The organism is Streptomyces speibonae, from assembly GCF_984686075.1.
Map to the genome: position 1 here is coordinate 5328702 of NZ_OZ480260.1, position 56007 is coordinate 5384708.

50 protein-coding genes, 1 tRNA gene and 1 pseudogene (2 of these 52 running past the window's edge) are annotated in these 56007 nt (G+C 71.9%); 20 read left to right on the plus strand and 32 right to left on the minus strand.

Annotated elements, in window-relative coordinates; translation table 11 throughout:
- Window positions 1-99: the end of a histidine phosphatase family protein gene (locus AC5L3C_RS24060; protein ID WP_493650784.1), read on the plus strand. 498 nt of this gene lie to the left of the window's left edge; 99 of the gene's 597 nt are visible here — the last part of the coding sequence; its start codon lies beyond the left edge, outside the window; the stop codon is at window positions 97-99.
- Window positions 100-350: 251 nt separating this feature from the next.
- Here the strand turns inward: AC5L3C_RS24060 and AC5L3C_RS24065 are convergent, their stop codons facing one another.
- The gene (locus AC5L3C_RS24065; protein ID WP_493650785.1) at window positions 351-1790 is read right to left on the minus strand and encodes an NsdA family TPR-like regulatory protein; all 1440 of its coding nucleotides are present in this window, start codon (window positions 1788-1790) and stop codon (window positions 351-353) included.
- Window positions 1791-2076: 286 nt separating this feature from the next.
- On the opposite strand from AC5L3C_RS24065, the gene AC5L3C_RS24070 reads away from it, so the two are divergent.
- Window positions 2077-2466, plus strand: coding sequence for a hypothetical protein (locus AC5L3C_RS24070; RefSeq protein WP_493650786.1), 390 nt, complete (start codon window positions 2077-2079; stop codon window positions 2464-2466).
- Window positions 2467-2826: 360 nt separating this feature from the next.
- A complete protein-coding gene (locus tag AC5L3C_RS24075) occupies window positions 2827-3699 on the plus strand; it encodes a spermidine synthase (protein ID WP_493650787.1) in 873 nt (290 codons plus the stop codon).
- A gap of 37 nt (window positions 3700-3736) precedes the next feature.
- Here the strand turns inward: AC5L3C_RS24075 and AC5L3C_RS24080 are convergent, their stop codons facing one another.
- Window positions 3737-4282 carry a hypothetical protein gene (locus tag AC5L3C_RS24080; RefSeq protein WP_493650788.1) on the minus strand — a complete coding sequence of 182 codons (546 nt, stop codon included), beginning with the start codon at window positions 4280-4282 and terminating at the stop codon, window positions 3737-3739.
- A 110-nt stretch (window positions 4283-4392) separates the two neighbouring features.
- Between AC5L3C_RS24080 and AC5L3C_RS24085 the strand changes: the two genes are divergently transcribed.
- Both AC5L3C_RS24085 and AC5L3C_RS24090 read left to right on the plus strand, forming a co-directional pair.
- Window positions 4393-5112: a response regulator transcription factor gene (locus AC5L3C_RS24085; protein ID WP_185930897.1), complete on the plus strand. Its 720-nt coding sequence runs from the start codon at window positions 4393-4395 to the stop codon at window positions 5110-5112.
- Window positions 5109-6521: a sensor histidine kinase gene (locus tag AC5L3C_RS24090; RefSeq protein WP_493650789.1), complete on the plus strand. Its 1413-nt coding sequence runs from the start codon at window positions 5109-5111 to the stop codon at window positions 6519-6521. Before AC5L3C_RS24085 ends, AC5L3C_RS24090 begins: the two co-directional genes overlap by 4 nt.
- A gap of 366 nt (window positions 6522-6887) precedes the next feature.
- On the opposite strand, the gene AC5L3C_RS24095 is transcribed toward AC5L3C_RS24090, so the two are convergent.
- The 4 genes from AC5L3C_RS24095 to AC5L3C_RS24110 all read right to left on the minus strand — a co-directional run bounded on the left by AC5L3C_RS24095 (window position 6888) and on the right by AC5L3C_RS24110 (window position 11756).
- Entirely contained in the window at window positions 6888-8327 is a 1440-nt protein-coding gene (locus tag AC5L3C_RS24095; RefSeq protein ID WP_493650790.1) for a GH1 family beta-glucosidase, read from the minus strand.
- Between the two features lie 139 nt (window positions 8328-8466).
- Window positions 8467-9369 (minus strand): carbohydrate ABC transporter permease, encoded by a 903-nt coding sequence (locus tag AC5L3C_RS24100; RefSeq protein ID WP_125506318.1) that lies wholly within the window; start codon window positions 9367-9369, stop codon window positions 8467-8469.
- A gap of 12 nt (window positions 9370-9381) precedes the next feature.
- Window positions 9382-10392 (minus strand): carbohydrate ABC transporter permease, encoded by a 1011-nt coding sequence (locus tag AC5L3C_RS24105; protein ID WP_493650791.1) that lies wholly within the window; start codon window positions 10390-10392, stop codon window positions 9382-9384.
- 5 nt (window positions 10393-10397) lie between these two features.
- Window positions 10398-11756 carry an ABC transporter substrate-binding protein gene (locus tag AC5L3C_RS24110; protein ID WP_493650792.1) on the minus strand — a complete coding sequence of 453 codons (1359 nt, stop codon included), beginning with the start codon at window positions 11754-11756 and terminating at the stop codon, window positions 10398-10400.
- A gap of 343 nt (window positions 11757-12099) precedes the next feature.
- Between AC5L3C_RS24110 and AC5L3C_RS24115 the strand changes: the two genes are divergently transcribed.
- Window positions 12100-13155 (plus strand): LacI family DNA-binding transcriptional regulator, encoded by a 1056-nt coding sequence (locus tag AC5L3C_RS24115; RefSeq protein WP_493650793.1) that lies wholly within the window; start codon window positions 12100-12102, stop codon window positions 13153-13155.
- A gap of 427 nt (window positions 13156-13582) precedes the next feature.
- Window positions 13583-14098 carry a TetR-like C-terminal domain-containing protein gene (locus AC5L3C_RS24120; RefSeq protein ID WP_493650794.1) on the plus strand — a complete coding sequence of 172 codons (516 nt, stop codon included), beginning with the start codon at window positions 13583-13585 and terminating at the stop codon, window positions 14096-14098.
- Window positions 14099-14163: 65 nt separating this feature from the next.
- Here AC5L3C_RS24120 and AC5L3C_RS24125 read toward each other — a convergent pair.
- From AC5L3C_RS24125 to AC5L3C_RS24140, 4 genes are all read right to left on the minus strand, one after another.
- A tRNA-His gene (locus AC5L3C_RS24125) sits at window positions 14164-14236 on the minus strand.
- A 119-nt stretch (window positions 14237-14355) separates the two neighbouring features.
- Window positions 14356-14958 (minus strand): oligoribonuclease, encoded by a 603-nt coding sequence (orn, locus tag AC5L3C_RS24130; RefSeq protein WP_125506332.1) that lies wholly within the window; start codon window positions 14956-14958, stop codon window positions 14356-14358.
- A 185-nt stretch (window positions 14959-15143) separates the two neighbouring features.
- The gene (locus tag AC5L3C_RS24135) at window positions 15144-16376 is read right to left on the minus strand and encodes a helix-turn-helix domain-containing protein (protein WP_493650795.1); all 1233 of its coding nucleotides are present in this window, start codon (window positions 16374-16376) and stop codon (window positions 15144-15146) included.
- A gap of 377 nt (window positions 16377-16753) precedes the next feature.
- On the minus strand, window positions 16754-17017 hold the full coding sequence (locus AC5L3C_RS24140) for a hypothetical protein (protein ID WP_493650796.1): 264 nt from the start codon (window positions 17015-17017) through the stop codon (window positions 16754-16756).
- A gap of 315 nt (window positions 17018-17332) precedes the next feature.
- Between AC5L3C_RS24140 and AC5L3C_RS24145 the strand changes: the two genes are divergently transcribed.
- Window positions 17333-17860, plus strand: coding sequence for a universal stress protein (locus AC5L3C_RS24145; protein WP_125506334.1), 528 nt, complete (start codon window positions 17333-17335; stop codon window positions 17858-17860).
- A gap of 197 nt (window positions 17861-18057) precedes the next feature.
- On the opposite strand, the gene glmS is transcribed toward AC5L3C_RS24145, so the two are convergent.
- The 8 genes from glmS to AC5L3C_RS24185 form a co-directional block, all read right to left on the minus strand.
- The gene (gene glmS / locus AC5L3C_RS24150; RefSeq protein WP_493650797.1) at window positions 18058-19875 is read right to left on the minus strand and encodes a glutamine--fructose-6-phosphate transaminase (isomerizing); all 1818 of its coding nucleotides are present in this window, start codon (window positions 19873-19875) and stop codon (window positions 18058-18060) included.
- Window positions 19876-19887: 12 nt separating this feature from the next.
- Entirely contained in the window at window positions 19888-20145 is a 258-nt protein-coding gene (locus tag AC5L3C_RS24155; protein WP_030217181.1) for a hypothetical protein, read from the minus strand.
- Window positions 20146-20220: 75 nt separating this feature from the next.
- On the minus strand, window positions 20221-21108 hold the full coding sequence (locus AC5L3C_RS24160; RefSeq protein ID WP_493650798.1) for a DUF4429 domain-containing protein: 888 nt from the start codon (window positions 21106-21108) through the stop codon (window positions 20221-20223).
- A gap of 105 nt (window positions 21109-21213) precedes the next feature.
- Window positions 21214-21597: a RidA family protein gene (locus tag AC5L3C_RS24165; protein ID WP_493650799.1), complete on the minus strand. Its 384-nt coding sequence runs from the start codon at window positions 21595-21597 to the stop codon at window positions 21214-21216.
- 31 nt (window positions 21598-21628) lie between these two features.
- A complete protein-coding gene (locus tag AC5L3C_RS24170; protein WP_493650800.1) occupies window positions 21629-23119 on the minus strand; it encodes a carboxylesterase/lipase family protein in 1491 nt (496 codons plus the stop codon).
- Window positions 23120-23141: 22 nt separating this feature from the next.
- The gene (locus AC5L3C_RS24175) at window positions 23142-24056 is read right to left on the minus strand and encodes an MBL fold metallo-hydrolase (protein WP_493653998.1); all 915 of its coding nucleotides are present in this window, start codon (window positions 24054-24056) and stop codon (window positions 23142-23144) included.
- 375 nt (window positions 24057-24431) lie between these two features.
- Window positions 24432-26654: an FUSC family protein gene (locus AC5L3C_RS24180; protein ID WP_493650801.1), complete on the minus strand. Its 2223-nt coding sequence runs from the start codon at window positions 26652-26654 to the stop codon at window positions 24432-24434.
- A 162-nt stretch (window positions 26655-26816) separates the two neighbouring features.
- Window positions 26817-27080, minus strand: coding sequence for a hypothetical protein (locus AC5L3C_RS24185; protein ID WP_493650802.1), 264 nt, complete (start codon window positions 27078-27080; stop codon window positions 26817-26819).
- A 193-nt stretch (window positions 27081-27273) separates the two neighbouring features.
- Between AC5L3C_RS24185 and AC5L3C_RS24190 the strand changes: the two genes are divergently transcribed.
- Window positions 27274-30045 (plus strand): helix-turn-helix transcriptional regulator, encoded by a 2772-nt coding sequence (locus AC5L3C_RS24190; protein WP_493650803.1) that lies wholly within the window; start codon window positions 27274-27276, stop codon window positions 30043-30045.
- 171 nt (window positions 30046-30216) lie between these two features.
- Window positions 30217-31836 carry a beta-N-acetylhexosaminidase gene (locus AC5L3C_RS24195; RefSeq protein WP_493650804.1) on the plus strand — a complete coding sequence of 540 codons (1620 nt, stop codon included), beginning with the start codon at window positions 30217-30219 and terminating at the stop codon, window positions 31834-31836.
- 66 nt (window positions 31837-31902) lie between these two features.
- On the opposite strand, the pseudogene AC5L3C_RS24200 reads toward AC5L3C_RS24195, so the two are convergent.
- Window positions 31903-32252, minus strand: a pseudogene (locus AC5L3C_RS24200) (winged helix-turn-helix transcriptional regulator).
- Window positions 32253-32326: 74 nt separating this feature from the next.
- On the opposite strand from AC5L3C_RS24200, the gene AC5L3C_RS24205 reads away from it, so the two are divergent.
- Window positions 32327-33013: an NADPH-dependent F420 reductase gene (locus tag AC5L3C_RS24205; RefSeq protein ID WP_493650805.1), complete on the plus strand. Its 687-nt coding sequence runs from the start codon at window positions 32327-32329 to the stop codon at window positions 33011-33013.
- A gap of 22 nt (window positions 33014-33035) precedes the next feature.
- Here the strand turns inward: AC5L3C_RS24205 and AC5L3C_RS24210 are convergent, their stop codons facing one another.
- Entirely contained in the window at window positions 33036-33593 is a 558-nt protein-coding gene (locus AC5L3C_RS24210) for a GNAT family N-acetyltransferase (RefSeq protein WP_493650806.1), read from the minus strand.
- A gap of 22 nt (window positions 33594-33615) precedes the next feature.
- Window positions 33616-34902, minus strand: a complete 1287-nt coding sequence (locus AC5L3C_RS24215; protein ID WP_493650807.1) for an NsdA family TPR-like regulatory protein — start codon at window positions 34900-34902, stop codon at window positions 33616-33618.
- A gap of 168 nt (window positions 34903-35070) precedes the next feature.
- On the opposite strand from AC5L3C_RS24215, the gene AC5L3C_RS24220 reads away from it, so the two are divergent.
- From AC5L3C_RS24220 to AC5L3C_RS24235, 4 genes are all read left to right on the plus strand, one after another.
- Window positions 35071-35478: an ATP-binding protein gene (locus AC5L3C_RS24220; RefSeq protein WP_493650808.1), complete on the plus strand. Its 408-nt coding sequence runs from the start codon at window positions 35071-35073 to the stop codon at window positions 35476-35478.
- Between the two features lie 377 nt (window positions 35479-35855).
- Entirely contained in the window at window positions 35856-36086 is a 231-nt protein-coding gene (tgmA, locus tag AC5L3C_RS24225) for a putative ATP-grasp-modified RiPP (RefSeq protein WP_493650809.1), read from the plus strand.
- Complete coding sequence (tgmB, locus tag AC5L3C_RS24230; RefSeq protein ID WP_493650810.1) at window positions 36083-37060, plus strand: ATP-grasp ribosomal peptide maturase; 978 nt, start codon at window positions 36083-36085, stop codon at window positions 37058-37060. Before tgmA ends, tgmB begins: the two co-directional genes overlap by 4 nt.
- Complete coding sequence (locus tag AC5L3C_RS24235) at window positions 37057-38163, plus strand: methyltransferase domain-containing protein (protein ID WP_493650811.1); 1107 nt, start codon at window positions 37057-37059, stop codon at window positions 38161-38163. Before tgmB ends, AC5L3C_RS24235 begins: the two co-directional genes overlap by 4 nt.
- A gap of 92 nt (window positions 38164-38255) precedes the next feature.
- On the opposite strand, the gene AC5L3C_RS24240 is transcribed toward AC5L3C_RS24235, so the two are convergent.
- The 5 genes from AC5L3C_RS24240 to AC5L3C_RS24260 form a co-directional block, all read right to left on the minus strand.
- Window positions 38256-40028: an IucA/IucC family protein gene (locus AC5L3C_RS24240; RefSeq protein ID WP_493650812.1), complete on the minus strand. Its 1773-nt coding sequence runs from the start codon at window positions 40026-40028 to the stop codon at window positions 38256-38258.
- Window positions 40025-40600, minus strand: a complete 576-nt coding sequence (locus AC5L3C_RS24245) for a GNAT family N-acetyltransferase (protein ID WP_493653999.1) — start codon at window positions 40598-40600, stop codon at window positions 40025-40027. Before AC5L3C_RS24245 ends, AC5L3C_RS24240 begins: the two co-directional genes overlap by 4 nt.
- A gap of 5 nt (window positions 40601-40605) precedes the next feature.
- Window positions 40606-41898, minus strand: a complete 1293-nt coding sequence (locus tag AC5L3C_RS24250; protein WP_493650813.1) for a lysine N(6)-hydroxylase/L-ornithine N(5)-oxygenase family protein — start codon at window positions 41896-41898, stop codon at window positions 40606-40608.
- Entirely contained in the window at window positions 41882-43324 is a 1443-nt protein-coding gene (desA, locus tag AC5L3C_RS24255; protein WP_493650814.1) for a lysine decarboxylase DesA, read from the minus strand. The genes AC5L3C_RS24250 and desA overlap by 17 nt, the downstream gene beginning before the upstream one ends.
- Before the next feature lie 221 nt (window positions 43325-43545).
- Window positions 43546-44589 carry an ABC transporter substrate-binding protein gene (locus AC5L3C_RS24260; protein ID WP_493650815.1) on the minus strand — a complete coding sequence of 348 codons (1044 nt, stop codon included), beginning with the start codon at window positions 44587-44589 and terminating at the stop codon, window positions 43546-43548.
- A gap of 188 nt (window positions 44590-44777) precedes the next feature.
- Between AC5L3C_RS24260 and AC5L3C_RS24265 the strand changes: the two genes are divergently transcribed.
- Complete coding sequence (locus tag AC5L3C_RS24265; RefSeq protein WP_493650816.1) at window positions 44778-45347, plus strand: SMI1/KNR4 family protein; 570 nt, start codon at window positions 44778-44780, stop codon at window positions 45345-45347.
- 203 nt (window positions 45348-45550) lie between these two features.
- On the opposite strand, the gene AC5L3C_RS24270 is transcribed toward AC5L3C_RS24265, so the two are convergent.
- The 4 genes from AC5L3C_RS24270 to AC5L3C_RS24285 are packed head-to-tail and all read right to left on the minus strand — an operon-like array spanning window position 45551 to window position 51311.
- A complete protein-coding gene (locus AC5L3C_RS24270; protein WP_125506343.1) occupies window positions 45551-46711 on the minus strand; it encodes an acyl-CoA dehydrogenase family protein in 1161 nt (386 codons plus the stop codon).
- Between the two features lie 6 nt (window positions 46712-46717).
- Complete coding sequence (locus AC5L3C_RS24275; protein WP_493650817.1) at window positions 46718-47665, minus strand: hydroxymethylglutaryl-CoA lyase; 948 nt, start codon at window positions 47663-47665, stop codon at window positions 46718-46720.
- Window positions 47662-49668, minus strand: coding sequence for an acetyl/propionyl/methylcrotonyl-CoA carboxylase subunit alpha (locus AC5L3C_RS24280; RefSeq protein ID WP_493654001.1), 2007 nt, complete (start codon window positions 49666-49668; stop codon window positions 47662-47664). The genes AC5L3C_RS24275 and AC5L3C_RS24280 overlap by 4 nt, the downstream gene beginning before the upstream one ends.
- A 26-nt stretch (window positions 49669-49694) precedes the next feature.
- Complete coding sequence (locus tag AC5L3C_RS24285) at window positions 49695-51311, minus strand: carboxyl transferase domain-containing protein (RefSeq protein WP_125506345.1); 1617 nt, start codon at window positions 51309-51311, stop codon at window positions 49695-49697.
- 87 nt (window positions 51312-51398) lie between these two features.
- Between AC5L3C_RS24285 and AC5L3C_RS24290 the strand changes: the two genes are divergently transcribed.
- From AC5L3C_RS24290 to AC5L3C_RS24305, 4 genes are all read left to right on the plus strand, one after another.
- On the plus strand, window positions 51399-52010 hold the full coding sequence (locus AC5L3C_RS24290; protein WP_493650818.1) for an SACE_7040 family transcriptional regulator: 612 nt from the start codon (window positions 51399-51401) through the stop codon (window positions 52008-52010).
- A 103-nt stretch (window positions 52011-52113) separates the two neighbouring features.
- A complete protein-coding gene (locus AC5L3C_RS24295; protein ID WP_493650819.1) occupies window positions 52114-53271 on the plus strand; it encodes an acyl-CoA dehydrogenase family protein in 1158 nt (385 codons plus the stop codon).
- Window positions 53272-53327: 56 nt separating this feature from the next.
- Window positions 53328-54200, plus strand: a complete 873-nt coding sequence (locus tag AC5L3C_RS24300; protein ID WP_493650820.1) for an acyl-CoA thioesterase — start codon at window positions 53328-53330, stop codon at window positions 54198-54200.
- A 249-nt stretch (window positions 54201-54449) separates the two neighbouring features.
- A complete protein-coding gene (locus tag AC5L3C_RS24305) occupies window positions 54450-54971 on the plus strand; it encodes a DUF4232 domain-containing protein (RefSeq protein ID WP_493650821.1) in 522 nt (173 codons plus the stop codon).
- A gap of 64 nt (window positions 54972-55035) precedes the next feature.
- Here the strand turns inward: AC5L3C_RS24305 and AC5L3C_RS24310 are convergent, their stop codons facing one another.
- Together AC5L3C_RS24310 and AC5L3C_RS24315 are read right to left on the minus strand one after the other, a co-directional pair.
- Window positions 55036-55827, minus strand: coding sequence for a phosphatase (locus AC5L3C_RS24310; protein ID WP_493650822.1), 792 nt, complete (start codon window positions 55825-55827; stop codon window positions 55036-55038).
- A gap of 128 nt (window positions 55828-55955) precedes the next feature.
- Window positions 55956-56007, minus strand: the 3' end of a protein-coding gene (locus AC5L3C_RS24315) for an NAD(P)-dependent alcohol dehydrogenase (RefSeq protein WP_493650823.1). 914 nt of this gene lie beyond the right edge of the window; 52 of the gene's 966 nt are visible here — the last part of the coding sequence; the start codon falls outside the window, past its right edge; its stop codon occupies window positions 55956-55958.

Genomic DNA, 56007 nt, shown 5'->3' on the forward strand with positions numbered 1-56007 from the left:
CGTATCCGGTTGAATCCGACGTCGCTGTCGGTGCTGGGGTGGGCGTACGGGGAGCCGGCGATCGAGTCGTGGAATGAGCAGGGGCACCTGGCTGTGTGAGGCGGCGTGCCTTGCCTGGGCGGGGCCTGTGTGCGGGGTGCCCTGTGGGGGCTGGGCGGGGGGTGGTGCGCAGCCCGGCGTTTACGGGGTGCCTCCCCCACTCTCGGCTCCTCCCCCACTCTCGGCTTCGCTCGAGCGGGAGGTACCCCCACCGCCCACCCGTGCCGCCCTGGGGGTACCTCCCAGGCCCCTGAGGCACTGGGGGAGGCACGACTGCCCGCAGCTGCGGCGGCGCGGCTGCCCGCAGCCGGTCAGGACGACGCCGCGTGGCGGTCCAGGAAGGCTGAGACTTCTGAGGCGCGGCGGTGGGGGAGGAGGACGCGGGACGTGCCCGCCAGCATCGTGCGGACCCGGGAGGACTGGACGTCGTTCAGGAGGTCCAGCACCCGCAAGCCGGCCGCGGCCGCCTCGTCCGGGCGGCCGCCGCGGGCCAGGTCGTCCGCCAGCTCCGCCGTGTACAGCGCGATGTTCCGCGTGAAGTGCGGGTCCTGCAGTTCCGCCGCGCGCCGCGCGTGCCGTGCCGCGCGCGGCCAGTCACCCAGCGTCGACCAGCACTGGGCTTCCAGGCCCTCCAGCTCGGCCTCCCCGTAGAAGCTCATCCACTCCGGGTCCGCCTCCGAGGGGCCGCGCTCGAAGTACGCCGCCGCGCGGGCCAGCGCCTGCTCGCACCCCGAGCGGTCGGCGAGCCCCGCCCAGCCGCCCGCCTCGCGCAGCGCCAGCAGCGACAGCAGCCGGGGCGAGCCCAGTGGCCGGGCGACCCGCTGGGCCGCCTGCGCGGCCCGTACCGCCTCCCTGGGCCGGCCCGCGTCCCGCGCGAGGAACGCCGTGTTGCAGAAGGCGTGCGCCTCCAGCCCCGCGTCCCCGGTCACCCGTGAGGTCGCCAGCGCCTCCGCGTAGTGCGAGCGGGCGTCGTCGAAGCGGCCCGAGTCGTGCGCCAGCCAGCCCACCGAGATGGCCAGCTCCCCGGCGCCCGAGTACAGCCGGTCCGCGGTCCGCTGCCGGGTCGTCCCCGCGTCCAGCAGCGCGTACGCCGCACGCAGCGGCGCCGCCGCGCGGCGGTAGAGCCCGTCCGCCCCGTGCCGGTCGTCCAGCAGCCGGATCCGGCGGACGGCCTCCTCCAGGGCGCCCGCGTCGCTCGCCCCCGCGCGGCGCACGGCGCGCTGCGCCGCCGAGGCGTCGGAGGCGAACCCGTACGGGCTCAGTGAGGCGGCGGCCACCGTGGCGCCTCCGCCGGTCATGAATGCGCGACGCAGCACGTCGCTCTCCTCGTGGTCGTGCGGGTCGTACGTGTCGTACCTGTCCAGCGATTCATACGGCTCGTACGCCCCGCTGTTCTCACTCGTGGCGTTCGCCGGGCCGTCGGTCCGGGCCTGTGGCGCGTCCCCCGCGGCCCGTGCCCGGCGCCCGCGGACCGACGAGCGGGGCGCGAAGCCCAGGTCGGTCAGCGTGCGGCCGGGGTACATGTGCAGGAACACCCGTTCGTAGGCGTAGTTGGGGCAGCGGATCTCGCCCGCTTCCACCCGGTGCACGTACCGCGCGTCACAGCTGACCCGCTCGCCGATCTCGCGGGCGGCCCTCCGTACCGCCGCGGCGAACTCGGCCGGCGAGCGCGCTCCGCGCAGTTGCCGGAAGACGAGGTTCGGCCGCGGTGGCCGAGGGGGCGTGGACGAGGGCACCGTTGACGACGCCATGGCCGGGTCCTCTCTGCGAACCGTCGAACCATGCCGGAACCGGGCGAGTTGTCCGAGTGCCACCCTGTTTCCGGCGGGCATGAACGTACCTGCTGTGACGGAGTCACCACGCGTAGTTTGGCTACAAAACGGATATGTCATCCGTGATCTGCCATGAAGTGCCATCCTTTGTGGCGGACTTCAGCCGTAGCCGTTGACAGCCCGGTTCGTTGAACTCTGTGGACCGGGAGCCCGCCCGACTCCCGACCCGTTCGTTTCAACAGGGACTCGTGTGGTGGAGGCCGGGATGACGACGACCAGCCGGAGCGACGATCCATTAGAACTGCCGTGTACGGACTGTGACGTGGTCACGGTGCCCGCGCGGCAGGGCCTGGAGGCGGTCGACATCCTGCGGCGCGGAGCCGGCGACGCGGTGGGCCCGGTGCTGCACGACGGCGGCGGCGCCACGCTCGGCTTCGTGGTGCCGCCGGGGACGGCCGCCGCCTGGGACGTGCCGGGCAGCACGTGCAGGGAGACCGACGGCCGGGGACTGCGGCTGACCCCCGAGCCGCCGGTCGAGGGATCGGACTGGCTGCTGCCGCCCGGAGAGGCGGACCTGGCGACGGACCCCGCCGTGCTGCGCGAGGCGCTCGGCGAGGCCCAGCGGATGATCGAGGCGGCGGACGGCCGCACGTGAGCCCCGCGCGGCCGGGTGTACGTGGGCCCCGCGCGGCCGGGTGTACGTGGGCCCCGCGCGGACGGCTGTACGTGGGCCCCGCGCGGCAGGCTGCACGTGGGCCCCGCGCGGACGGCTGTACGTGGGCCCCGCGCGGCAGGCTGCACGTGGGCCTCGCCCGGACGGCTGTACGTGGGCCCCGCGCGGCAGGCTGCACGTGGGCCTCGCCCGGACGGCTGTACGTGGGCCCCGCGCGGACGGCTGTACGTGGGCCCCGCGCGGCAGGCTGCACGTGGGCCCCGCGCGGCCGGGTGTACGTGAGCCCCGCGCGGCCGGCCCACCGGAGAGCGGCCGGCCGCGCGTGCCTGGGACAATGACGGCATGGGCAGAACCAGGAGCGGCGGGCGTGGACGGGGCGGCGGCGCGGAGACCGTCACCGAGGACGTCGACGGCGGACTCGCCCAGCTCATCCCCGACCGGGACCGCTCGCGGGCCTGGACGCTGCTGATCGACGGTGCCCCGCAGTCGCACGTCGACCTGGACGACCCGTCGTACCTCTCCTTCGAGTACCAACGCCGCTTCGGTCATGTCGTCGACCTCGCCGCCCCGCCCGGCAGGCCGCTGCGGGCCGTGCACCTCGGCGGGGGCGCCTTCACCCTGGCCCGGTACGTCGCGGCCACCCGCCCCCGCTCCACCCAGCAGGTCGTCGAGCGCGACGCGGCCCTGGTGCACCTGGTCCGGCGGGAGCTGCCGCTGGACGCCGGGGCCCGGATCCGGGTGCGTTCCGCGGACGCCCGGGAGGGGCTCGCCAAGGTGCCGGACGGCTGGGCCGGACTCGTCGTCGCCGATGTGTTCAGCGGGGCCCGCACCCCGGCCCACCTGACCTCGACGGAGTTCCTCGACGACGTCCGCAGGGCCCTCGCCCCCGGCGGGATCTACGCCGCCAACTTCGCCGACGGGCCCCCGCTCGCGCATCTGCGCGGTCAGATCGCCACCGCGGCCGCCCGGTTCGCCGAGCTCGCGCTGATCGCCGACCCCGCCGTGCTGCGCGGCAAGCGCTTCGGCAACGCGGTCCTGGTCGCCTCCGACGCGCCTCTGCCGGTCGCCGAGCTGACCCGGCGGGCCGCCTCCGACCCGCACCCGGGCCGGGTCCAGCACGGCAGGGACCTCCTCGACTTCACCGGCGGGGCCCTCCCCGTCACGGACCTCGCGGCGGTCGCGTCACCGGCACCGCCCGCGTCCGTCTTCCGCTGAACCGCGCGACCCCGCCGAGTTCCGCGGCGGCAGCGGCTCAGTACGTGCCGATCTCCACCCGCGGCGGGCCGTCGTGCCACGTGCAGAACACCGACACCCGGTCCGCGCCCGAGGTGAACTCCACCCGGATCCACGACTCCGTATGCCACACCTGCATCGACCAGCCGGCCCCCGGGGTCGCCGACACCAGGGAGGCGGACGCCTCGCCGAGGTCGAAGACCGCACGGCCGCCCTTGGTGTCATAGGCCTTCACCTCGCCCGAGGCGGCTGGAGGGGAAGGGGGCGGGGACGTGGCGGGCGGGCTGCTGCCGCGGGTCGGCTCCGGATCCGGCTTCGGGCTCTCCTTGCCGGGCTTCTCCGACGGCTCCCGTGACTTCCCGGCGTCCTTCGTGGGCGTCGCGGGCGGCCGGTGCGTCGCCGACGACAGCGCCTCCGACTGTTCCTCGGCCGCCGCGATCGGCAGGGCACGGGGCGGGTCGTAGGCGGTGCCCTCCATCACGGTGCTGACGCCCCACCACGACAGCGTGACCGCCGCGCCCGTGGCGAGCAGCCAGGCCAGTACGTGTACGAGTCCTCTGCGCATCGTCGGCCCATACTGCCCCACGAGCCCCACCGGTGTCGTGCCCACGGAGGTGTCCGGAGTTGTCCACAGGCCCCGACGAGGGCCCGTCCCCATGGCGTACGGTGCCGCCCATGGCAAGTGTTCTCGTGGTCGAGGACGACCAGTTCGTACGCTCGGCGCTGATCCGGCAGCTGACCGACGCCTCGCACACCGTGCGCAGCGTGGGGACGGCGCTGGAGGCGCTGCGCGAGGTCGCCCATTTCCGCTTCGACGTGGTCGTACTGGACCTCGGACTGCCCGACCTCGACGGTTCCGAGGCCCTGAAGATGCTGCGCGGCATCACCGACGTCCCCGTGATCGTCGCCACCGCCCGGGACGACGAGGCCGAGGTCGTGCGGCTGCTCAACGCGGGCGCGGACGACTACCTGACCAAGCCCTTCTCGGTGGAGCACCTGTCGGCCCGGATGGCCGCCGTGCTGCGCCGGGCCCGTGCCGGCGGCGGCGAGGCCGCGCCCACACCCGTGATCAGGGTCGGCGGACTCACCGTCGACCCGCTGCGCCGCCAGGCCGAACTGGACGGTGTACGCCTTGACCTGACACGGCGTGAGTTCGACCTGCTCGCCTTCCTCGCCGGGCGGCCCGGCGTGGTCGTCCCCCGCAAGGAACTGCTCGCCGAGGTGTGGCAGCAGTCCTACGGCGACGACCAGACCATCGACGTCCATCTGTCCTGGCTGCGCCGGAAGCTGGGGGAGACGGCCGCCCGGCCGCGTTATCTGCACACCCTGCGGGGCGTCGGCGTGAAACTGGAGCCGCCCGCCGCGCAGCTGCCCGGAGCGGAGCCGCCGCGATGAGATGGGCCCTGGTGAAGGTGTCGCTGGCGGTGACCACGATGGTCGTCGTCGCCTTTGCGGTGCCGCTCGGTCTGGTCATCCGGGAGATGGCCCGCGACCGCGCCTTCTCCAACGCCGAGCGGGAGGCGGCCGCCGTCGCCCCCGCGCTGTCCATCACCACCGACCGCGACCAGCTCGAACGGGTCGTGGCGTCCGCCGGCTCCGAGGCCGCGATGGCCGTGCACATACCGGCGGCGGGCGAGGGCGGCGAGGCCCTCGACATCGGCGAGCGGCGGGCCTCCGAGGAGGACGTAGCGGCGGTGCGGAAACTGGGGCGCGCCTCCACCTCCTCCGTCCCCGGCGGTTCGACGCTGCTCCAGCCGGTCGCGCTGAGCACCGGCGAGATCGCCGTGGTCGAGGTGTTCGTCCCCGAGTCCGAGGTCACCAACGGTGTCGGCACGGCCTGGGCGGTGCTCGCCGCGGTCGGGGTCGCGCTGATCCTCGGCTCGGTCGCGGTCGCCGACCGGCTGGGCGTCCGGATGGTGCGGCCCGCCCAGCGGCTGGTGGAGGGGGCGCACGAACTGGGGGAGGGCAAGCTGGGCGCCCGGGTCCGGGAGGAGGGGCCGACCGAACTGCGGCTGGCGGCCGTGGCGTTCAACTCCATGGCGGACCAGGTGGTCCAGCTCCTGGCCAACGAGCGGGAGCTCGCCGCCGACCTGTCCCACCGGCTGCGTACGCCGCTGACCGTGCTGCGGCTCAACGCCGCCTCGCTCGGCGACGGTCCGGCCGCCGAGCAGACCCGGGCGGCGGTCGAGCAGCTGGAGCGGGAGGTGGACACCATCATCCGCACCGCCCGGGACGCCAAGCCGCAGACGGCCGCCGCCGGTCCCGGCGCGGGCTGCGACGCGGCCGAAGTGGTGCGCGAACGCATGGAGTTCTGGTCGGCGCTCGCCGAGGACGAGGGCCGCAAATGGCGGGTGGCCGGGGCCGACCGGCCGGTGCGCATACCCGTGGCCCGCGCCGATCTGGCCGCAGCCCTCGACGCGCTGCTCGGCAACGTCTTCCGGCACACCGCCGAGGGCACCGCCTTCGCGGTCGACGTGCACAACGGCGAGGACGCGGTGATCGTGCTCGTCTCCGACGCGGGCCCCGGCATCGCCGACCCCGAGGCGGCGATGGCCCGTGGCCGGGGCTCCGGCAGCGACGGCTCGACCGGTCTGGGCCTGGACATCGTGCGCCGGCTCGCGGAGGGCACCGGCGGGGACGTGCGGATCGGGTCGTCGGTGCTCGGCGGGACGGAGGTGCGGATCTGGATCCAGCTCGACGGCCGCGAACGCCCGCCCCGCAGACGCGGGCACCGGGGGTCCGTACGGCGGCGCAGACCGGGCCGTCAGGGCGCGTCCTTTAACCGGTCCCGATCCCTTCCTTAAGCGCACCCTAAGACCGCCAACGGCGTTCCGGAACAGGCAACTGACGCGGCGGTGCGCCGACAGTCCTATTGAAACAACGGGGATGCACGTGCCCCGGCCGGTCTCTCTCCCCACACCCGGCCGGGGCACTCGCATGCCCGCGTTTCTTCGCCCCCGCCGCCCCTTCCCGTCCCGTCCCGTCCCCGGGGGCGCTGCCCCCGGACCCCCGCTCCTCAAACGCCGGAGGGGCTGGGTGGGGGGCGGAGGGGCTGATGGAGGGGGAGGGGCTGTTATCCCTCCGGGACACACGAACGGGGCGCGGCACTCCCCTAGGGTGTCGCGCCCCGCCCCCCCGTGCTTCCCCCGTGGCCCGGAGCCGGGAGCCGGTCAGATGCTCTCGGGGTCCGGGAGTTCTCCCGACGCGGCCGCGCGGCCGTACCACAGCGCGCTGGACTTCGGCGTGCGCTGCTGGCTGGCGTAGTCGACGTACACCGCGCCGAAGCGCTTGTCGTAGCCGTACGCCCACTCGAAGTTGTCCAGCAGCGACCACAGGAAGTAGCCGCGCACCTCCGCGCCGTCCGTGATGGCACGGCGCACCGCCGAGAGGTGGCCGTGCAGATAGGCCACCCGCTCCGGGTCGTGCACCGTGCCGTCGGCGTCCGGCTTGTCGTCGTAGGCCGCGCCGTTCTCGGTGATGTACAGCGGCAGACCGGGCGCCTCGCGGTGGTAGCGCATGATCAGCTCGTGCAGGCCGGTCGGGTCGACGGTCCAGCCCATCTCGGTCCGGTCGCCCGGCGACTGGTGGAAGGCGACGTGGTCCGCCGCCGGCCACGGAGAGTGCTCGCTCGCGCCGTGCCCGTCGGCCCGCGGGCCCTCGGCGTCCGGGTCGGCCGCCGACACCAGGGTGGGCGTGTAGTAGTTGAGGCCGAGCGCGTCCAGCGGCTGGTGGATCAGGTCCAGGTCGCCGTCCTCGATGCACGACCAGTCGGTGAGGGAGGAGGTCGCCTCCAGCAGGCTCTCCGGGTAGGAACCGTGCAGGATCGGGCCGTGGAAGATGCCGCCCGACAGGTCGTCGATCTTCCGCGCCGCCGCCACGTCCGCCGGGTCGCCCGGCGAAAGGGGCCGGATCACCCCGGAGTTGAGGGCGATCGACACCTGGTTGCGGGCCGGCATCACCGAGCGCAGCGCCTTGGTGCCCAGACCGTGCGCCAGGTTCAGATGGTGGGCGGCCTTCAGCGCGGACGCCGGGTCGGTACGGCCGGGCGCGTGCACGCCGGACCCGTAGCCCAGGAAGGCGCTGCACCAGGGCTCGTTGAGCGTCATCCACTGTTCCACGCGGTCGCCGAGCGCCTCGCCCACCATCTGGGCGTACTCCGCGAAGCGGTACGCGGTGTCCCGCGCCGGCCAGCCGCCCGCGTCCTCCAGCTCCTGCGGCAGGTCCCAGTGGTAGAGGGTGACGGCCGGCTTGATGCCCTTCTCCAGCAGCTCGTCGACCAGCCGGCGGTAGAAGTCGAGACCGCGCTGGACGGCCGGGCCGCGGCCGGTCGGCTGCACCCGCGGCCAGGCGACGGAGAAGCGGTAGGCGTCCAGGTTCAGCTCCGCCATCAGCGCCACGTCGTCGCGGTAGCGGTGGTAGTGGTCGACAGCGATGTCACCGGTGTCGCCGTTGGCCGTCCTGCCCGGCGTATGGCTGAAGGTGTCCCAGATGGAAGGGGTACGTCCGTCCTCCCGCACCGCCCCCTCGATCTGGTACGCGGAGGTGGCGGCGCCCCAGAGGAAGGCGGGAGGAAAGGTCACCGGGGTCGCGGGCGTTGCGGAGTCAGACATGGAAGCGCTCCCATAGAAGGTCGTGGAGGACCGACGAGTACGAGCCGTGGAAGACCGGCGCGCACATGAGGACATGCGGGGTGGAGGGGCCGAGGCAGCGGTGACCCGGCCCCCCGGGGGTTACGGGGACGGACGGGCGTCAGCCCTTGACGGCGCCCTGCATGATGCCGCCCACGATCTGCTTGCCGAAGATCGCGAAGACCAGCAGCAGGGGGAGCGTCCCCAGCAGCGCACCCGCCATGATCAAGGACTGGTCCGGGGTGAAACCGCGTCCCAGGCCCGCGACCGCGACCTGAACGGTCGGGTTGCCGGTCTGGGTGAGCACCAGGAACGGCCACAGGAAGTCGTTCCAGGCCTGCACGAACATCAGCATGCCGAGCACGGCCATCGCCGGGCGCGCGGCCGGGAACACCACGTGCCACACCACGCGCCAGCTGCCCGCACCGTCGACCCGCGCGGCCTCGATCACCTCGTCCGGCAGCGCCTGGAGCAGGTACTGCCGCATGAAGAACACGCCGAACGCGCTCACCAGCGACGGGAAGATGACCGCCTGCAGCTGGTCGGTCCAGTCGAGCTTGGCGACCATCATGTACAGCGGGATGATGCTGAGCTGCGGCGGGATCATCATCGTGCCGATGACCAGCAGCATCAGGGCGTTGCGGCCCTTGAACCGCAGCTTGGCGAAGGCGAACCCGGCGACCGTCGACAGCACCACGATCGTCGTCGCGGAGATGCCCGCCACGATCGTGGTGTTGAGGAAGGCCTCGCCGAGGTTGGCGTCGGTCCAGGCGAGCTCCAGGTTCTTGAACAGATTGGAGCCGAACCAGAACGGCGGCGGCGTCTGCGCCAGACGCTGGTTGTCCCGGGAAGCGGCGATCGCCGTCCAGATCAGCGGGAAGAGCGACACGAGCGTGAACACGATCAGGATCGCGTACGCGACCGGACCGCCGTGCAGCGTGCCGCCGGCCCGCGCGGACTTCGGCAGACGCGAGCGCTTGTGCTTGTCGGGCGATGTCTCGGGGGGCGTCACAGTCGTCGTCACGGCCACCACTCCTTAACTGCTGGCGCGCAGCCGGCGCGAGATGACGTGGTTGATGATGCCGATGACGATCAGGATCGCGAACATCGACCAGGCGATCGCCGAGGCGCGGCCCAGGTGCTGGTTCACCCAGCCCTGCTCGTACAGATACAGGCCGAGGGTCTGGAACTGGTGCTCCCCGCCGCCCGACGCGCTCTTGTTGGGGTCGAATAGCAGCGGCTCGCCGAAGACCTGGCTGGCGCCGATCGTCGAGACCACGACGGTGAACAGGATCGTCGGACGCAGCGAGGGCAGCGTCACATGGATGAACTGCTTCCAGCGGCTGGCGCCGTCCAGCGCCGCCGACTCGTACAGATCCTGCGGGATGGCCTGCATCGCGGCCAGATAGATCAGCGCGTTGTAGCCGGTCCAGCGCCAGATGATGATCGTCGAGACGGCGAACTGGCTGGCCCACTTGTCGTCCTGCCAGGCGATCGGGTCGACGCCGACGAAGTCGAGCGCCCAGTTGATCATGCCGTAGTCACGCCCGTAGAGGAGCACGAACACCAGGGTGGCGGCGGCGATCGAGGTGGCGTACGGGGCGAGCATCGCGACGCGGTAGAAGGTCGAGCCGCGCAGCTTGTAGTTGAGGATGTGCGCGATGCCCATTGCCATCATCAGCTGCGGAACGGTCGAGATGATGCCGATGGTGAGGGTGTTCTGCGCCGCGTTCCAGAAGAAGTCGTCGTCGAAGATCCGGGTGTAGTTCCGCAGCCCGACCCAGTTCATGTCGGTCGGCGCGGTCAGCTCCACCTGGTGCAGCGAGGCCCAGCCGGTGTAGAGCAGCGGGAACAGACCGAACGCGGCGAACAGCAGGAAGAACGGCGAGACGAACGCGTACGGGCTCCAGCGCGCGTCGCGCTGCCAGCGGCGGGACAGCTTGGCCCGGCGCCGCTCCTCCTTGTCCACCGGACTGCCCCCGGACGGACGGCCCGGGGCCGCGCCCCCCTCGGCGGGGGGCGCGGCGGTGTCGTGACGGGTGGCCATTCGGGTCACTTGTCCAGGTTGTTGTCGATGGTCTTGGTGGCCGTCTCCCAGGCCTCCTCGGGCGACTTGCCCTTGGCCACCAGGATCACGCCGTTGTCACCCAGACCCTGGCCGATGATCTGGTCCTTCGGGCCGATGATCTGGACCGGGATCTGCTTGGCGGCCGCGGCGAAGATCTCGCCGATCGGGGCGTCACCGGTCATGTCGTTCTTCGCCCCGGTGACCGCCTTGTCCTCGTACGCGGCCTGCGCGCTCGGGAAGCTGCCCTGCACCTCGAACAGCTTGACCTGCTGCTCCGGCGCGGTCAGCCAGGCCACCAGCTTCTTCGCCTCCTCGACGTTCTTGCCGCTCTTGGGCACGGTCAGGAACGAACCGCCCCAGTTGCCGGACCTGGGCGGCACCGCGACGTCCCACTTGCCGGCGGCGTCCGGCTGCGACTTGCCCTTGATGTAGCCGAGCATCCACGGCGGGCAGGAGATCGCGGCGAACTTGTTGTTGGCGATCGTCTGGTCCCAGCCGGGCTGGAACTGCGTCTGGGCGCCGACCAGCCCGTCCTCGGCGGCCTTCGCGGCCAGGTCGAAGGCGCGCTTGACGGCGGGGTTCTCCTTGTAGATGACCTCGCCCTCGGCGTTGTAGAAGCGCTCCTCCTCACTGCCCAGGATGGCGTTGAGCAGACCGCCGGGGGAGTCCATGAACGTGGTGCCCTTGGGGGCCTTCTTCTTGTACTGCTCGCCGACCTCGACCAGCTTGGCCCAGTCGCCGGCCCACAGCTTGCCGACCTCTTCGCGGTCGGTGGGCAGGCCCGCCTTCTCGAACAGGTCCTTGCGGTAGCAGATGGCCATCGGGCCGATGTCGGTGCCCAGGCCGACGGTCTGGCCGTCCTTGGTGGTGGCCTGCTGCCACTTCCACTCGAGCCAGTCCGCCTTGTTCACGCCCGGCGCCTTGGAGAGGTCCTCCAGCTTCGCGGACTGGGTGGCGACGATCTCGGCGATGTTGCCGACCTCGACGGCCTGGACGTCCTGCAGGCCGCTGTTGGTGGTCAGGTGGTTGAGCAGAGCGGGGTAGTAGTTCTCGTTCCGCTCGATGACGTTCTCTTCGATGTTGATGTCGGGGTTGAGCTTCTCGTACTCCTCGTAGAGCCCGGCTTCCTTGAAGCCCATGGTGCCGAAGAGACCGAGGGTGATCGTGGTCTTGCCCTCGCCGCCGTCCGACGAGGAACCGGAGTCGTCTCCGCCGTCGTCGGCACAGCCGGCCAGCAGCCCGGTGCCCAGCGACACCACGGCCGCGAGGGCCAGTGCCTTGCGGGCGATGGGCTTCCCCTTGTCCGAGCGCTGCCGGGAGAGGGGGAGGGTACGTGCTCGCATTGCGTCCTCCTGTTGCCCTGACGTGCCGACCCCCCGGCCAACGGCGTCGTTTGACCGTATCCTGCGCGTTGCGGCTCGGGCGGGGAACGTGCGGGTTGTGTATGGGTCAGGTACTGTGGGAGCGCTCCCACGTGTGATGTCTTGAAGAGTCCCGGGTCCGGGCGAGGGTGTCAAGGGAACAGACGAGGCAAACTGCGTTCAGTTATCTGCCCGTTAACTTGCCTTCGGGGCCAAGCCAACGGAACCACGGAGTCCGCCCGCTGTCCTCCCGGCGGTGGCCGACGTCACGGGAGGGGCTGTTACATTCCAGGCCAGCGTGACGAAACGAAGGAAGGCGGTGCCGATGGCAACCCACGGAGCGCGGGGCCGGGGCGGTGGCCGGCCCACCCTCGAAGAGGTGGCCGCGCGCGCCGGAGTCGGCCGCGGCACCGTTTCCCGGGTGATCAACGGGTCCCCCCGGGTCAGCGATGCCACCCGCGCCGCCGTGGAGGCGGCGGTCGCCGAGCTCGGTTACGTCCCCAACACGGCCGCCCGCGCCCTGGCCGCCAACCGCACGGACGCCATCGCCCTGGTGGTGCCCGAGCCGGAGACCCGGTTCTTCACCGAGCCGTACTTCTCCGACATGCTCCGGGGCGTCGGCTCGGCGCTGTCCGACACCGAGATGCAGCTGCTGCTGATCTTCGCGGGCAGCGACCGGGAGCGGCAGCGGCTCGCCCAGTACCTCGCCGCCCACCGCGTGGACGGTGTCCTGCTGGTCTCGGTGCACGCCGACGACCCGCTGCCCGACATGCTGTCCCAGCTGGAGATCCCGGCGGTGATCAGCGGCCCCCGGTCGGCGGGGGAGGCGCTCACCTCGGTGGACTCCGACAACTACGGCGGCGCCCGCCAGGCCGTCGAGCACCTCATCGACCGGGGCCGGCGCACCATCGCCCACATCACCGGCCGCCTGGACGTCTACGGTGCCCAGCGGCGTATCGACGGCTACCGGGACGCCCTGCGCGAGGCCGGCCACGAGGTGGACGACCTGCTGATCGAACCGGGCGACTTCTCCGAGGGCGGGGGCCGGCGCGCGATGGCGGCCCTGCTGGAGCGCCGTCCCGGCCTGGACGCCGTCTTCGCCGCCTCCGACGTCACCGCGGTGGGCGCCCGGCAGGCCCTGCGCGAGGCGGGCCGCCGCATCCCCGACGACGTGGCGCTGGTCGGCTACGACGACTCCGCCATAGCGCGCCACCTGGACCCGCCGCTGACCAGCGTGCGCCAGCCGATCGAGGAGATGGGCCGCGCGATGACGGACCTCCTCCTCGCCGAGATCGCCGACCGCCGCCCGGCCATCTCGCGGGGCCTGGACCGGCGCCAGATGGTGCTGGCCACGGAACTGGTGCCGCGCGCCTCGTCCTGACGCGGGGATCGGCCCCGGTGCCGGTCGAAGGCCGGCCCGCCGCTCCGTACGGGGGCTCGGCCGCCCCTTCCGGCCCGCGTGGCCTCGGCCCGGTCCGGTCCGGGGTGCGTCACGGGTGCACGACAGGGCGGGACCTGCGCGACGGACGTTCCGGCTCACCCGCGCCTGCGACCACGGCGTCCTCGGGCTGAGCGGCGCCTGCGACCACGGCGTCCTCGGGCTGAGCGGCGCCTGCGACCACGGCGTCCTCGGGCTGAGCGGCGCGGCGGAGACCTCGGGGCGGGCGGAGGGAGCAACAGCCGCGGATCCACGCCCCACGCCCTGTGCGCCGCGCCATTCCGGCACCGCGACCGCTCTCCCGGAGCGTCGATGACTCACCTGTGGAGTTCCGTAGTCGTCCGGACTGTCGTTCGCTCTGGTCTCTCGGTTGCAGTTGGCCGCGGCCTGCGCCCTCCGGCCGGCGGACGACCACGCCGGCCGCTGGTGGACGCTCTGCCACGCCTACCGGCGATGGGCCCTGGACCATCCGCCGGACTTCACCCTGATCTTCGGTGCCCCGGTCCCCGGTTCGCACGTCCCCGAGCCTGTCACGGGGCCCGCGGCCGCACGGTTCGTCGAGGTCCACCTCGATGTGCTCGCCGAGGCCGTCCGGGCGGGAGCCGTCCTCCCGGACCGCGCCGGGGTCCCGGACACCGTCGAGACCGGGCCGCTGCTGGACGACCTGCTGCGGCGGAGCGGCAAGGAGTGTTCGCCCCGGCTGGCCGCCATCGGCCTCACCGCCTGGGCCTCGGTACTCGGCTATCTGGTCGCCGAGGTCCACGGCAGCCTGCGCCGTCTCATCGGCGACACCGACGCCCTGTTCGCGGCACACGTCCGCAGTGTGATGCTCGCCATGGGGTTCGACCGCGAGCTCACCGACGACGCGGCACAGCGCCTCGCCTGACCGGCCCCCGGGCACGAAAGAGGCCGACGACCGCGTTTCCGCGTGTCATCGGCCTCTTTCACGAGGGTGAGTGACGGGACTTGAACCCGCGACTTCCTGGACCACAACCAGGTGCTCTACCAGCTGAGCTACACCCACCATGGCCTTGTCGGTTGAGATCAGCCACTTCCCCGACCGGCCGAGAAAAAGTGTACATGCTCCGAAGGGGTGCTCGCGCACGGCTTTTCCCGAGGGTGTCGCCGACCCCCTCCGCACCCCTACTGAGCAGGCAGGACGTGCTTGGCCGCGATCTTCTTCGCGGTCTCCGAGTCGGGCCCCGGCTGGGGTACGAACACGGCCTCGCGGTAGTAGCGCAGCTCCGCGATGGACTCCCGGATGTCGGCGAGGGCGCGGTGGTTGCCGTTCTTCTCCGGGCTGTTGAAGTACGCCCGCGGGTACCAGCGGCGGGCCAGCTCCTTGATGCTGGAGACGTCCACGATGCGGTAGTGCAGGTAGTCCTCCAGGGTCGGCATGTCGCGCAGCAGGAAACCGCGGTCGGTGCCCACGGAGTTGCCGCACAGGGGGGCCTTGCCCGGCTCCTTGACGTGCTCGCGCACGTAGTCGAGGACCCGCCGCTCGGCGTCCTCGAGCGTCGTGCCGCCCTCCAGCTCGGCGAGCAGCCCGGACGCGGTGTGCATCTCGCGCACCACCTCCGGCATCGTCTCCAGGGCCCGCTCCGGCGGGCGGATGACGATGTCCACGCCCTCACCGAGCACGTTCAGCTCGGAGTCGGTGACGAGGGCGGCCACTTCGATGAGCGCGTCGTCCGACAGCGAGAGGCCGGTCATCTCGCAGTCGATCCACACCATGCGATCGTTCATATGTCTAACCTTACGGCCCGGTAGGCCGTGCGGACCCCGCTGGTCGTACCAACGGTGTCGGTGTGAACGTCACAGGACCCCGGACATGGGGACCTGCGGACGTAGGGCCCCCGGACGTAGGGCCCCCGGACATACGGACGGGCCGGGAGCCGCCGCTCCCGGCCCGTCCGAGTGCCGGTGTCATCTCACGGAGCGCTGCGCTGCCCCGGCACACCGTGCGCCGAGGCCGTCAGGGACACGCCCAGCGCTCCGGCCGCCGCCGTGCGCCGGGACTGGTGCGGCAGCGGACTGTCCGGGTGCAGCGCCGGCGGCATCGGATGCCCCGGATGGCCGGGCGGACCGGACGGGACGGTCCCCTGGGCGGCCGGGGCGCCCTCGCCGTCCTGGTTCCGGTCGGCCTGCGGCCGCCGCGCGCGGTACGCGGCCCGGTAGGCGGCGGGTGACGAGCCCAGCTGACGGCGGAAGTGGCCGCGCAGCGCGACCGGCGAGCGGAATCCGCAGCGCCCGGCGACCTCGTCCACCGAGTAGTCCGACGTCTCCAGCAGCCGCTGCGCCTGGAGCACCCGCTGCGTGATCAGCCACTGCAACGGCGCGCTGCCGGTCAGCGAGCGGAACCGGCGGTCGAAGGTACGGCGGCTCATGTACGCGCGGGCCGCCAGCGTCTCCACGTCGAACTGCTCGTGGAGGTGCTCCAGTGCCCAGGCGACGACCTCGGCGAGCGGGTCGGCGCCGATCTCCTCCGGTAAAGACCTGTCGAGGTAGCGCTCCTGGCCGCCGCTGCGGCGCGGCGGGACCACCAGGCGCCGGGCGAGCGCGCCGGCCGCCTCGTTGCCGTGATCCGTGCGCACGATGTGCAGGCACAGGTCGATCCCGGCCGCGGTGCCGGCCGAGGTCAAAACGTCGCCGTCGTCCACGAAGAGTTCCCGCGGATCGACGTGCACCGACGGATAGCGTTTCGCCAGCGTCGGCGCGTACATCCAGTGTGTGGTCGCGGGCCGGCCGTCCAGCAGGCCCGCCGCGGCGAGTACGAAGGCGCCGGTGCACAGCCCGACGATGCGGGCGCCCTCCTCATGGGCCCGCCGCAGCGCGTCGAGCGCCTCCTCCGGTGGCGGGGAGGTGATCGAACGCCAGGCCGGCACGACGACGGTGCCCGCCCGGGATATCGCCTCCAGGCCATGTGGTGCGGTGAGTTCCAGGCCCCCTGTGGTCCGCAGCGGGCCGTCCTCGCCTCCGCACACCAGCAGGCGGTAGCGCGGTACGCCGGCGTCCTGGCGATCAACCCCGAACACCGACAGCGGTATGGAACTCTCGAAGATGGGGCCGCCGCTGAACAGCAGCACCGCGACGATCTCCTTGCGGCGCCGCCCGGAGAGTTTCCGGACAGCGATTTCCGGCGCGGCAGTGGAGTCGTGGCTCATACTGCTAAGCCCCCCTCGGTGGTCGCGGCTCCTCGGTTGTGTCGCTCCTGCACGTTTCCCCTCGGTCCTGCACGAGTCCCCCGCCGTACGACGTCAAGATCGAATCTACTGTGTCGCGTCGCGCCCGGGTGGCGAGTTCGTCACCCGGCACATTGTCGACTTGGCAACTTGGCGTGAAGCATTCGATCACGAAGGGTCGCACTCGCGGGGCGTGCAGGGAAGTGCGCCTCGTCGCGGTGGCCAATCCCCATAGGGCGCGCAGGGTGCGCGGGACCCTTTCCGTGCAGGTCGAACGGGGATTGGGGGGTGGTTCCGGCGGGGGATGCACACCGGCCGGAAGTTGGCTGAAAAGATGCGGGCGTGGGCGCGGAAACCGGTCAACCGACCGGTGTGTCCCCGCCATCGCGCGGCGGCCGCCCGGCGAGCCGCCGGGACCGGCGCAGCAGCAGCCGGCAGACCCCGGTGACCGCCGCCAGGCCCAGGGCGACGCCGGCCGCCCCCGCGGCCGAGGAGCCGCACCACACCAGCACCACCGGCACGAGCAGACAGCCGAACGCCGCCCAGCGGATCAGGTCGGTCACCGGGTCCCGGGACGGCGGTGCCGTACGATCCCGCTCGGGCGTGGGACCGGGTCCGGACATGAGAGGCTCCCTGTGCGTGGCTCGCCGGGTTCAACGCGTGGCCGGCCTCCCGGTCACCGCGGGCGGCCCGGACGGTTCTCCGCGTTTACGCCGGGTGAATCCCGTGCAAACCACCTGTACTGGGCAGCAACCGTTGCGTGACGGGCGGCCCCTCGTGCATGCTCCGGGGAACCCGCCTGCCGGTACGCGCCGGGTCTGGGCTCAGGAGGCGTGCCGCCGTACCCTTGGGGGTATGGGGTTGGGAAGACCATTCCCGGACACAGCTCCGCCGCACACTGTCGTCCCCCATAGAAGGATCACCACCCCGAGACAGCCATGGCCGGTCATGAATTCTTCGAACCCGCGGACCGCAAGCGGCCGGTCGCCGATCCCACGGCGGCCGAACCCCTGGCAGCGGAGGAATCACGTCACCCCTGCGACCCCGCGTTCCGGCACGGTGTGGTCGTCGGCTTCGACGGATCCACCTCGAGCGAGCGGGCCCTCGCCTACGCCATCGGCATGGCGCGGCGCATCGGTTCGGGCCTGATCATCGTCCACGTCGCCAACCGGCTGCCCACTACGGTGTGGGCGGGCTGCGAGCCCCCCGTCTTCGTGGACGTCCCGGACCACCGCACGGAGGTGCTCGGACTCGAGCTCGCCTGTGCGGACTATCTGGCCGAGGTGCCGTGGATCCTGGTCGAGCGCGGCGGGGACATCTGCCACGAACTCGAAGAGGTGGGGCGGGAGTACGAAGCCGACGCGATCGTCGTGGGTTCCACCCACGGGCTCGTGGGGCGGCTGTTCGGGTCCGTCGCGGGGAGGCTGGCGAAGCGGGCGCAGCGGCCGGTGGTTGTCATTCCGTGAGTGGGGGACGGGCCCCCGCGTGTTGACCGGCAACATGCGGGGGCCCGTCCCGTTTCGTCGGCCCGTACAGCTGAGCGGGCGTTGATCGCGCCCGCTCAGGCGGTGCCGCACATCGACACGGCTCCGCGCCCCGGGTGTGTGGCCCGGCCGTCCGTGGGGGCGGGGCCGCCGATTGACGCGGGCCCGCCCCGGGCGTCCTACTCCACCGTGACCGACTTCGCCAGGTTGCGGGGCTTGTCGATGTCCCTGCCGAGGGCCAGGGCCGTGTGATAGGCGAGGAGTTGGAGGGGGATGCCCATCAGGATGGGGTCCAGCTCGTCCTCGTTCTTGGGGACGAGGAGCGTGTGGTCGGCCTTCTCCTGCTCCTGGTGGGCGACCGCGACGATCCGGCCGCTGCGGGCCTTGATCTCCTCCATCGCCGCGCGGTTCTTCTCCAGCAGGTCGTCGTCCGGGACGATCGCGACCGTGGGGAGGGCCGGCTCGATCAGGGCCAGCGGACCGTGCTTGAGCTCGGAGGCCGGGTAGGCCTCGGCGTGGATGTAGGAGACCTCCTTGAGCTTCAGGGAGGCCTCGCGGGCCACCGGGTAGCCCCGGACACGGCCGATGAAGAGCATCGAGCGGGCCTCGGCGTACTCCAGGGCCAGCTTCTTGATCTCCTCCTCCTGCTCCATGATCTCGGCGATCTGGGCGGGCAGGCGGCGCAGCCCCTCGATGATCCGCTTGCCGTCGCGCACCGACAGGTCACGCGTGCGGCCCAGGTGCAGGGCGAGCAGGGCGAAGGCGACCGTGGTGTTGGTGAAGCACTTGGTGGACACCACGCACACCTCGGGGCCGGCGTGCACATAGACGCCGCCGTCGGCCTCGCGGGCGATCGCGGAGCCGACCACGTTGACCACGCCCAGCACCCGCGCGCCCTTGCGCTTCAGCTCCTGCACGGCGGCGAGCACGTCGTACGTCTCACCGGACTGGGAGACCGCGATGTACAGGGTGTCGGGATCCACGACCGCGTTGCGGTAGCGGAACTCGGAGGCCGGCTCGGCGTCGGCGGGGATGCGGGCCAGCTCCTCGATCATCTGCGCGCCGATCATGCCGGCGTGGTACGAGGTGCCGCAGCCGAGGATCTTCACCCGGCGGATCAGGCGGGCCTCGCGGGCGTCCAGGTTCAGGCCGCCCAGGCGCACGGTGGCGAAGCGGTCCTCGATCCGGCCGCGCAGCACCCGGTCCACGGCCTCGGCCTGCTCGTGGATCTCCTTGTGCATGTAGGTGTCGTGGCCGCCCATGTCGTACGAGGCCGCCTCCCACTCCACGGTGGTCGGCTCGGCGGTGGTACGGGTGCCCTCGGTGGTGTAGGTGCGGAAGTCGTCGGCCTTGAGGGTGGCCATCTCGCCGTCGTCGAGGGTGACGATCTGGCGGGTGTGGGCGACCAGCGCGGCGATGTCGGAGGCGACGAACATCTCCTTCTCGCCGATGCCGAGGACGACCGGGGAGCCGTTGCGGGCGACGACGATGCGGTCCGGGAAGTCGGCGTGCAGCACGGCGATGCCGTAGGTGCCCTCGACGAGGCGCACGGTCTCGCGGACCTTGTCCTCCAGCTTCTCGGCCGAGGAGCGGGCGATCAGGTGGACGAGGACCTCGGTGTCGGTCTCGGAGAGGAACTCGACGCCGTCGGCCTCCAGCTTGCGGCGCAGGTCGGCGGCGTTGTCGATGATGCCGTTGTGGACGACGGCGACCTTGCCCTCGGCGTCCAGGTGCGGATGGGCGTTCACGTCGGAGGGGGCGCCGTGGGTGGCCCAGCGGGTGTGGGCTATGCCGGTGGTGCCCTTGAAGCGCGCCGGGACCTTCGCCTCCAGGTCGCGCACCCGGCCCTTGCCCTTGACTATCTTCAGGCCGGCCGTCTTCGGGGACGTGACGACGATGCCCGCCGAGTCGTAGCCGCGGTACTCCAGGCGCTGGAGCCCCTCGAGCAGCAGGGGAGCGACCTCACGCCTGCCGATGTATCCGACGATTCCGCACATATACGTAGGTTCCTAGCCGTAGACGATGCGGCGCAGCTGCCGGAGGGAGAGCTCCGGCGGCGCCACCGCTCGGTATCTGAGGTCCGCCTCGATCCGTTCGAAGATCGTCGCGTTCACCAGGCCCTGGGCCTGGAGCTCGCGGTGGCGGCGACGGACGTACTCCTCGGTCGTCTCGTCGAAGTAGGCGAGCACGTCCTGGACCACGCGCAGCGCCTCGCCCCGGCTGAGGGGCGTGGACCGCGTCAGATGATCAACAAGTTCGTCGTGCACCCGATGATCCTGGGGTACAGGAGGCGGTTACGCAAGAATCGTGCCCGATTTCGGGCAGGAGCTGGACGGTCGGCGTTACATACGCTTCAGAATCGCCTGTTTGGCGAGGGTGAACTCCTCATCCGTGAGCACTCCGGACCGGTGCAGCTCGCCCAGCTCCCGCAGCCGGCGCAGCAGCGCGTCGTGGTCGTCCTCGGCCGGGGAGGGGGCCGCCGGCGGCCGGTCGGCGGCCTCGAGTACCCGCGCCCGGTCGTCGGCGGGGGCCGCGGGATGCGGCAGACGGGCCTGGACGGCCGCGGCGACGAGCGCCATCAGGGGGTCCTTCTTGAAGCCCCACAGCTCCACCGCGTGGGGGTCGTACTTGGCCGGGGCCTTGGTGGGGGAGTTGCGCACATGGAAGCGCAGGTGCCCGTTCTCCAGACCGGCCGCCGGCTGCCACTCCACGCCCGTCAGGTCCGTCAGCGCGAGGGTGCGGGGCCCGGCGGCGGCCTTGGCGTCCTCCGTCTTCCAGTTCCACTCCAGCCGGATCCGCTCCCCGTCGAAGCTCACCGTCCCGTCCCCGGCGGACACGGACAGCGGAACCGCCGGGCCCGGCAGCAGATACGAGGTGACCGGGTCCGTGGGGACCTGGTCGAGGAGCAGGGCGGTGCGGACCTCTTCCGTGAAGTACTCGGCGACGCCGTAGCGGTCGGAGTCGACGATCAGCTGGTAGGGGTCGTGCGGCTCGGTGAGCCGGCCGCCGGCCGCGTGCAGCAGCGGGTCGGCGCCGTCCCGCAGCCGCAGCCTGAGCCGCCCCGCCTTCTTGCCCTGCTCGAACGAGATCCCCGCCAACGCGCGCAGGGGCAGCACCAGTTCACCCAGGGTCCTGCGCAGCAGACCGACGTTCTTGTCCCGTCCGGGAGTCAGTCGCAGGGCCTCCCCGTCGAACGTCCACGTACCGTCCTTCTGGATGATTTCCGCCATGGGGTGATTGTTTCACCGGAACGGCGGCGGAGTGGTCCGGTCCGATCCGGGTTCTCCGGTGCGGACTTGGGGCGAAGGCTGCGCGCGGGGCGTGGCCGGCCGCGCTCAGTTGTCCAGCACCGCCAGGGCGTCGATCTCGACGAGCAGTCCCGGCGGGAGTGGCATGTAGACGGTGGTGCGGGCGGGGAAGGGCGTGCCGACGGCCGCCGCGTACGCCTCGTTCATATCGGCCAGGTGGGCAGGGTCGGTGAGGTACACACGCAGCATCACGACGTCCTCGAACCCGGCGCCGGCCGCCTCGAGTACGGCGGCGACGTTGCGCAGCACCTGTGCGGTCTGCTCGGCGACCGTGGTGCCGACGACCGCGCCGGTGTCCGGGGCGAGGGGAAGCTGGCCGGAGACCTGCACGACGGGGCCCTTGCGGATGCCCTGGGACAGCGGGGCCGGCAGGGAGGGCGCGTGTTCGGTGGTGATGACGGTTCTGGTCATGGTGCGTCCTTGAGAAGGTGCGCCCGGAGGGTCAGCTCCAGGCCTGGCGTTCATGGCTGCTCGGGTCGTCCAGCTGGGTCCACTCGGCGTCGATGCGCAGGGTGGCCCGGCGCTCGGTGTCATACCGGTCCCAGCCGGGGTCGCCGGTGCGGGCGAACCGGATCCAGGCGTCGTGCACGCGCGTGGCGAGGTCCGCGGGGGGCTTGTCGGGGCCGAGCAGGGCACGGGGGCCGTTCAGCTCGGGACGGTCGGTGAGGTCGAAGACGAAGGGCAGCTCCACCGCGTGGGTGGCGCCGAGTTGCCCGTCGAGTGCCCGGGAGCGCCAGGCGAACCGGTAGGCGTAGGTCGCGGACCCGGGGTGGGCGGCATGGGCGTCGGCCAGGGCGTGGCTGCCCGCGCCGAACAGGGCATCGGCCAGGATGGCGGAGCGCAGTTCCCCGAAGGACGCCTCGGGGCGTGTCGTGCGGTAGGTCTCGACGAGCCTGGCCGGCTCGGGGTGCGAGCGCGCCGCCACGGCGTCGACATCCGCGGCGGTCGAGGTGGCGTACGTGCCGAAGGGGACCAGGTAGAGGTTGCCCTCCTCGGTGTTGGTGCCGATGAGCAGGTCGACGCCGGCGCCCCGTCCGGCGGCGACGGCCGCGGCGGGCTGGGTGTCGAGGACGAGGCTGAAGGGGCTGAGGCCGACCAGCGGGTCGTAGTGGGTCTCGGTGCGCAGGTCGACACCGGGCAACCGGGAGGCGGCGTCCACCAGGCGCTCGTCGGAGATGTCCGCGAAGGCGTCGGCGTGGGGCGCCGTGCCCAGTGCCTCGGCCGCCGCCTCGGTGACGCGGGCGGCCTGTTCGGTGGTGAACGCGCCCAGTCCGTTGCCGCTCTGGACGATGGCCCGCCGGAACAGGCCGGCGGCCTCGGGGGTGGCCAGGACGCCGCCGACGATCGTCGCGCCGGCGGACTGGCCGAACAGGGTGACGTGGTGCGGGTCACCGCCGAAGGCCGCGATGTTCTCCCGCACCCAGCGCAGCGCGGCGACGACGTCGAGCAGACCGCGGTTGGCGGGCGCCCCGGGGAGGTCGAGGAAGCCGGCGATGCCCAGCCGGTAGTTGAGGGTGACGAGGACGACACCGTCGCGGGCGAACGCGGAACCGTCGTACAGCGTGGACCGTGTCGAGCCGGCGACGAATCCGCCGCCGTGGACGAACACCATGACCGGCAGGTCGTCGGCGCCGGCGGCAGGCGTGAAGACGTTGACGGTGAGATAGTCCTCGCCCCGGCTCCAGCCGGTGCCGAAGTAGGGGGTCATCTCCACGTCGCCGAGGCTGCGTTCGGACTGCGGCGCGTTGGGCCCGGGCGTGGTCGCGTCCCGTACGCCGTCCCACGGCGCGTGCGGCTGCGGGGGCGCGAAGCGGCCGGCACCGCGGGGCGGGGCGGCGTAGGGGATGTTCAGGAAAGTGAGGGAGTCGCCTCGGCGTGCCCCACGGACCGCTCCCTGAGCGGTGGTCACGACGGGGTCGGTGTGCGGGCTCATGTCTGGTGCCTCTCCGCGGGTCTCAGACCTGCTCGGTGTACGGGGTGAAGGGCGCCCAGCCCTTGATGGCGAACTTGTCGCCCTCGCGGACGACTTCGGCCGCGCCGCTTCCGGCGAGGTGCGCGGGGAAGACGAGGGCGTTGTCGTCGGCCGCCGCGCCCAGGAGTGTGCGGCGGGTGGCGCGGGCTTCGGCGGGGTCCTCGCAGAAGCAGCTGTTGGCGTCCGGCTCGTGGATCTGGATCGGGCTGTGCATCAGGTCCCCGACGAAGAGGGCCCGGTCCGATCCGGACTCCAGCCTCAGCACCGACGAGCCGGGAGTGTGGCCGGGGGCGAGGTCGAGGCGCAGGTTGCGGTCGATCCGGTGGCTGCCCTCCCAGAGGTGGGTCAGGCCGGCCTCGTGCACGGGGGCGACGCTGTCCTCGAAGACGTTCTGGTTGCCGCGGCCGAACAGGGTCTTGATCTCGTTGGCAGGGTTCCAGTAGTCGAAGTCCGCCTTGGCCATGAGGTAGGTGGCGTTGGGGAACGTCGGCACCCAGGTGCGGCCGTCGAGGTAGGTGTTCCAGCCGACGTGGTCGATGTGCAGATGCGTGTTGACCACGATGTCGACGTCCTCGGGCTGAACCCCGGCGCGGGCGAGATTGTCCAGGAAGCCGGTGTCCAGCCGGCTCCACACGGGCGCGTACGGACGCTCCTTGTGGTTGCCGACGCCGGTGTCGACCAGGATGGTCCTGCCCTCGCTGCGCAGTACCCAGGTCTGGATCGCGGAGTTCACGATGTTGGTCTCGGCGTTCAGGAAGTCCGGGACCAGCCAGGAACGGTGGGTGTCCCACGCGTGGGCGGGGCTCTCCGGTACGAACACTTCGGGCGTCAGGTCGACGGGACCGTAGTACTCCCGGACACGGGTCACGGTGACGTCGCCCAGGGTGATGGTGTCCACTGTTGTCTCCAGTTCGATCATGGTTCCGCGCGCTCGGTCCGCGGACGCGGGCGCGCCCGACGAGCGGCAGCTGTACGGGTACGTGGGCCGCGCCCTTCCGGGGCGGGGTGGTCGCGGCAGCCGGCCGGTGGTGCGTGGCCGGCGTCCCGGTGTCCCCGGCCTCGGGGCGCTCCGGCCGCGGAGGCCGGTTGCGGCATCGGACCGTGGGGTCCTCGCCGACGGGAACGGGGCCGCCTGTATGCGTCCGTCGTGGACGGCCCTGCTCAGCCATGGTGCGTCCGCCCGGGCATGCCGCGGTATACGTCACCTGACTGCACCTGGGACGGCGGGGGGAGCAATTCCGCGGTCGGGCACCCCCGGCCGGGTCCGGCGGGCTCAGCAGGCCGCCGCTCGTCCCGGGCCGGGCCGCGACGCCCCCTCGCCGCCCGCGGCGGGAGCCGCGCCGTCCTCGGCGGCCGGCGCGGGCGGGTCCATGGCCTCGGTGAGCGCGATCAGGGTGAGGTCGAGGCGGTCGATGTGGAGCAGCAGGCGCTGCCGCGGTGACGGTGGGCCGTGGCATGCGCGCCGTTCGCCGGAGAGCAGCAACAGTGCTCCGGCGACCTCGGGGCGTGCCGAAGGGGAAGCGGTGCCCCGCCGGTGGCTCGCGAGGCGGAACAGGTGCGTGACCTTCTCCTGGACGCGGTCGGCCGACGCGGTGAGCCCGGTACCACGAGCAGCGTCCTCGCTCTGCGGGAAGAGCCCGGCCACGACGGCCGCACTCCGCGCGTGGTAGGCACCGGCTTCCAGCAGTCCGAGCAGATGGCGGGCGCGGTCACGGCGGCCGCGCCAGGGATTGAGGGGGTGGGTGAGCGGCAGGCAGGCTTTCCGGAAGGACGCCAGGGCCCGGTCGAGATCGTGGGCCGTGCGGATCGGGTCCGTCGTGGAGCCGGTGCCCGGACCGTGAGCCGTCATGCGGACCAGACGCCCGAGGACCAGGAGGAAGTGGGCCAGCTCCTCGTCAGTGGCCCGGCGGACCGTCATGGGCAGCACGGCCACGGTGGCGAGGACGCCGCAGGAGACTCCCAGCGCGGTCTCCTGCACCCGCACGACGAGCACGTCCGCCGAGAAGGTGTCCAGCAGCGCGAGCAGCATGCTGAGCGCGCCGGTGATGAAGAACGTCACCGCCCAGTAGGCCCGGGACGGGGTGGCGAAGATCCCGAACACGCACGCCAGCAGCAGGCCCAGGAGCAGGGGTTCGTACGGTCCGGCCAGGGCGGCGAGGCCGTAGCCGAACACCGCGCCGAGCACTGTGCCCGCCAGCCGGCGGGCGCTCTGCAGCAGGACTTCGCCCGTGCTCGTGGTGTTGGTGAACACGACCCAGGTGGCGACGACCGCCCAGTACCAGTGGTCCTGTGACAGCACGTGACCGCACAGGAGGGACAGCGCGGAGGCGGCGGTCACCTGGACGGCGTGCCGGGCCGTCGCGCGCCGGTGGTCCTCCCGGTCCGCTCCCGGCGGGCGGTCCCCGGAGCCGGCTCCGCGGTGCCGCCCGCCGCGGGACGCCGTCGTCCGCGGTGCCGCGGGCGCGCGCGGAGCCCTGACGGCCGCACGCGCGGAGTCGGTGTGCGGACCGGGAAGGCGTACGGCCGCGGCCAGCTCGGCGAGCCCCTGGAAGCAGTCCCGCAACGGCGCCGGGCCGGCCGGCCGGAGTGCCGGGGTGTCCTCCCACGCGGTGACCGTGCGCTGGGCGAGCTGGTGGCCGAGACGGCGGATCCGCGCTGCCAGCCGTTGCCGTGCGGCCCGCGCCGCGGGATCGCGGGCGGACGCGTCGACCGCCCGGACCGCCAGGACGGTGAACCGCTGGGCAGCCACCTCCACACGCGCGATGTGCCGCAGGAGCAGGCCGTCGGTGGTCTCGTCGATCGCGCGCTCGCCGAGAAAGTCCTCGATCAGGAGCACGCTCTCGTGCAGTCTGTCCAGACGGCGCTCCAGGGCCGGAGCCACCGCACCGGCGTCCTGCCCGGCGTCGAGCAGGGCGGCCGTGCCGCGCAGGACGTCGTGCAGCCGGGCGTCGAAGGTACGCCGCAGCCGGCCGAGGACACGGGGCGCCGTCATGAACCCCGTGCCGTGGCAGACGCCCACGACGGCCCCGCAGGCGACGAGGACGGCCGCGCCCAGCTGCGGCAGCTGGACGGCCGGTGCCCCGATGAACTGCGACAGGAAGAACGCCATGAAGCCGAAGATGCCCACGCCCTGCCCCCTGGCGCCGTACCGGCGGGCGTGGACGGCCAGGAGGATCAGCAGCAGGAACACGGAGCCGGCCGCGACCGGGTACGGCGTCAGCACGGTTCCGGCGGCCAGGGCCGCGAGGAACACAGGAGCTCCGAGGCCCAGGGTGACCAACTGGTTGCGCGGGTGCAGGTCGCTGATGGCCAGCGAGGTCGCCATCGCGGTGAACCCGCCGACCAGCAACTCGGTGCCGGACCGCCCCACGGCCGTCAGGACTCCGAGGGAGACGGTGGCGCCGAGGACGGCACGCGTCGCGGAGGCGAGGCGCATCAGCCCGGGATCGGCGGCGGCGAGGCGGTCCCGGAACAACGCGGTCTTCGTGGCCGCCATGACGCTCTCCGTACATCCTTCCGTGAGCGCCCCGGGTCGTCGTCGCGGCGAACCGGGTGCCGACGATCCGTCCCGCGGGCGCGGGGTGACTGCCCCTCCACGGCGGCAGAGATCACGACCCGGGGGAGGGGGCACGCACGGCTGCCGGGGGCCGGCCGGGGGTCATACGGCCGGGCACAGGCCCAAGGCGGACAGCTGGGGGACGCCCAGCGGGTCGCGTGTCACGCGTCGTATCTCGACGCACCCGTCGACGGGCCGGAGGCCGTCCCGGGCAGCGCGTTCGACGGGGGCGGCGCTTTTGTCGAGAGCCGCCCTGCGGGCCTGCTCGGGACCGTCGACGCCGTCGACGACGTAGAAGTGACGGACGAGCCGGCCGCATGACGTACGGAAACCAAGTCCCACGAGCCACGGTTCTTCGGTGAGCATGATCGCCCCTTCGGGATGGACCTGTTTCGCATCCCGATTCTGGTTCCGGCCGCGCGCCGCCGGTATGCGTCACGTGACTGCATCGTCCTGTGGGCCGCAGTCGCGGGAGGCCGGTGCCCCGGCATGACCGGAGTACGTCCGCGTTACCATGCGAGAAAGGGGAGTTTCTGGAGCATCCGTGGAAAATGGTCGAATGTCTCGAGGGAATGAGCCCTCCCCACACGATTCCGGTCCGCGGGTGGTGGGGCGGGCGGCCGAGACGGCGGAGATCATGCGGCGGCTCGCCGCCGACCGGTCCCGCGGCGAGGTGTTGATCCTGACGGGCGAACCCGGTGCGGGCAAGAGCCTCCTGCTCGACCTCGCGGCCGCCCGTGCGCGGCGTGACGGTGGCCGGGTGCTGCGAGCCGCCGGCAGCGAATCCGAGGCACACCTCGGATTCGCGGGCCTGCATCAGCTGCTCCGCCCCGTGCTCGGCGAACTGGACGGCCTGCCGGCGCGGCAACGCACCGCGCTCCGGGCCGTCCTGGGTCTGGAGGAGGCTCCGGAGACCTTCGACGGCATGCTCGTCGGTCTCGCCGTACTCACCCTGCTCTCGGACCTGGCCGAACCGGCGCCGCTGCTCGTGGTGGTCGATGACGCCCAGTGGATCGACCGCGCGTCGCTGGACGTGCTCTCCTTCGTGGCCCGGCGCATGGACAGCGAACCGGTCACACTCCTGGTAGGAGTGCGCGCCGCGGCCGCGCTGCCCGGACTCGACAAGGGGTACGACCGCCTCGAGATCGGTCCGCTGAGCACCGAGGCGGCGCATCGGCTGCTCGACCGGCAGCCGGAACCACCCACCGGCCGCACCCGGGTACGGATCCTCCAGGAGTCGGCCGGCAATCCGCTGGCCCTCGTCGAACTCGCCCGGGCCGGTGCGGCCCGGCGGCCCGGTGGCAGCGGCATGGAGGGTCCGCTGCGCGTCACCGACCGGCTGGAGCAAATCTTCGCGGCGCAGGCGGAGTTCCTGCCCGAAGCGACCCGCGGACCGCTGCTGTTGCTCGCGGCCTCCGACACCGCGGACGCGCCCATGGCCTCGCGCGGGCTTCCCGAGACCGACGACCCGGCCTGGGTGCCGGCGGAGCGCGCCGGTCTCGTGCGCCAGGACGGTTCCCGGATCTCCTTCCGGCACCCGCTGATCCGCTCGGCCGTCTACCACGCCGCGTCCTTCGAGGAACGCAGACAGGCGCACCTCGCTCTCGCCGAGTTGCTGACCGAGGAGCCCGACCGCCGCGCCTGGCACCTCGCCGCCGCCACCATGGGGCCCGACGAGGACGTGTCGGCCGCCCTGCGGGGGACGGCCGACCGGGCCCGGCGCCGGGGAGGGCACGCGGCCGCGGCCGCCGCCCTGGAGCGCGCCGCCGAGCTGAGCCCGCACCGCGCGGACCGTGCCCGGCTGCTGGCCGAGGCCGCGGACATGGCCGTGTTCACCGGTCAGCTCGGCTGGGTGGAACACCTGGCCGCCGGGGTCCGCCGGCACAGTGACGACCCGGCGCTGATCAGCGCGGCGTCGCTGGCCACCGGGCGGCTCATGACCCTGCGCCGGCACCACGCGGCGGCCTTCACCCTGCTGACGCGCATCGCGGACGAGTCGGCGGCCGCCCGCTCCCCCCGCGTGCTGGACGCGCTCGCCGCGGCCGCCGTGGTCCGTTACTACTCGGGTGAGGAGTCCCAGCACCAGCGGATCGAGGACCTGCTCTCCGGTCTGCCGGACTCCGCCGGCCTGAGCGCCCTGCGCGCCTGGGTGGGGGCCGTCTCCGACCCCCACGGCACGGGAGCCTCCCTCGCCCCCGCGCTGCCCGGCCTGATCGCCGAGGCGAAGGACGACGCGGTCGGCCTCACCGCGCTCGCCATCGTGGCCTGGCTCCTGGACCGGACCGCTCTCGCCGCCAGGACCTTCGACGAGGCGTTCGACCGGTGGCAGGCCCGCGGCTCGCTGCCGGACGGCCTGGGATGCGCCGTCGGCTGGACCTATCTGGAGCAGGGCCGGTGGGCCGAGGCCCGCTCGGTCGCCGCCGAGATCGCCGGGATGGCGTCGGTGGCCGGGCTGGAACACGCCGAGGCGTGCGCGCAGGCCCTCGACGCGACGGTGCTCGCGCTGCTCGGGGACCCGGACGGAGCGCGACGGTGCGCCGAGCGGGCGCTGGTCCTCGTCGATCCGCTGGAGAGCCGCTCCGTCGCGGTGGCCGCACGCCGTGCCCTGGGCCTGGCGGCGGCGGCCGAGGGCGACCACGACACCGCGTACCGGCATTTCCGCTCCGCGTTCACCGGCGACGGCGACCCGGTGCACTACCACGTCTCCTACACCATCCTGGCCGACCTCGCCGCCGTGGCCGTCCGCCGCGGCCGGCCGCGGGACGCCCTGGCGCTGCTGGAGCGGTCGGACCAGCGTCTGGGAGCGGGCCGGTCGGCACGGATCACCGCCCTGCTCGACCGGGGGCACGCCCTGCTCGCCGACCCGGATCACGCGGAACCGTACTTCGAGGCCGCCCTGGCGGACGACACGGGCGAGCAATGGCCGTTCGAGCGGGCCCAGACTCGGCTGGACTACGGTGAGTGGCTGCGCCGGCAGCGTCGCATCGCCGAGGCCCGCCCCCTGCTGCTCTCGGCCCTCGACACCTTCCAACGGCTGGGCGCGCGACCGTGGATCGAGAGGGCGACGGCCGAACTGCGCGCCGCCGGCATCGAGGCCGCGGACGGCGTGGTGCCCGGCGCCCTCACCGAACTCAGCCCTCAGCAGCAGCAGATCGTCCGGCTCGCGGCCCGCGGCCTGACCAACCGTGAGATCGGGGAGCGGCTCTTCCTCTCACCGCGCACGGTCGGCTCGCACCTCTACCGGGTCTTCCCCAAACTGGGCATCACCGCCCGCTCACAACTCCGCGACGTGGTCGAAGGCACAATGTCGGGCACCGGCACCCGGACCTGAGACGCGCCGTACGGCCACCTGCCGTCCGTCCGGATGATTTCCGCCGCGGGGTGATTGTTTCCCCGGATCTGCGGGATGGTGGTCCATACCCCCTCCGGCTTCCCCTGCGGATTCCCGGAGTTGGGCCATGGCTCCACCGGCGGAGCCGACGAGGCTGAGAAGGGAGCGCGTGTGAGACGGCAACGACGGCACCACGGAACGACTCCCCGTACCACCCGACTGCTCGGATCGCTGCTGCTGGTCGTGGCGGCGGGGGCCGTCATGGTGGGAGCGGCCCCCGCGGGGAGCGACAGGACCGTCCGGGGCACCACGCCCGTCCCGCTGGACCGGGTGATCCCGGCGCCCGCCTCGGTGGCGCCGGGCGGCTCCCCGTACCGCGTCACGGAGAGCACCCGGATCCGGGTCGACGGCTCCGGCGAGGCCCGCCGCGTCGGCGAGTACCTCGCGGAGGTGCTGCGGCCCTCCACCGGCTACCCGCTGCCGGTCACCGACCAGGGCCAGGGCGGTATCAGCCTGCGGATCGCCGAGGGCCCCTACGGCAGCGAGGGCTACCGGCTGCACAGCGACCGCTCGGGCGTCACCCTCACCGCCGCCGGGCCCGCCGGGCTCTTCCACGGTGTGCAGACCCTGCGTCAGCTGCTCCCCGCGGCCGTCGAGAAGGACACCGAACAGCCCGGTCCCTGGCTGGTGGCGGGCGGCACCGTCACCGACACCCCGCGCTTCGGCTGGCGCGGCACCATGCTCGACGTCTCCCGGCACTTCTTCACCGTCGACGAGGTCAAGCGCTACATCGACCAGGTCGTCCTCTACAAGATCAACAAGCTGCATCTGCACCTCAGCGACGACCAGGGCTGGCGCATCGCCATCGACTCCTGGCCGCGGCTGGCCACCTACGGCGGCTCCACCGAGGTCGGCGGCGGCCCCGGCGGCCACTACACCAAGGACGACTACCGGGAGATCGTCCGCTACGCCGCCGCCCGCCACCTCGAGGTGATTCCCGAGATCGACATGCCGGGCCACACCAACGCGGCCCTCGCCTCCTACGCCGACCTCAACTGCGACGGCGTGGCGCCCCCGCTGTACACCGGGACCGAGGTCGGCTTCAGCTCGCTGTGCGTCGGCAAGGAGATCACGTACGACTTCGTGGACGACGTGGTGCGCGAGATCGCCGCGCTCACGCCGGGCCGCTACCTCCACATCGGCGGCGACGAGGCGCACTCCACCCCGCACGAGGACTTCGTGGCGTTCATGAAGCGGGTCCAGCCGGTCGTCGCGCGGTACGGGAAGACCGTGATCGGCTGGCACCAGCTGACCTCGGCGGACCCGGCACAGGGCGCGCTCGTCCAGTACTGGGGGCTGGACCGCACCAGCGGCGAGGAGAAGGAACGGGTCGCCGAGGCCGCGCGCAACGGCACCGGGCTGATCCTCTCCCCGGCCGACCGGTCGTACCTCGACATGAAGTACGACAAGAACTCCCCGCTCGGGCTGTCCTGGGCCGGGTACGTCGAGGTGCGGCGGTCCTACGACTGGGACCCGGGGGCGTATCTGCCGGGCGTGCCGGAGTCCGCGGTGCGCGGTGTCGAGGCACCGCTGTGGACGGAGACGCTGTCCGAGACCGCGCACCTGGAGTACATGGCCTTCCCGCGCCTGCCCGGCATCGCCGAACTCGGCTGGTCCCCGGCGGCCACGCACGACTGGGCGGACTACCGACAGCGGCTCGCCGACCAGGCTCCGCGCTGGGAGGCGCTGGGCATCGGCTACTACAAGTCGCCGCAGGTGCCGTGGTCGTGAGGTGACGGACGGCTCCCGGTCCACCGGGACCGGGACAAGGGCCCTTGAGACGGCGCGTGTGCCGTCTCAAGGGCCCTCTGCTGCTTCCTGGGCGGCCATGACCTCGTCGCCGTGCTCGAAGGCCATGCGCCGACGGCGTCGATGGGCGCCAGGAAGGTGCGGCCCAGAGGAGTGAGCCGGTACTCGACCCGTGAGGGCGCGGGGTGTTCCCGCCGGTCGACGAGTCCGTTGAACTGCAGCCGTCGCAGCGTCTCGGTGAGGACCTTGGAGCTGATGCCTCCGATCCGCTCACGGAGTTCGACCGGGCGCCTCGGGCCGTCGCGCAGGGACCAGAACACCACGGCGTTTCAGGTGTTGGAGAGCAGGTCGAAGGCGAGGCGGGCGCGGCAGTCGGCGAGGAAGGCGTCGGTCGTCACGTACCAAATGGTGCCCGAACGGCCTTCTAGCGTCGGTGTGAACGGTCGAAGCAGGCACGGAGAGGGGACGCGTGATGAGAATCGGCGTACTGGGCACAGGGAACATGGCCGACGCCCTCGCCACCCACTGGGTGCGGGCAGGGCACGAGGTGACCATCGGCGGACGGGACGTGCGCAAAAGGGAGCGGCTCGCGACGCACATCGGAGGAAGCGCGAAGCCCGCCGGTCTGCGCGCGGCGGCGGAGGCCGGTCAGGAAGCGGTGCTGGTCGCTCTGCCTTTCGGGGCAGGAGCGGACGTGGCACGTGATCTGTGCGTGTCTCTGGAGGGCAAGGTGCTCGTCGACTGCTCCAACCCGGTCGGGCCGGGCTTCCGGCTGCTGACGCAAGGCGGCCTCTCAGCCGCGCAGCGGCTCGCCGCGGCGGCACCGGGAGCCCACGTGGTCAAGTCCTTCAACCTCTGCCACGAGGACGTGTGGCGCATGCGGCCGCCCGTGTTCGACGGCCGGCCACTCTCCGTGCCGGTCTGCGGGGACGACGAGACGGCCCTCGCTCGCGTACGCGAGTTGGTGCGGAACGCGGGCTGCCGGCCCGTGTCCGGCGGCGGTCTCGAACGCGCCGGACTCCTCGAGGCGACCGCCGCGCTGTTCATCGCCCTATGGGGCGGCGAGGGAGCGGACGCCCAAGCGATCACACCTCCACTGGCCTACGCGGCCGGACCGAGCCACCAGGAACCGGAGGGGCACACGGCGGCTTCCCGTTAGGGATTCCAAGAGCCGCCCGTACTCAGGTTGTCCTCAGTGGGCGCATCATCGTGGCGTAGACCGGGGCGTCGGGAAACGGCTGCTGGTCCCCGGCGTTGCGGTATCCCCAGCTCTCGTACAGGGCCCTGACCTTGGGATGGCTCGATTCCACCAGAAGTGTGACGCGCTCCTCCGGACGGCCGGCCAACAGCTCCTCATGGACGCGGCGGGCGAGGCCCGTGCCGCGCCAGGGCCGGCGCACCATCAGCTCGAACAGGGCGAGGGTGCGCCGGCCGTCCTCGGCGGTCTGCTCCTCCGGCAGCGGTTCGAGCATGCCCGCCCACCAGGCGGAGCCCTCCGGGAGCGTGGAGGCGAAGGCGTACCCGGCCGCCTCACCTCCGTCGTAGGCGACGACGGCTTCCCATCCGGGCCGCGACGCGTATCCCTCCAGACGCTGCTCGAACCGCTCGACGGAAAAGAACGGGTCCGCGAGCTGATCGGCGTAGACCTCGGAGTACAGGGAGACCAGAGTGGGCCGGATGGCGGGAAACTCCTCCTGGCCGTAGCGGATGAGTTCGATGGTGTCGGCGGGCGCGGTCACGGGGCCTCCTTCGCCGTTCGGGTCACAGGGCGCGGGCACGTTCGTTCCACTCGCGGGCGATCGCTGCGCCGGGCGCTTTCATGTTGAGGGCGGAAGTGAAGGTGCCGAGAAGCCGGGGAACGCGGCCCGTCGGCAGAGTACCGGGCGGGGGGATCACCGCGGCCGCCGTGGCGGTCGCCTGTTCGAGATCGCCCTGGCCGAGCTGCGCCAGTGCGGCCTGAGCCGTGTAGTAGGCGCGATTGCGGTGCTGGTCGGCGCCAAGGGCGGCGAGGCACTGGCGGGCGTGGAATTCCGCCTCGTCGGAACGGCCGAGGCGGTAGTGGGTGATGCCGGTCAGGCCGTGGAGTTCGCCGTGTGTGTAGAAGCCCATGGAGACCGGTCGTGGCTGGGCGAGGTCGGCGCGATCGTAAGCGGAGGCTGCTCTGTCCAGGGCGCGCAGAGCCCGGGAGCGGTCGCCGGCACTTGCGGTCGCCAGAGCCAGACGAGCGTGGCTGAGGGAGGCGTACAGCGGGTCCCGTCGGTGGGCCGCGGTCAGCATGGCGGCCTCGGCGGCAGCGATGGCGTCGGTGTGACGGCCGCGTTGGTCGGCGAGCATGGCGGCGTACCGCCAGGTCTGGTGCTGGACTTGGCCGTCGCCGGAGAGGCCGGCGAGGGTGACGGCCTGTTCCATGTAGCGATGGGCGTCGTCGAGCCGCCCGGAGTCCACGGCGGCCCACAGGGCGGTTGCTGTGAAGGCGGCGGCGAGGGCATACAGGCGGCTGCGGACACGGCCGGTGGCGCTGCCGTTCTGCTGGAGCCCGAGTGTGCGCCGGATTTCGATGTTGGCCTGTTCCTCGAGATCGGCACCGCCGCCGTTCCTGTCGTCCTGCTCGTAGAGCTCTGCAAGACGAGAGCGGAGGCGCTGGACGTCGGCGAGGCCCACGGTGGGACGGACTGAGGCTCGCTGAGAAGTGGCAGCCGCGTGGGAGGTGGTGACGGCGACGGCGGTACCGGTTGTGACGGTTATGAAGGCGCGGCGGCGCACGGGGGCCTCCTGTGGTGCCGGGGCGGGAGCCGGCCTTCGGCCTCTGGGAATGAACCCGAGGCGGGTGGCGGGACACCCTGTGACGTTTTCCAGGGCCAGGCGCTGACGGTCCTGGGGCCATCGGTTCTCCCCCGACAACCAGCGGAACACGGTGCGTTCGGAGACGGCGCCACACCGACCCGTGAGCTGTTCCATGGCGTCGTTGACCAGCTCGGCCAGTTCGACAGCCGTGACCTGGTGATGGTGCATCCAGTCCGCGAGGCTCTGGTTCCTGCTCCGTGCCATGGGATCACGGTAGGCGCGGCGCGTACACCCACGTGAGGAAAGGGCCGGTCAATTCGTCAGGGTCGGCGCGAGCACGACCGCCCGTGTTCGTCATGCACATCGGCCTTGGCGCACCGGTTAGTTGGTGGTACGGCACGCGAGCACCCCAGAGGGACGCATCCGATGACCATGACCGCTGCATCCGCAGGACCACAGCGCTACCAGGAGCGCTACCCGGCGACACCCGAGGCCGCCGCCGGAGCACGCCGGGACATAGCGCTCGCGCTGAACATCTGGGGGCTGCCCCGGCTGATGGATGTCGCCCAGCAGATCGTCTCGGAGCTGGTGGCCAACGCGGTGGAGCACACCGGCACGAACACAGTCGGCGTCTCGATCACCCGGACCGGCGAGGAGTGCGTGCGGATCGTCGTCACCGACGCGTCGCGCGTCAGGCCCAACCCGGTCGCGCCCGCGCCGGACGACGAGCACGGGCGCGGTCTGTTACTCGTCGAGATGCTTGCCCACGCCTGGGGCTGTGAGCCGGTGGCCGACGGGAAACGGGTGTGGGCCGAGCTGCGCGCGGGCGGGGAGCGGTGAACGGGCGGACCACCACCGGCCTGCCGCACGTCGGCCGGCTCAGCCCACGGCAGCAGATGGCCATCGACTGTGCACGCTGCACCCGTCGGCTCGGGATGACCGGCCGGGTGTGGGGCGAGGTGCGGTGCCAAGGCCGGCTGTTCCGGCTATGGATCTGCACACCCGAATGTGCAACGCCTGCCCGCGGCGACAGCGCTGCCTGAGCAGCCTCCTCCTGCCGGAGACGCGAACACCCGGCACGAGGCGGTGCACCACCCGCTCCTACCCCGGCCGAACGGGCCCCTCGACGGGAGGAGCGGCCCGCAAGACCCTCGCCCCCTGTTCGGGTGGGCGAGGCGGACATCCGTCCGAGGAGCATCACGACCAAGGAGGCATGCATGCCCACGTCCACAGCCGTCGTCCCGTTCGGCGCCCGCGCCGAGCGAACCCCTTACACCGTGACCCTCGAGGAGGGTTCCTTCATGTATGACCCCGTCCGGCAGGTCAACGTCCTGACCGACGGCTCCGGCTCTCTGTGGAGCCGGTCCACCACCCTGGCCGGGAGTTGCACGAACACCAACCTGGACAGCAGGAACGACGACACCGCCGACCCGTACCTGATGCGATGACACAGCGTCTGTCCGGCGGCCCTGTGCTGGTCGTCACCAAGGAACTGGACCCCGCGGAGGACCTGGTGGTCGACGAGCTGGCGTTCCGGCGCGTGCCGGTGATGCGGTTCGACATGGGCGACTTCCCCTCGTCCCTGGGCCTGTCCGTCGAGCACGCCGCAGCGCCCTGGGCGGGGGTCATGGCCGACGGCCACCGCTCCGTGCGGCTGGAGGAGGTGCGGGCCGTCTACTACCGGCGGCCCCGCCTTCCTGCCGTCTCCGCGGAGTTGCGGGAGCCCCACCGCACGTGGGCGAACGAACAGGCGCTTGCCGGCCTTCTCGGCACGCTGTACGCGCTGCCGGTGACATGGGTCAACCGACCGGACGTCGACGGCCTCGCCTCGCACAAGCAAGGACAACTCCCCGTGGCGGCGGCCCACGGACTGCGCACACCCCGGACCTTGGTCACCACCGACCCGGAGGCGGGCCGCAGGTTCTGTCGCGAGGTGGGCGGGCGGGTGATCTGCAAGCCCCTGATGGGCGGACCGCTGGACTACCCGGACGGCCGCAGGGCCGGGGTTCCGACGCACCTGGTCGACCCCGACGACATCGACGACACCGTCTCCTTGACGGCGCACCTGTTCCAGGAGTGGGTGCCCAAGGCCCACGAGGTGCGGCTGACCGTCGTAGGGGCGGAGGTGTTCGCTGCCGAGATTCACGCGGGCAGTGACGCGGCCCGTGTGGACTGGCGCAGCGACTACGACTCGCTCACCTACGACGTGTGCAAAGTCCCGGACGACGTGCGTGCGGGCGTGCTGGGGTGGATGAAGCACTTCCGTCTCAACTTCGGCGCGTTCGACTTCGCCGTGACCCCGGCCGGGGTCTGGGTGATGTTCGAGTGCAACCCGTCCGGGGAGTGGTCCTGGATCCAGAACCGGACGGACCTGCCCATCGCCGCGCACATCGCCGACCTACTCGCCGGGGAAGGACCATGACCATCCACACGGAAGAGCGCGCCGCCGAGCTGCGCGTGGCACTGGCCGACGCCTTGGAGGCCGACGGGCAACTGACGGAACCGGCATGGCGGGAGGTGTTCGAAAGCGTTCCGCGGCATGCGTTCGTACCGGAGTTCTGGGCCCTCACCGACGGCGAGCAGCGGCATGTGACGGCCGAGGACCCGGACTGGCTCGCGCTCGCGTACAGGGACGACGCGCTGGCCACGCAGTTCACCGATGGCGTGGCCACCTCCTCCTCGACGGCGCCGGGCCTGATGCTCACCATGCTCCAGGCCATGGACGTCGCACACGGTCACCGGGTGCTGGAGATCGCAACCGGCACCGGATACAACGCCGCACTTCTGGCCGAGCGGCTGGGCAGTCACCAGGTCGTCACACTGGAGGTCGACCCGGTACTGGCACGCCTCGCCGAGTCACGGCTACGGCGCTGCGGCTACACCCCTCTCGTCGTCGCCGGGGACGGTCGCGAGGGATATCGGGATCGGGCGCCGTACGACCGGCTCATCGCCACCTGTGGCTTCAGCAGGATCCCAACAGCCTGGTTGGAGCAGGTCCGGCCCGCCGGCCTCATCGTGTGCCCGCTCGGCTGGGGCACGGTCCGCCTGGTCATCAGTGACGACGGCCGCGCCGAGGGCCGGTTCCTGCCCGCATCCTCCTACTTCATGGCTGTCCGCGAGGCCGGTGCCACCGGCGCCCCGGTACACCCGGGCAGGCCGGAGGCGACGAGCGGTCGGCTTACCGGCCTGAACCTGGCAGCCATTGCCGAGGACGAGGCGTTCCGCTTCGTACTGTCTCTCGTCGCGCCCGGCACCGCGTGTGCATTCGAGCGTGGTGACGACGGCGTGACGGCTCTCGAGCTGTGGGGCACGGACGGCGCGTGGGCGCGGGCCGAGGACGGCAAGGCACGGCAGGCCGGGCCGCGGCTGCTGTGGGACGCGGTGGAGGCCGCGTACGAGTTGTACGCCGACAACGGCCGACCCGGCCGGGAACGCTTCGGCGTCACCGTGACTGCCGCGGGGCAGCGCATCTGGCTCGACTCTCCCAGCTGCCCGGTGCCCAGCGTGTCTGTCACGGTCCTCTGAGACTCGCGGGCACATCAGGGCCCGATGACTCACCACCGATGCCGACGAGCGCCCCGGAGGACCGTACTCCGGGGCGCTCGTCCGTTCAGGGGTCAGAAGTCCGCGAGGGGGTTCTTCAGGGTGCCGATCAGCTGGAGGGCGCCGGACGGGTCCGCCAGGTCGACCATCTGCCGGTTGTCGCGGAGCTGGAGGCGGTTGAGGCAGGACAGCGCGAACTCCGGCGCGAACAGGTCGTACCGGGCGAACTTGTCGGCGAGTTCCGGCACCGACGCCTGGTACGCGCGGGTGACCTCCGCGACCGTGCCCCAGAAGGCGTCCTCGCCCAGGATCCCCTCCTCGGCGAGGTGCGCGGCGAGGAAGCGGAAGAAGCAGTCGAAGACGTCCGTGAAGACGGACAGGAGCTTGGTGTCGTCCGGGACCTCGACCCGGATGCGGGAGACCTCCGGCGGCAGCACCGCGTCCGGGTCCATCACCGCGATCTCCTCGGCGATGTCCTTGAAGACCGCCCGCCGCACCACGCCGTCCGCCAGGACCAGGATCACGTTCTCGCCGTGCGGCATGTACACGAGGTCGTAGGCGTAGAAGCTGTGCAGCAGCGGGACGTAGTACGCGCGCAGGTAGGCGCGCAGCCACTCGGCCGGGGCGAGGCCCGAGCGTGCGATCAGGGCGCCCGCGAAGGACTTCCCCTCGTGGTCGACGTGGACGAGCGAGGCCATGGTGGCGAGGGACTCGCCGTCCTCCAGGGACGGCACCGGGCTCTCCCGCCACAGCGCGGCCAGCATCTTGCGGTACGGCGAGTGGCGGTCCGTGGCCTGCTCGTACTCCAGGTGCCGGTAGCCCACGGCGGCCCGCTCCCGGATGACCGACAGTCCCGTCGACCGCAGCACCGGGTCGTTCTCGATCAGGCGGGCCAGCCAGTCGTTGATCGCCGGGGTCGCCTCCATGTAGGCGGCGGACAGCCCGCGCATGAAGCCCATGTTGAGGACGGACAGCGCCGTCTTCACATAGTGCTTCTCCGGGTGGGTCCGGTTGAAGAAGGTGCGGATGGACTGCTGGGCGAGGTACTCGTCGTCGCCCTCGCCCAGGCAGACCAGGTGCCGGCGGGCGATCTCGGCGGCGAAGGTGACGGACAGCTTGTTCCACCACTGCCAGGGATGGACGGGGAGCAGCAGGTAGTCGGCGGGGTCCAGGTCCTGCGCGCGCAGGACGGCGTGGAAGCCCTCGACAGTCTCCTCGCCCAGCTCCTGGCGGATGAACGACTCGTACGCGATCCCCGCGCCCGCCGTGAACGCGGCGCGCGAGCGGTGCGCGGCCAGCCAGACCAGCTTCACCGGGTGCGCCGTCTCCGGCGCGTACGCGTGGTACTCGTGCACGCCGAAGCCGAGCCGCCCGTTGTTGGCGACGAAGCAGGGGTGGCCCTCGGTCATGCCCGCCTCGACGGCCTGGAAGCCGGCGCCGGCCAGCTCCGCGACGGGGACCTGCGGCTTGGTGAGCTTGTAGCAGGTGCCGGAGAGGGTGGAGGAGATCTCCTCCAGGTACACCGGCAGGATGTCGTCGCCCAGGCCCAGGGACTTCTGCAGCTCGATGAAGAAGTCCAGCGCGGCGAGGTCGAGTTCGGTCTCGCCCCGGTGGCGGGTGATCGAGTCGGCGTCGATCACCCAGTGGTCCAGGGCGCGCAGCGTCGCCGTGAAGGTGTACCGGGTCAGGCTGTCGTCGCTGCGGACGACGTATCCGCCGTCGCCGGTGGCCTCCGGTGCGATGAGCCGCTCGTGGGCGAACTCGGCGAGTGCCTTGCGGATCAGCAGGCGGTTGGCCCGCGCCCAGCGGTGGGGGGACAGGTGCGCCACGGCGTCGGACAGGGTCATACGGAAACTCCTCGGGCGGCCTCGAACTGCGCGCGGGTGCAGAAGCTCAGCAGCGCGCGCTTCTCCGGCTTGTCGATCTCCCGCTCGGGTACGAAGCCCACGGCCTCGTTGAGCGCGTGCACGGCCTTGTTGCTCACATCAGGCTCGACCACCACCCGCCGGGTGGCCGGGTCGGCGAACAGCTCCTCCATCACGGTGGTGATGACGGCCCGGGTGAAGCCGTGGACGGGCCGCTCTGCCGGGGCGACCAGGAAGTGCATGCCGACGTCCCCGGGCTCGGGGTCGTACAGGCCTACGAGTTCGACGTACCGGGGGTCGTACGTCTCCAACAGGAAGGCCGGTTCGCCGTCGTGCAGGCCGAGGAAGGCGTGGTGGTGCTCGTGCGCGGCGATGCGCATGTACTCGCGCTCGACGTCCTGGAGCCGGGCGTCCCGCATCATCCAGAACGCCGCCTTGGGGTGGGTGACCCAGCGGTGCACCAGCTCGGCGTCGGTGAGCGGGTCCAGGGGGCGGACGGTGAAGGTGCCGATGCCCGTGCTGTTCCTGCCGCTCATTCTGCTCGTACCGCTCATACCGCTCATACCGCGAACTCCTGGAACGTGACGGTCTTTTCGACCGGGTAGTACTCGGTGCCGAGCAGCTCGCGGATGATGGAGGCGTTCCGGTAGGGGCCCATGCCCAGGTCGGGGCTGGTGATGCTGTGGGTGTGGACGCCGGCGTTCTGCAGGAAGATGCCCCGGCCGGTGACGTCGATGGCGTAGTTGCGGGCGACGTCGAAACGGCCGTGGCCGTCGAAGCGGAGCCGGTCGCGCACCGGGGCGAGGAAGGCCGGGGGCTCGTAGTGGTAGCCGGTGGCCAGCACCAGGCCCTCGGTGCGGATCTCGAAGTCCTTGTCCTGCTCGTCCTGGTGGAAGCCGAGCGTGTAGCCGCCGTCCTCGTAGCGGGCCGTGGTGAGCGAGGAGTTGGTGAGCAGCCGGGTGGCGACGCCGCGGCCGCCGCTCTCGACGTTCTTCTGGTACAGCAGGTCGAAGATCGCGTCGATCAGCTCCGAGTTGATGCCCTTGAACAGGCCCTTCTGCTGCTTCTCCAGCCGGTAGCGGGTGCCCTCGGGCAGCGCGCGGAAGTAGTCGATGTAGTCCGGGGACGTCATCTCCAGGGTCAGCTTGGTGTACTCCAGCGGGAAGAACCGCGGGGAGCGGGTGACCCAGTTCAGCTGGTAGCCGTGGACGTCGATCCCGGAGAGCAGTTCGTAGTAGATCTCGGCGGCGCTCTGGCCGCTGCCGACGACGGTGACCGACTTCTTCTTCAGCAGCTCCGCCTTGCGGTGCACGTACTGCGCGTTGTGGAAGAGGTCCCCGTCCAGTCCGCGGCAGGGCTCCGGCACGAAGGGCACGGTGCCGGTGCCGAGCACCAGGTGCCGGGCGCGGTACGTCGCCCCGCCGTCGGTCGCCACGGTGTACACCGCGTCGCTCTCGTCGTACGTCACCTCGGTGACCGTGGTGCCGAAGCGGATGCTGCTGAGCCGGCCGGCGGCCCAGCGGCAGTAGTCGTCGTACTCCACCCGCAGCGGGTAGAAGTTCTCCCGGATGTAGAACGAGTACAGCCGCCCCTTCTCCTTGAGGTAGTTGAGAAAGGAGTACGGCGACGTCGGGTCGGCGAGGGTGACCAGGTCCGAAAGGAACGGGGTCTGGAGATGGGCGCCGTCGAGGAACATCCCGGAGTGCCAGGCGAAGTCCGGCTTGGACTCCAGGAAGACGCCGGTGAGCTCGTCGATGGGCTCGGTGAGGCAGGCCAGGCCGAGGTTGAAGGGGCCGAGCCCGATCCCCACGAAGTCGAGGACGGTCTCCGGGGCTTCAGGAAGCGCGGTCAAGGGACTCTCCCAGGTACTGTTCGGCGTGGCCGGCGATCAGATCGAGGACGGCGCTGATGTCGGCCGTCGTGGTCTCGGGGTTGAGCAGGGTGAACTTCAGGTAGTGGCGGCCCGCCACCTTGGTGCCCGCGACCACCGCGTCACCGGAGGCGAACAGGGCCTTGCGGGCATGGAGGTTGGCGCGGTCGATCTCGGCGGGGTCGATGACGGCGGCCGGGATCCAGCGGAAGACCAGGGTGGACAGCCGCGGCTCGACCACGACGTCGAAGCGGGGGTCGGCGGCCAGCAGCCGCCAGCCCTCCGCGGCCAGGTCGCACACCTCGTCGAAGAGCCGGCCGATGCCGTCGGCGCCCATCACGCGCAGGGTCATCCACAGCTTGAGGGCGTCGAAGCGGCGGGTGGTCTGGAGGGACTTGTCCACCTGGTTGGGGATGCGCTCGGTCACCATGCGCCGCGGGTTGAGGTACTCGGCGTGGTAGGTGGCGTGCCGCAGTGTGGCCGCGTCGCGGACCAGCAGCGCCGAGGAACTGACCGGCTGGAAGAAGGACTTGTGGTAGTCGACGGTGACGGAGTCGGCGCGCTCGATGCCGTCGAGGCGGTCCCGGTGCTTGAGCGAGGCGAGCAGTCCGCAGCCGTAGGCGGCGTCGACGTGCATCCAGGTGCCGTGCTGCTCGCACAGGCGGGCGATCTCGGGCAGCGGGTCGATGGAGCCGAAGTCGGTGGTGCCTGCGGTGGCGACCACCGCCATGGGGACCAGGCCCGCCTCGGCGGCGCGCGCCAGCTCGCGGGCGAGGACGACGGTCCGCAGCCGCTTGTCCTGGTCGACGGGCACGGGCACCACGGCGTCGGGGCCGAGGCCGAGCAGCTTGGCGGACTTCTGCACGCTGAAGTGGCTGACCTCGGAGGTGAAGACGCGCAGTCGCCCCGGGTCGTTGGTCTTGGCCTCCTCGCGGGCCAGCAGCAGCGCCTGGAGGTTGGACTGGGTGCCGCCGGAGGTGAACACGCCGTCCGCTGCCGGGCCGAGGCCGATGCGGCCGGCCGTCCAGTCGATGAGTTTCCGCTCGATCAGGGTGCCGCCGGCCGACTGGTCCCAGGTGTCCAGGGAGGAGTTGACGGCGGAGAGCACCGCCTCGCCGAGCACCGCCGGGATGACGACCGGGCAGTTGAGGTGGGCGAGGTAGCGGGGATGGTGGAAGTAGACCGCGTCCCGGAGGTAGACGTCCTCCAGTTCGTCCAGCGCCGCGGCGGTGTCGAGCAGCGGCCGGTCGAGGTCGATCGTGTCGATGCGCGGGGCGAGGGCGTCGGCCGTGATGCCGGTGAACGGCCGGTCGGTGGAGGCGAGTTTGGCGGCCACCCGCTCGACTCCTTGCGTCACGGAGCGTCGGTAGTGCTCCGCGGTGGTGTCGTTGAGCAGGTGCGAGCGCATGTGGGGGTCCTCCGGTGGGGACGGTCCGGCGCGGAGAGCGGTTCCGCGGTGCGTTACTTAGGTTAGCCTAACCTAAGTAACGCGGATCGAGGTCTGCCACGGCCGTGACTGTGATCACTTCCGTGCCGGGGGTGACCGGGCGTCACATGCCGCTGAGCCGCCCCGGCTTCACCACCCGGGAGGCGAGGGGAACGGGGCGGCTGCGGCGGTGCCGGGGAGGGTCAGGCGACCTTCTTGGCCTTCTCGATGGCCTCGGCGAGGTTCTCCACCAGCGGGGCGCACTTGTCGTAGGACAGGATCGGCTCGGCGGAGCGCGGGACGACCTGGCTGGCCTTGACCGCGGGGAGCTTCTTCCAGGTCGCCTCGGTGATGTCCGCGGGCTGGATGGCCGAGGTGCGGTCGTCCATCATGATGAGGTCGGCCTGGTACTTGTCGACGTTCTCCCAGCTGAGGCTCTCGAACCAGCCGCCGCCCTGGGACTTGGCCTCCTCCGGCGGCTCGACGAAGTCCACGCCGAGGGCCTTGAAGTACTCCAGGTCCACCGAGAGGTTGGTGCCGGAGACGTAGAACAGCTCCGGGCTCGCGGAACCGGCCATCACCTTGATGCCGGGGTTGGCCTTGACGGCCTTGCGCAGCCGCTCCGAGGCCGCTTCGAACCGCTTCTTGGCCTCGGTGGCCTTCGCCGCCTTCATGTCGCCGCCGAGGGACTCGGCCAGCTCCCACATGCGCTGGAGCGGGGCGGTGAGCTGACGGTCGTAGACGGAGATGCCGACGCTCGGGGCGAGCTTGGCGATCTTGTCCTTGGACGCCTCGGGGACGTACCAGAGGGTGCCGGCGTCGTCGAACATCGTGGAGATCAGGACGTCGGGCGCGAGCGCCGCGTACTTCTCGACGTTGAACTGGTCCCAGACGTTGCCCAGGACGGTCACCTTGCTGACGTCCATGTCGCCGGCCTGGACGTCGGCCTTGCCGTCCTTGGTCTTCGTCGGGCCGAAGACGCCCTTGACCTCGATGCCGTAGTCGTACAGCGCGGCGGCCACGCCGGTGAAGGCCACGATGGTCGCGGGCTTCTTGTCGAGCTTCACCGTGGTGCCCCGGTCGTCCTTGAAGGACCAGCCGCCGGACTTGGCGTCGCCGGAGTCCGCCGAGCCGCCGCTGCCGGCGTCCTCGTCCCCGCACGCGGTGAGCACGGCGCCGAGGCCGAGGGCGCCGCCGGCGGCGAGCAGTCCCCGGCGGGAGAAGCGGGCGGTTCTGGCGTTCGACATGGGTGGATCTGCTTTCGTGCGTACGGAGCCGACCTTGGCTGGAATCACGCTTAGGTTAGCCTAACCTCATGATCTGTCCAGGGCCCGGGGGTTCCGGACCGGGGGTGAGATTCCCCGGCCGGTGCTTCGCGCGGTAGCTTTCCCGGGCGTGCCGCGGGAGTTCCGGCGCGTGGGGAGGACGGTGCGGAATGCGTACGGTGGAGAGCTGGTCCCGGGTGATGAGCCTGCTCCGGGAGCACGCCCCGGCCGATCACGCGGAGCTGCCCGGACCGGCCACGGAGGAGACGCTCGCGGCCGCCGAGGCACGGATGGGTGTCCCGCTCCCCGGGGACCTGCGGGCGTGGCTGCTGCGGAACAACCTGGACCTTCCCGAGGAGGACGCGGACGACTACGTCGCGGCGTGCGGCTTCGACGGGTTCCCGGACGAGGGCAGCTTCTTCCTCGGCATCCGGGCGATGGAGAAGCTCCACGCCAATCACGCGATGCCCGGCGGGATCAACCCACCGGACCAGCCGGACAGCCCGTTCTGGCGCAACGAGTGGGTCCCGTTCGTCTCGGACCAGGACGGCTGGGTGGGACTCTTCGTCGACGGCCGGGACGGGAGCGTCGGCCGGTGGTGCGTGGGGGACATCTCCACGACCGGCACGTACCCCTCCCTGGCCGACTACTTCGACTCCGTGGCCGACACGCTGACGAGGATCGCCGAGGGCAGCCACCCGACCTGCTCCGTCGCCGAGGGACGCCTTCTGTGGGCGTGAACCTGGGCGCCAGGGCACCGGAGCCGGGGCTCTGCGACGCGCCGGTGAGCGGTGGGCGCCGCCTCGGCGCCGGGCCGCCGATCGCGGCCTGAGCCGCCGGCCGGACCCCGCTCACGTGCGGCGCCGGAGAAGACGGCCGGTGGCCGGACCGGCCCCTGAGCGGGGACCGGTCCGGCCGCCGGGCCGCACGGGGTGAGACCGGGTCAGCCCGCCAGGCCCAGCTCACGGGCGATCAGCATGCGCTGGACCTCGCTCGTGCCCTCGCCGATCTCCAGGATCTTCGAGTCGCGCCACATACGGGCCACCGGGTACTCGTTCATGAAGCCGTAGCCGCCGTGGATCTGGGTGGCCTCACGGGCGTTGTCCACCGCGACCGTGGAGGAGTACAGCTTCGCCAGCGCCGCCTCCTTCTTGAACGGCTCGCCCGCCACCAGGCGGCTCGCCGCGTCCCGCCACGCCAGGCGGGCCGTGTGCGCCTTCATCTCCATGTCCGCGATCTTGAACTGGATCGCCTGGTTGGCGCCGATCGGCCGGCCGAAGGCGTGCCGCTCCTTGGCGTACTTCACCGACTCGTCCACACAGCCCTGCGCCAGGCCCGTGCCCAGCGCCGCGATGGCGATGCGGCCCTCGTCCAGGATCCGCAGGAACTGGGCGTAGCCGCGCCCCTCCTCGCCCAGCAGGTTGGCGGCCGGGACCCGCACGTCCTGGAAGGACAGCTCGCGCGTGTCCGAGGCGTTCCAGCCGACCTTCGAGTACGGGGCCGCCACCGTGAAGCCCGGAGTGCCGGACGGGACGATGATCGACGAGATCCGCGGCCTGCCGTCCGCCGTGCGGCCGGTGACCGCCGTGACGGTGACCAGGCCCGTGATGTCCGTGCCCGAGTTGGTGATGAAGCACTTGGTGCCGTTGACCACCCACTCGTTCGTCGCCTCGTCCAGCCGGGCCGTCGTGCGCGTCGCGCCCGCGTCACTGCCGCCGTCCGGCTCCGTCAGCCCGAACGCGCCCAGGATCTCGCCGGAGCACAGGCGGGGCAGCCACTGGCGCTTCTGCTCCTCGGTGCCGAAGAGGTGCACCGGCATCGCGCCGAGCGAGACACCCGCCTCCAGGGTGATCGCCACGGAGGAGTCCACCCGCGCCAGCTCCTCCAGGGCGACGCCCAGGGCGAAGTAGTCGCCGCCCATGCCGCCGTACTCCTCCGGGAACGGCAGGCCGAACAGGCCCATGCGGCCCATCTCCCGCACGATCTCGTAGGGGAACTCGTGCCGTTCGTAGAAGTCACCGATCTTCGGCGCCACCACGTCGTGCGCGAACTCCTCGACCGTACGGCGGAGTTCTTCCAGTTCGGGGGAGAGCTTGTGGTCCATGGTCGTTCACTGCTCCTGGTGGGAGAGGGCTCGTACGGTGCGGGACGGGCTGGGTCGGCCCAGGTGGGCGGCCATCCAGACGCTCGTGGCGACGAGACGGCCGAGGTCGACCCCGGTGTCGATGCCGAGGCCCTGCAGCATCCACACGAGGTCTTCGGTGGCGAGATTGCCGGTGGCGGACTTCGCGAACGGGCAGCCGCCCAGTCCGCCGGCGGACGCGTCGACGGTGGCGACGCCCCGCTGGAGCGCGGCCAGCGTGTTGGACAGCGCCTGGCCGTAGGTGTCGTGGAAGTGCACGGCCAGCGCGGACACCGGGACGTCCGCCTCGCCGAGCGCGGTGAGCAGGGCCGTCACATGGCCGGGGGTCGCCACGCCGATGGTGTCGCCCAGGCTCAGCTCGTCGCAGCCCATGTCCAGCAGCGCCCGGCACACCCGCACCACCTGGGCGAGGGGGACCGCGCCCTCCCACGGATCGCCGAAGCACATCGAGAGATAGCCGCGGACGTGCACGTCCCGCGCCTTCGCCCGCCGCACCACCGGCTCGAACATGGCCAGCGACTCGTCCACCGTGCGGTTCAGGTTGGCCTTGGCGAAGGACTCCGTGGCACTGGCGAACACCGCCACCCGCCGGGCGCCCAGCGCCAGCGCGCGGTCCAGGCCGCGCTCGTTGGGCACCAGGACCGGCAGCGACACCGGCAGGCCGGACACCACCGGGTACAGCTCCTCGGCGTCCGCCAGCTGGGGCACCCAGGCGGGGTGGACGAAGCTGGTCGCCTCGATCGTGGTCAGGCCGGTGGCGGCCAGGCGGCGGACGAACTCCGCCTTCACGGCCGTCGGGACGGTCGCCTTCTCGTTCTGCAGTCCGTCGCGGGCACCCACCTCGTGGATCCGCACCCGCGCGGGCAGGCCCTCGGCCGGTACGGCCATCGGCAGGCCCAGTTCCGCAGCGTTCATGCCGTCTCCTCCTCCACGGGGGCGATCACGGCGAGCACCTGGTCCATGGCGACCGTGGTGCCCGGCGACACGTCCAGTTCGGTGACCGTGCCGGCGTGCGGGGCGGAGATGACGTGCTCCATCTTCATCGCCTCCACCACCAGCAGGCTCTGGCCCGCGCTCACCTCGTCGCCGACGGCGACCTTCACCACCGTCACCGTGCCCGGCATCGGCGCGGTCAGCGAGTCGGCGCCCGCCTGGGCCGCCCGGGTGAGGGACGCTTCCACCGGGTCGTGGTCGCGCACGTGCCAGGCGTCGCCGTCCCGGCCCAGCCAGGTGCCGTCCGGCGCGACGGCGAAGGTGTGGCTGACGCCGTCGAGCGCGAACGTGCACCGGTGCCCTTCCCGCGGTCCGACGGAGCCCCGCACCGGGGCGCCGGCGCCCGGCAGCAGCACCTCCGTGCCGCCGTCCGGGGTGCTGCGCACGCGCACCGTCACCGGGTCGTGGCCGGGCACCCGCAGCGGGTGCGCCGTCCAGGCACGCTCGCCGCCCAGGCGCCAGCCGTCGGCGGCGGCGAACGGGTCCGCCCAGCCGGGGCCGCCGGCGGGCGCCAGGGCCGCCTGGCGCAGCAGCGCCGCCGCCGCGTACGTCGCGGCCGGCACGTCGTCCGCCACCAGGTCGTCCGCCTCGCGTTCCACCAGCCCGGTGTCCAGGTCACCGGCGGCCACCGCCGGATGGGCCAGCAGCCGCCGCAGGAACCCCGCGTTGGTCCGCACGCCCAGCGTCACCGTCTCCGCCAGCGCCGCCCGCAGTCTGCGCAGCGCCGTCGCGCGGTCGGGGCCGTACGCGATCACCTTGGACAGCATCGGGTCGTAGAGGCTGCCGACCTCCGTGCCCTCGCTCAGCCCGGAGTCGGTGCGCACACCGTCGCCCTGCGGCTCGTGGAGCGCGAGCACCGTGCCGCCGGAGGGGAGGAAGCCGCGCGCCGGGTCCTCCGCGCACACCCGGGCCTCGACCGCGTGGCCGGTGAGGTGGATGTCGTCCTGCCCGAACGGCAGCGGCTCGCCCGCCGCCACCCGCAGCTGCCACTCCACCAGGTCGAGACCCGTGACCAGCTCGGTGACCGGGTGCTCCACCTGGAGGCGGGTGTTCATCTCCATGAAGTAGTACGACGACGGGTCGCTGCCCGGAACGATGAACTCCACCGTGCCCGCACCCCGGTAGCCGCACGAGCGGGCCGCCTGCACCGCCGCCTCGCCCATCGCCGCCCGGGTCTCCTCGTCGAGCAGCACACTGGGCGCCTCCTCGATGATCTTCTGGTGGCGGCGCTGGAGGGAGCACTCGCGCTCGCCCAGATGGACCACGCCCCCGTGCCCGTCGGCCAGTACCTGGATCTCGATGTGCCGGGGGCGGTCGATCCACCGCTCCACCAGCAGCGTGTCGTCGCCGAACGACGCGCGGGCCTCGCGGCGGGCCGCGGCGATCTCGTCGGCCAGCGCCGAGGCGTCCCGCACCAGCCGCATGCCCTTGCCGCCGCCGCCCGCCGACGGCTTCAGCAGCACCGGCACGCCGATCTCCCGGGCCGCCTCGGTGAGCTGTGCGTCGGTCAGCCCGCTGCCGCTGGAGCCGGGCACGACCGGCACCCCGGCCGCCCGCACCGTCTCCTTCGCGCGGATCTTGTCGCCCATGAGGGCGATCGCGTCCGCCGGGGGCCCGATGAACACCAGCCCGGCGTCCGCGCACGCCCGCGCGAACCCGGCGTTCTCCGCGAGGAAGCCGTACCCCGGGTGGACCGCCCGGGCGCCGGTGCGGCGGGCCGCCTCCAGCAGCCGCTCCACCGACAGATAGCTCTCGGCGGCCGGCGCCGGGCCGATCCGCACCGCCGTGTCGGCCTCCCGGACGTGCCGGGCGCCCGCGTCCGCGTCGGAGTACACCGCCACCGAGCGCACGCCCAGGGACCGCAGGGTGCGGATGACGCGGACCGCGATCTCCCCCCGGTTGGCCACCAGCACCGTCTCGAACATCTGCTCAGTCATCGTCAGGGGTCCCCTCACATCCGGAAGACGCCGAACTGAGGGTCGCTCAGTGGCGCGTTGGCGCACGCGGTCAGGGCCAGGCCCAGGACCTGCCGGGTCTCCATCGGGTCGATCACGCCGTCGTCCCACAGGCGGGCCGTCGCGTAGTAGGCGTTCCCCTGCCGCTCGTACTGGGCGCGGATCGGTGCCTTGAAGGCCTCCTCGTCCTCGGCGGGCCACTGTTCGCCGCGTGCCTGAAGCTGGTCCCGCTTGACGGTCGCGAGGACGGAGGCCGCCTGCTCGCCGCCCATCACCGAGATCTTGGCGCCCGGCCACATCCACAGGAACCGGGGGGAGTACGCCCGGCCGCACATCGAGTAGTTGCCCGCCCCGTACGAGCCGCCGACCACCACCGTCAGCTTCGGTACGCGCGTACAGGCCACCGCGGTGACCATCTTGGCGCCGTGCTTGGCGATGCCGCCCGCCTCGTAGTCCCTGCCGACCATGAAGCCGGAGATGTTCTGCAGGAACACCAGCGGGATGCCGCGCTGGTCGCACAGCTCGATGAAGTGGGCGCCCTTCTGGGCGGACTCGGAGAACAGGATGCCGTTGTTGGCGACGATGCCCACCGGGTGGCCGTGGATCCGGGCGAAGCCGGTGACCAGGGTCTGCCCGAACTCCGCCTTGAACTCCTGGAAGCGGGAGCCGTCGGTGATCCGCGCGATGATCTCCCGGACGTCGTAGGGGGTGCGGGAGTCGACCGGCACCGCCCCGTACAGCCCGGCGGGGTCCACCTTGGGCTCGGCGGCCTGCTCCACGTGCCAGGGCAGGGCTCCCCGCGCGGGGAGCGTGGAGACGATGTTCCGCACGATGCGCAGGGCGTGCGCGTCGTCCTCCGCGAGGTGGTCGGTGACGCCGGACACCCGCGCGTGGACCTCGCCGCCGCCCAGCTCCTCCGCCGTGACCACCTCACCCGTGGCCGCCTTCACCAGCGGCGGGCCGCCGAGGAAGATCGTGCCCTGGTTCCGGACGATCACCGCCTCGTCGCTCATCGCCGGGACGTACGCTCCGCCCGCCGTGCAGGAGCCGAGCACCGCCGCGATCTGCGGGATGCCGGCGCCGGACATCCGGGCCTGGTTGTAGAAGATCCGCCCGAAGTGGTCCCGGTCCGGGAACACCTCGTCCTGCATCGGCAGGAAGGCGCCGCCGGAGTCCACCAGGTAGACGCAGGGCAGCCGGTTGTCGAGGGCCACCTCCTGCGCGCGCAGGTGCTTCTTGACCGTCATCGGGTAGTACGTGCCGCCCTTGACGGTGGCGTCGTTGGCCACGACCACGCACTCCCGGCCGCTCACCCGCCCGATCCCGGCGATCACGCCGGCCGCCGGCGCCTGCCCGTCGTACATCCCGTCGGCGGCCAGCGGGGCCAGCTCCAGGAACGGCGAGCCGGGGTCGAGGAGGGTGTCCACGCGCTCGCGCGGGAGCAGCTTCCCGCGCGCGGTGTGCCGCGCCCGCGCCCGCTCGCCGCCGCCGAGCGCCGCCGCGGCCAGCTTGCCGCGCAGCTCCGCGACGAGCGCGCGGTGCGCCTCCTCGTTGGCCCGAAAGGCCTCCGACGCGGGATCTGCCGCGCTGTGAAGCTCCGGTGCCTCATGCATCCTGCGGGTCCCCTCACCTTGTTAATGAGCGTTAACGCATTTCCTTCAGGTTAACGACCGCTAACCTCCCTGTCTAGAATCGTCTTCATGGCCACCAGAACCGACGCCCCCACCCGCCGCGAGCAGATCCTCAAGGAGGCCGCCCGGCTCTTCGCCGAGCGCGGCTTCCACGGTGTCGGTGTCGACGAGATAGGCGCCGCGGTCGGCATCAGCGGACCCGGCCTCTACCGGCACTTCGCGGGCAAGGACGCGATGCTCGCGGAGCTGCTGGTCGGGATCAGCGGCTCGCTGCTGACCGGTGCCAAGCAGCGCCTGAAGGAGGCCGGCGGGGTGGACCCCGAGGCGGTTCTCGACTCGCTGATCGAGGGGCACATCGACTTCGCGCTCGACGACCGCCCCCTCATCACCCTGCACGACCGGGAGCTGGACCGCCTCCGGGACAGCGACCGCAAGCTGGTCCGCCAGCTCCAGCGGCAGTACGTCGAGCTGTGGGTGCAGGTGGTGCGCCGGCTCTACCCGGAGCTGGCCGAACCGGCCGCCCGCTCGGCCGTCCACTCGGTGTTCGGCCTGCTCAACTCCACCCCGCATCTGGCCCGCCCCGGCTCGCTCCCCGGCCGGGCGACGACGGCCGCGCTGCTGCACCGGATGGCGCGGGGGGCGTTCGCCGCGGCGGGGAACGCGCCGACCCCGCGGGAGTGACGAGCGTTACGGACCGTCGGCTCTGGACGGCCACGGATACTCGCCGGTACCTTTGATCTGAGCAAGCGCTTAGACATGCCAAGGTACGTGGAGGTGGGCGCCCGTGCGCCGTACGGTTTTCAACGAGGATCACGAGGCGTTCCGGGAGACCATCCGCGCCTTCATCGAGGCCGAGGTCGTGCCCGTCTACGACGAGTGGTTCGCGGCGGGCCAGGCGCCCCGCGACTTCTACTACAAGCTCGGTGAGCTGGGCATCTTCGGCATCAGCGTGCCCGAGGAGTTCGGCGGCGCCGGCATGGACACCCACAAGTTCGAGGCGGTCCTCTACGAGGAGACCGCCCGCGCGGGCGTCCAGTTCGGCGGCTCCGGCGTGCACGTGCTGCTCGCCCTGCCCTACATCAAGATGCTGGCCACCGACGAGCAGAAGAAGCGCTACCTGCCGAAGTTCGTCACCGGTGAGGAGATGTGGGCCATCGCGATGACCGAGCCGGGCACCGGCTCCGACCTCGCGGGCATGAAGACCACCGCCAAGCTGAGCGAGGACGGCTCCCACTACGTCCTCAACGGCGCCAAGACCTTCATCACCGGCGGTGTCCACGCCGACAAGGTGATCGTCTGCGCCCGCACCGCCGCGCCCACGGCCGAGGACCGCCGCCACGGCATATCCCTGTTCGCCGTCGACACCAAGTCCGAGGGCTACTCCGTCGGCCGCAAGCTCGACAAGCTCGGCCTGAAGACCTCCGACACCGCCGAGCTGGCGTTCGTCGACGTCAAGGTCCCCGTCGAGGACCTGCTCGGCGAGGAGAACAAGGGCTTCTACTACCTCGGCCACAACCTGGCCTCCGAGCGCTGGGGCATCGCCTTCGGCGCCTACGCGCAGGCCAAGGCCGCCGTCCGGTTCGCCAAGCAGTACGTGCAGGAGCGCACCGTCTTCGGCAAGCCGGTCGCCCACTTCCAGAACACCAAGTTCGAGCTGGCCGCCTGCCAGGCCGAGGTGGACGCCGCCGAGGCCGTCGCCGACCGCGCCACCGAGGCCCTGGACGCCGGCGAACTCACCCCCGCCGAGGCCGCCAGCGCCAAGCTGTTCTGCACCGAGGTCGCCCACCGCGTCATCGACCGCTGCCTCCAGCTGCACGGCGGCTACGGCTACATGAACGAGTACCCGATCGCCCGCCTGTACGCGGACAACCGGGTCAACCGCATCTACGGCGGCACCAGCGAGATCATGAAGTCGATCATCGCCAAGGACATGGGTCTGTAAGGTCCCGGACCCGCTGATCGCATGAGCCCGCTTGATCGCATGAGCCCGCTGATTCCATGAGTCAGGCACTTCAGGAGCTCCTCGATCTGCTCGACCTCGAGCAGATCGAGGAGAACATCTTCCGCGGCCGCTCCCGTGCCTCCGCCGTCCCCCGCGTCTTCGGCGGACAGGTCGCGGCGCAGGCACTGGTCGCCGCCGGGCGGACCGTCCCCGCGGACCGGCCCCCGCACTCGCTGCACGCGTACTTCCTGCGGATCGGCGACCCGGGCGCGCCGATCGTCTACACCGTCGACCGCATCCGGGACGGCCGCTCCTTCACCACGCGGCGCGTGGTGGCGGTCCAGCACGGCAAGCCGGTTTTCCACCTCTCGGCCTCCTTCCAGGAACACGAGGAGGGCCTGGACCACCAGGCGCCGATGCCGCCCGCACCGGACCCGGAGACCCTGCCCACCTCCGAGGAGCGGCTGCGCGGCTACCCGCACCTCTCCCCGGACGTCGTGCACCGCTACCTCGGCGCCCGCGCGGCGGTCGATCTGCGCTACGTCGACGACCCGCCCTACGGCCGCTTCGGCACACCGCGCGATCCGCACTCCCAGGTCTGGTTCCGCACCAACGGCAAGGTCGAGGGCGACGACCCCCTGCTGCACGTCGTGCTCGCCACGTACGTCTCCGACATGACGCTGCTGGACTCCATCCTGCTCGCCCACGGACGCGGCGGCTGGGCCGTCGGCGACGTGGTCGGCGCCTCCCTCGACCACGCGATGTGGTTCCACCGCCCGTTCCGCGTTGACGAGTGGCTGCTGTACGACCAGCAGTCCCCGTCCGCCCACGGCGGCCGGGGACTCGGCCAGGGCCGCATCCACACCCAGGACGGCAGGCTGGCCGTCTCGGTCATCCAGGAGGGCGTGGTCCGCGTCCCGCGCTCCTGAGCCGGCCCCGGAGCCCTTTCTCACTCCGTGACGCACGGTCCTCGCCTCCGTGACGCACGCCCGGACAGCCGTCCGCGTCCCGGCGGGCCGTTCCAGGTCGCCGGTATCCGTGCAGGTCAGCGGCCGTTCCAGCGTTCCGGCGTTCCGGGCTGGGCGTTCGATGTGGCGGGTGGGACGGATCACGGCACAAGCTGCGGTCATCCCCGGCAGCCGCCGGCCGATCCACCACGTCACACCACGGAGAACACCATGCGTTCGCGCTTCGCCACCCGCTCCGCCCGCCTCGCCCTGGCCGCCGTCGCCGCGCTCGCCCTCGGGGGCGCCGCCACCGCCACGGCCACGGCCGACAGCGGCGGCCGCACCACCCAGCCCTGCGCGACCGCCGACCTCAACTTCAAGATCACGTCCGAGACGCAGGCGGGCGGCTACTACCTCGTGACCGCCAAGGCCAAGCCCGGCATCACGTGCCACCTGGAGGGCGTGTACCCCTCCGCCTCCTTCGGCTCCCACCCCGACACCGAGGTCTCGCCCGCCGAGCACGCCGTCAGCGACTCCGTCGTCCTCGGCGGCTCCGCCACCGCCTACGCCGGCATCAGCCCCAAGAGCACCAACAACGACAACGGTGTGGAGTTCGACCGGCTCCACCTCGCGGTCATGGGTGACGAGGAGAACGCCGTCACGCTCCGCCTGCCCGACACCGCCTTCGTCGACCAGCCGATCGCCACCAACTGGCACGCCGACCCCGCCGACGCCGTTCCGTTCACCGACTGAGCGCGCGTCCCCACGCTGCCCCGTCGGCCGGGTGTGTCCCCCGCGTCCGGCCGGCGGGGCGTTGTCACTGCGTCAGACCGGCCTCCGCCAGCAGATACGCCGTCATCGGGTCGTAGTGGCGGGGGCTGGTGACGTGGTCGTCGAGGGGGACCGTGACCTGGACGGTGCCCTCCGCCTCGGCGAGGAACAGCGCCGGGTCGTTGCAGTCGGCGTAGCCGACGGAGTCGACGCCGTACTGTCCTGCCGCGCCCGCCCAGCCGTGGTCGGCGACGACCAGGTCGGGCAGCGGACGGCCCTCGCGCTCCAGCGCGGTCAGGATGGCCTTCATCGGCTCACCGGAATGCGTGTGCCACAGCGTGGCGCCGTGCTCCAGCATCGCCACGTCCGCGAACTGCATCACATAGCCCTCGTCCGTCGTCAGCCCGTCCGGGATGACGACGATCTCGCAGCCCGCCGCCCGCAGCGCGGCGGCCGTCGCGCGGTGCACGTCGAGCAGCCCGCCCGGGTGGCCGGTGGCGAACAGCACCCACTGCTGCCCGTCCGCCGCCTTGCGCAGCCGCCCCGCCATCCGCTCCAGACCGGCCACCGTCAGCTCCGGGTCGATGGTGTCCTGCCCGTAGCGGTACTCCGGATCGTCGTTGACGCCGACCCGCTCGGCCATCACCGCGAGCACGTCCTGCTCGTCGGTCCAGCGGTCACCGAGCTCCAGGCCGAGCCAGAAGTGGCGGTCGCCGTTCGCCAGCTTGCGGTAGTGGGAGAGGTTGTTCTCGCGCGGCGTGGCGACATCGCCCGCGATGCGGGTGGCGATCAGGTGTTCGACGAGTTCGGCGCGGCTGGGCGTCCCGGATATCGGCATGCCCCCCATTGTGGAGCAGCACCTCGCGGGCGTCTTGGGCGTATCGCGCCCTGGGACGTGCGTCACGTACTCAGACGACTCCGTACAGCTACTCAGACGCGCACCGCGCGGCCGGCGCCCCCGCCGCTCTACGCGACCCGCACCACGTACTTGCCCCGGACACCGCCCGCCTCGAGCGCC

Coding starts and splice junctions, on each gene's coding strand:
- AC5L3C_RS24280 (WP_493654001.1), bottom strand. CDS start 49,668: ATGTTCGAGACGGTGCTGGTGGCCAACCGGGGGGAGATCGCGGTCCGC.
- AC5L3C_RS24205 (WP_493650805.1), top strand. CDS start 32,327: ATGAGAATCGGCGTACTGGGCACAGGGAACATGGCCGACGCCCTCGCC.
- AC5L3C_RS24185 (WP_493650802.1), bottom strand. CDS start 27,080: ATGCTCACCGAAGAACCGTGGCTCGTGGGACTTGGTTTCCGTACGTCA.
- orn (WP_125506332.1), bottom strand. CDS start 14,958: ATGAACGATCGCATGGTGTGGATCGACTGCGAGATGACCGGCCTCTCG.
- tgmA (WP_493650809.1), top strand. CDS start 35,856: ATGCCCACGTCCACAGCCGTCGTCCCGTTCGGCGCCCGCGCCGAGCGA.
- AC5L3C_RS24065 (WP_493650785.1), bottom strand. CDS start 1,790: ATGGCGTCGTCAACGGTGCCCTCGTCCACGCCCCCTCGGCCACCGCGG.
- AC5L3C_RS24140 (WP_493650796.1), bottom strand. CDS start 17,017: ATGTCCGGACCCGGTCCCACGCCCGAGCGGGATCGTACGGCACCGCCG.
- AC5L3C_RS24285 (WP_125506345.1), bottom strand. CDS start 51,311: ATGCATGAGGCACCGGAGCTTCACAGCGCGGCAGATCCCGCGTCGGAG.
- AC5L3C_RS24115 (WP_493650793.1), top strand. CDS start 12,100: ATGGCAACCCACGGAGCGCGGGGCCGGGGCGGTGGCCGGCCCACCCTC.
- desA (WP_493650814.1), bottom strand. CDS start 43,324: ATGCGCTCGCACCTGCTCAACGACACCACCGCGGAGCACTACCGACGC.
- AC5L3C_RS24235 (WP_493650811.1), top strand. CDS start 37,057: ATGACCATCCACACGGAAGAGCGCGCCGCCGAGCTGCGCGTGGCACTG.
- AC5L3C_RS24245 (WP_493653999.1), bottom strand. CDS start 40,600: ATGAGCGGTACGAGCAGAATGAGCGGCAGGAACAGCACGGGCATCGGC.
- AC5L3C_RS24170 (WP_493650800.1), bottom strand. CDS start 23,119: ATGAGCCCGCACACCGACCCCGTCGTGACCACCGCTCAGGGAGCGGTC.
- AC5L3C_RS24260 (WP_493650815.1), bottom strand. CDS start 44,589: ATGTCGAACGCCAGAACCGCCCGCTTCTCCCGCCGGGGACTGCTCGCC.
- AC5L3C_RS24070 (WP_493650786.1), top strand. CDS start 2,077: ATGACGACGACCAGCCGGAGCGACGATCCATTAGAACTGCCGTGTACG.
- AC5L3C_RS24215 (WP_493650807.1), bottom strand. CDS start 34,902: ATGGCACGGAGCAGGAACCAGAGCCTCGCGGACTGGATGCACCATCAC.
- AC5L3C_RS24220 (WP_493650808.1), top strand. CDS start 35,071: ATGACCGCTGCATCCGCAGGACCACAGCGCTACCAGGAGCGCTACCCG.
- AC5L3C_RS24090 (WP_493650789.1), top strand. CDS start 5,109: ATGAGATGGGCCCTGGTGAAGGTGTCGCTGGCGGTGACCACGATGGTC.
- AC5L3C_RS24110 (WP_493650792.1), bottom strand. CDS start 11,756: ATGCGAGCACGTACCCTCCCCCTCTCCCGGCAGCGCTCGGACAAGGGG.
- AC5L3C_RS24300 (WP_493650820.1), top strand. CDS start 53,328: ATGAGTCAGGCACTTCAGGAGCTCCTCGATCTGCTCGACCTCGAGCAG.
- AC5L3C_RS24265 (WP_493650816.1), top strand. CDS start 44,778: ATGCGTACGGTGGAGAGCTGGTCCCGGGTGATGAGCCTGCTCCGGGAG.
- AC5L3C_RS24080 (WP_493650788.1), bottom strand. CDS start 4,282: ATGCGCAGAGGACTCGTACACGTACTGGCCTGGCTGCTCGCCACGGGC.
- AC5L3C_RS24165 (WP_493650799.1), bottom strand. CDS start 21,597: ATGACCAGAACCGTCATCACCACCGAACACGCGCCCTCCCTGCCGGCC.
- AC5L3C_RS24305 (WP_493650821.1), top strand. CDS start 54,450: ATGCGTTCGCGCTTCGCCACCCGCTCCGCCCGCCTCGCCCTGGCCGCC.
- AC5L3C_RS24275 (WP_493650817.1), bottom strand. CDS start 47,665: ATGAACGCTGCGGAACTGGGCCTGCCGATGGCCGTACCGGCCGAGGGC.
- AC5L3C_RS24135 (WP_493650795.1), bottom strand. CDS start 16,376: ATGAGCCACGACTCCACTGCCGCGCCGGAAATCGCTGTCCGGAAACTC.
- glmS (WP_493650797.1), bottom strand. CDS start 19,875: ATGTGCGGAATCGTCGGATACATCGGCAGGCGTGAGGTCGCTCCCCTG.
- AC5L3C_RS24190 (WP_493650803.1), top strand. CDS start 27,274: ATGTCTCGAGGGAATGAGCCCTCCCCACACGATTCCGGTCCGCGGGTG.
- AC5L3C_RS24075 (WP_493650787.1), top strand. CDS start 2,827: ATGGGCAGAACCAGGAGCGGCGGGCGTGGACGGGGCGGCGGCGCGGAG.
- AC5L3C_RS24095 (WP_493650790.1), bottom strand. CDS start 8,327: ATGTCTGACTCCGCAACGCCCGCGACCCCGGTGACCTTTCCTCCCGCC.
- AC5L3C_RS24085 (WP_185930897.1), top strand. CDS start 4,393: ATGGCAAGTGTTCTCGTGGTCGAGGACGACCAGTTCGTACGCTCGGCG.
- AC5L3C_RS24310 (WP_493650822.1), bottom strand. CDS start 55,827: ATGCCGATATCCGGGACGCCCAGCCGCGCCGAACTCGTCGAACACCTG.
- AC5L3C_RS24290 (WP_493650818.1), top strand. CDS start 51,399: ATGGCCACCAGAACCGACGCCCCCACCCGCCGCGAGCAGATCCTCAAG.
- AC5L3C_RS24240 (WP_493650812.1), bottom strand. CDS start 40,028: ATGACCCTGTCCGACGCCGTGGCGCACCTGTCCCCCCACCGCTGGGCG.
- AC5L3C_RS24105 (WP_493650791.1), bottom strand. CDS start 10,392: ATGGCCACCCGTCACGACACCGCCGCGCCCCCCGCCGAGGGGGGCGCG.
- tgmB (WP_493650810.1), top strand. CDS start 36,083: ATGACACAGCGTCTGTCCGGCGGCCCTGTGCTGGTCGTCACCAAGGAA.
- AC5L3C_RS24160 (WP_493650798.1), bottom strand. CDS start 21,108: ATGGCGGAAATCATCCAGAAGGACGGTACGTGGACGTTCGACGGGGAG.
- AC5L3C_RS24180 (WP_493650801.1), bottom strand. CDS start 26,654: ATGGCGGCCACGAAGACCGCGTTGTTCCGGGACCGCCTCGCCGCCGCC.
- AC5L3C_RS24270 (WP_125506343.1), bottom strand. CDS start 46,711: ATGGACCACAAGCTCTCCCCCGAACTGGAAGAACTCCGCCGTACGGTC.
- AC5L3C_RS24145 (WP_125506334.1), top strand. CDS start 17,333: ATGGCCGGTCATGAATTCTTCGAACCCGCGGACCGCAAGCGGCCGGTC.